The sequence below is a fragment of the Methanofastidiosum sp. genome (assembly GCA_013178285.1).
GTDB lineage: Archaea > Methanobacteriota_B > Thermococci > Methanofastidiosales > Methanofastidiosaceae > Methanofastidiosum.
Map to the genome: position 1 here is coordinate 1 of JABLXD010000002.1, position 57671 is coordinate 57671.

The 57671-nt window shown below is 35.0% G+C and carries 63 protein-coding genes, 3 tRNA genes, 1 rRNA gene and 1 pseudogene (1 of these 68 running past the window's edge); 21 read left to right on the forward strand and 47 right to left on the reverse strand.

Annotation, left to right across the window (positions count from 1 at the left end; translation table 11 throughout):
* The coding region (locus tag HPY60_01500; protein ID NPV49859.1) for a hypothetical protein at positions 1–1073 on the reverse strand (1073 nt) is incomplete at its 3' end.
* A gap of 403 nt (positions 1074–1476) precedes the next feature.
* Complete coding sequence (locus tag HPY60_01505; GenBank protein ID NPV49860.1) at positions 1477–1806, reverse strand: tRNA-binding protein; 330 nt, start codon at positions 1804–1806, stop codon at positions 1477–1479.
* Positions 1807–2033: 227 nt separating this feature from the next.
* Between HPY60_01505 and HPY60_01510 the strand changes: the two genes are divergently transcribed.
* The 4 genes from HPY60_01510 to polX all read left to right on the forward strand — a co-directional run bounded on the left by HPY60_01510 (position 2034) and on the right by polX (position 6103).
* Positions 2034–2204: a hypothetical protein gene (locus HPY60_01510; protein ID NPV49861.1), complete on the forward strand. Its 171-nt coding sequence runs from the start codon at positions 2034–2036 to the stop codon at positions 2202–2204.
* A gap of 189 nt (positions 2205–2393) precedes the next feature.
* Complete coding sequence (locus tag HPY60_01515) at positions 2394–3842, forward strand: radical SAM protein (GenBank protein ID NPV49862.1); 1449 nt, start codon at positions 2394–2396, stop codon at positions 3840–3842.
* A 72-nt stretch (positions 3843–3914) separates the two neighbouring features.
* Positions 3915–4082, forward strand: coding sequence for a hypothetical protein (locus tag HPY60_01520; protein NPV49863.1), 168 nt, complete (start codon positions 3915–3917; stop codon positions 4080–4082).
* A gap of 320 nt (positions 4083–4402) precedes the next feature.
* Positions 4403–6103: a DNA polymerase/3'-5' exonuclease PolX gene (gene polX / locus HPY60_01525; GenBank protein NPV49864.1), complete on the forward strand. Its 1701-nt coding sequence runs from the start codon at positions 4403–4405 to the stop codon at positions 6101–6103.
* Between the two features lie 2 nt (positions 6104–6105).
* On the opposite strand, the gene HPY60_01530 is transcribed toward polX, so the two are convergent.
* Together HPY60_01530 and HPY60_01535 are read right to left on the reverse strand one after the other, a co-directional pair.
* The gene (locus HPY60_01530) at positions 6106–7830 is read right to left on the reverse strand and encodes an ATP-dependent DNA ligase (GenBank protein ID NPV49865.1); all 1725 of its coding nucleotides are present in this window, start codon (positions 7828–7830) and stop codon (positions 6106–6108) included.
* 112 nt (positions 7831–7942) lie between these two features.
* Positions 7943–8019, reverse strand: a tRNA-Lys gene (locus HPY60_01535).
* A 127-nt stretch (positions 8020–8146) separates the two neighbouring features.
* Here HPY60_01535 and HPY60_01540 point away from each other — a divergent pair.
* Positions 8147–10489, forward strand: a complete 2343-nt coding sequence (locus HPY60_01540) for a DUF3160 domain-containing protein (GenBank protein ID NPV49866.1) — start codon at positions 8147–8149, stop codon at positions 10487–10489.
* Positions 10490–10534: 45 nt separating this feature from the next.
* Here HPY60_01540 and pheA read toward each other — a convergent pair whose 3' ends face one another.
* The 10 genes from pheA to HPY60_01590 are packed head-to-tail and all read right to left on the reverse strand — an operon-like array spanning position 10535 to position 19950.
* A complete protein-coding gene (gene pheA / locus HPY60_01545) occupies positions 10535–11341 on the reverse strand; it encodes a prephenate dehydratase (protein ID NPV49867.1) in 807 nt (268 codons plus the stop codon).
* A complete protein-coding gene (locus tag HPY60_01550; GenBank protein NPV49868.1) occupies positions 11338–12168 on the reverse strand; it encodes a prephenate dehydrogenase/arogenate dehydrogenase family protein in 831 nt (276 codons plus the stop codon). The genes pheA and HPY60_01550 overlap by 4 nt, the downstream gene beginning before the upstream one ends.
* Positions 12165–13247: a chorismate synthase gene (aroC, locus tag HPY60_01555; GenBank protein ID NPV49869.1), complete on the reverse strand. Its 1083-nt coding sequence runs from the start codon at positions 13245–13247 to the stop codon at positions 12165–12167. The genes HPY60_01550 and aroC overlap by 4 nt, the downstream gene beginning before the upstream one ends.
* On the reverse strand, positions 13247–13759 hold the full coding sequence (locus HPY60_01560) for a shikimate kinase (GenBank protein ID NPV49870.1): 513 nt from the start codon (positions 13757–13759) through the stop codon (positions 13247–13249). Before HPY60_01560 ends, aroC begins: the two co-directional genes overlap by 1 nt.
* Positions 13756–15036 (reverse strand): 3-phosphoshikimate 1-carboxyvinyltransferase, encoded by a 1281-nt coding sequence (aroA, locus tag HPY60_01565; GenBank protein NPV49871.1) that lies wholly within the window; start codon positions 15034–15036, stop codon positions 13756–13758. The genes HPY60_01560 and aroA overlap by 4 nt, the downstream gene beginning before the upstream one ends.
* Entirely contained in the window at positions 15026–16531 is a 1506-nt protein-coding gene (aroE, locus tag HPY60_01570) for a shikimate dehydrogenase (GenBank protein ID NPV49872.1), read from the reverse strand. The genes aroA and aroE overlap by 11 nt, the downstream gene beginning before the upstream one ends.
* Positions 16528–17622: a 3-dehydroquinate synthase gene (gene aroB, locus HPY60_01575; protein NPV49873.1), complete on the reverse strand. Its 1095-nt coding sequence runs from the start codon at positions 17620–17622 to the stop codon at positions 16528–16530. Before aroB ends, aroE begins: the two co-directional genes overlap by 4 nt.
* A gap of 1 nt (position 17623) precedes the next feature.
* Positions 17624–18646: a 3-deoxy-7-phosphoheptulonate synthase gene (gene aroF, locus HPY60_01580; GenBank protein NPV49874.1), complete on the reverse strand. Its 1023-nt coding sequence runs from the start codon at positions 18644–18646 to the stop codon at positions 17624–17626.
* On the reverse strand, positions 18647–19669 hold the full coding sequence (gene aroF / locus HPY60_01585) for a 3-deoxy-7-phosphoheptulonate synthase (GenBank protein ID NPV49875.1): 1023 nt from the start codon (positions 19667–19669) through the stop codon (positions 18647–18649).
* The gene (locus HPY60_01590; GenBank protein ID NPV49876.1) at positions 19666–19950 is read right to left on the reverse strand and encodes a chorismate mutase; all 285 of its coding nucleotides are present in this window, start codon (positions 19948–19950) and stop codon (positions 19666–19668) included. Before HPY60_01590 ends, aroF (HPY60_01585) begins: the two co-directional genes overlap by 4 nt.
* Before the next feature lie 252 nt (positions 19951–20202).
* Here HPY60_01590 and HPY60_01595 point away from each other — a divergent pair, with 252 nt between their 5' ends.
* Positions 20203–21069, forward strand: coding sequence for a PHP domain-containing protein (locus HPY60_01595; protein ID NPV49877.1), 867 nt, complete (start codon positions 20203–20205; stop codon positions 21067–21069).
* Here HPY60_01595 and HPY60_01600 read toward each other — a convergent pair.
* Positions 21064–22743 (reverse strand): methylmalonyl-CoA mutase family protein, encoded by a 1680-nt coding sequence (locus HPY60_01600; GenBank protein ID NPV49878.1) that lies wholly within the window; start codon positions 22741–22743, stop codon positions 21064–21066. The two genes, HPY60_01595 and HPY60_01600, sit on opposite strands and share 6 nt — an antisense overlap.
* Positions 22744–22839: 96 nt before the next feature.
* On the opposite strand from HPY60_01600, the gene HPY60_01605 reads away from it, so the two are divergent.
* From HPY60_01605 to HPY60_01630, 6 genes are all read left to right on the forward strand, one after another.
* Positions 22840–23202, forward strand: coding sequence for a hypothetical protein (locus tag HPY60_01605; protein ID NPV49879.1), 363 nt, complete (start codon positions 22840–22842; stop codon positions 23200–23202).
* Between the two features lie 35 nt (positions 23203–23237).
* A complete protein-coding gene (locus tag HPY60_01610) occupies positions 23238–23819 on the forward strand; it encodes a DUF99 family protein (protein ID NPV49880.1) in 582 nt (193 codons plus the stop codon).
* The gene (locus tag HPY60_01615; protein ID NPV49881.1) at positions 23797–24330 is read left to right on the forward strand and encodes a DUF531 family protein; all 534 of its coding nucleotides are present in this window, start codon (positions 23797–23799) and stop codon (positions 24328–24330) included. The genes HPY60_01610 and HPY60_01615 overlap by 23 nt, the downstream gene beginning before the upstream one ends.
* Positions 24331–24356: 26 nt before the next feature.
* Positions 24357–24428: transfer RNA gene (locus tag HPY60_01620), tRNA-Gly, on the forward strand.
* A gap of 88 nt (positions 24429–24516) precedes the next feature.
* Positions 24517–25494, forward strand: coding sequence for a M48 family metalloprotease (locus tag HPY60_01625; protein ID NPV49882.1), 978 nt, complete (start codon positions 24517–24519; stop codon positions 25492–25494).
* Between the two features lie 15 nt (positions 25495–25509).
* Positions 25510–26379, forward strand: a complete 870-nt coding sequence (locus HPY60_01630; protein ID NPV49883.1) for a DMT family transporter — start codon at positions 25510–25512, stop codon at positions 26377–26379.
* A 50-nt stretch (positions 26380–26429) separates the two neighbouring features.
* Here HPY60_01630 and HPY60_01635 read toward each other — a convergent pair whose 3' ends face one another.
* Positions 26430–26708, reverse strand: a complete 279-nt coding sequence (locus tag HPY60_01635) for a hypothetical protein (protein NPV49884.1) — start codon at positions 26706–26708, stop codon at positions 26430–26432.
* 191 nt (positions 26709–26899) lie between these two features.
* Here HPY60_01635 and HPY60_01640 point away from each other — a divergent pair, with 191 nt between their 5' ends.
* Positions 26900–27181 (forward strand): peptidylprolyl isomerase, encoded by a 282-nt coding sequence (locus tag HPY60_01640; GenBank protein NPV49885.1) that lies wholly within the window; start codon positions 26900–26902, stop codon positions 27179–27181.
* 1 nt (position 27182) lies between these two features.
* Here the strand turns inward: HPY60_01640 and HPY60_01645 are convergent, their stop codons facing one another.
* Complete coding sequence (locus HPY60_01645) at positions 27183–27425, reverse strand: hypothetical protein (protein NPV49886.1); 243 nt, start codon at positions 27423–27425, stop codon at positions 27183–27185.
* Positions 27426–27533: 108 nt separating this feature from the next.
* On the opposite strand from HPY60_01645, the gene HPY60_01650 reads away from it, so the two are divergent.
* A complete protein-coding gene (locus HPY60_01650) occupies positions 27534–28124 on the forward strand; it encodes an HAD family hydrolase (GenBank protein NPV49887.1) in 591 nt (196 codons plus the stop codon).
* Here the strand turns inward: HPY60_01650 and HPY60_01655 are convergent.
* Positions 28113–28256 (reverse strand): 50S ribosomal protein L40e, encoded by a 144-nt coding sequence (locus tag HPY60_01655; GenBank protein NPV49888.1) that lies wholly within the window; start codon positions 28254–28256, stop codon positions 28113–28115. The genes HPY60_01650 and HPY60_01655 overlap by 12 nt on opposite strands.
* Positions 28256–28795 carry a DUF367 family protein gene (locus HPY60_01660; GenBank protein NPV49889.1) on the reverse strand — a complete coding sequence of 180 codons (540 nt, stop codon included), beginning with the start codon at positions 28793–28795 and terminating at the stop codon, positions 28256–28258. The genes HPY60_01655 and HPY60_01660 overlap by 1 nt, the downstream gene beginning before the upstream one ends.
* Before the next feature lie 70 nt (positions 28796–28865).
* Between HPY60_01660 and HPY60_01665 the strand changes: the two genes are divergently transcribed.
* Both HPY60_01665 and HPY60_01670 read left to right on the forward strand, forming a co-directional pair.
* Positions 28866–29516: an HAD-IB family phosphatase gene (locus HPY60_01665; GenBank protein NPV49890.1), complete on the forward strand. Its 651-nt coding sequence runs from the start codon at positions 28866–28868 to the stop codon at positions 29514–29516.
* Positions 29513–29746 (forward strand): hypothetical protein, encoded by a 234-nt coding sequence (locus HPY60_01670; GenBank protein ID NPV49891.1) that lies wholly within the window; start codon positions 29513–29515, stop codon positions 29744–29746. The genes HPY60_01665 and HPY60_01670 overlap by 4 nt, the downstream gene beginning before the upstream one ends.
* Before the next feature lie 12 nt (positions 29747–29758).
* Here the strand turns inward: HPY60_01670 and HPY60_01675 are convergent, their stop codons facing one another.
* The 11 genes from HPY60_01675 to rrf all read right to left on the reverse strand — a co-directional run bounded on the left by HPY60_01675 (position 29759) and on the right by rrf (position 38459).
* On the reverse strand, positions 29759–31000 hold the full coding sequence (locus HPY60_01675) for an argininosuccinate synthase (GenBank protein ID NPV49892.1): 1242 nt from the start codon (positions 30998–31000) through the stop codon (positions 29759–29761).
* 78 nt (positions 31001–31078) lie between these two features.
* Complete coding sequence (locus HPY60_01680) at positions 31079–32182, reverse strand: hypothetical protein (protein ID NPV49893.1); 1104 nt, start codon at positions 32180–32182, stop codon at positions 31079–31081.
* A gap of 49 nt (positions 32183–32231) precedes the next feature.
* Complete coding sequence (locus HPY60_01685) at positions 32232–32534, reverse strand: DUF424 family protein (protein ID NPV49894.1); 303 nt, start codon at positions 32532–32534, stop codon at positions 32232–32234.
* Positions 32535–32542: 8 nt separating this feature from the next.
* On the reverse strand, positions 32543–34468 hold the full coding sequence (locus HPY60_01690) for a beta-CASP ribonuclease aCPSF1 (protein NPV49895.1): 1926 nt from the start codon (positions 34466–34468) through the stop codon (positions 32543–32545).
* Between the two features lie 58 nt (positions 34469–34526).
* Positions 34527–35144, reverse strand: coding sequence for an archaeal proteasome endopeptidase complex subunit beta (gene psmB, locus HPY60_01695; protein NPV49896.1), 618 nt, complete (start codon positions 35142–35144; stop codon positions 34527–34529).
* Positions 35145–35232: 88 nt separating this feature from the next.
* Complete coding sequence (gene infB / locus HPY60_01700) at positions 35233–36996, reverse strand: translation initiation factor IF-2 (protein ID NPV49897.1); 1764 nt, start codon at positions 36994–36996, stop codon at positions 35233–35235.
* A gap of 11 nt (positions 36997–37007) precedes the next feature.
* Positions 37008–37445 (reverse strand): nucleoside-diphosphate kinase, encoded by a 438-nt coding sequence (gene ndk, locus HPY60_01705; GenBank protein ID NPV49898.1) that lies wholly within the window; start codon positions 37443–37445, stop codon positions 37008–37010.
* A gap of 33 nt (positions 37446–37478) precedes the next feature.
* Positions 37479–37682: a 50S ribosomal protein L24e gene (locus HPY60_01710; GenBank protein ID NPV49899.1), complete on the reverse strand. Its 204-nt coding sequence runs from the start codon at positions 37680–37682 to the stop codon at positions 37479–37481.
* Between the two features lie 4 nt (positions 37683–37686).
* Positions 37687–37905 (reverse strand): 30S ribosomal protein S28e, encoded by a 219-nt coding sequence (locus HPY60_01715; GenBank protein ID NPV49900.1) that lies wholly within the window; start codon positions 37903–37905, stop codon positions 37687–37689.
* Positions 37906–37909: 4 nt separating this feature from the next.
* A complete protein-coding gene (locus tag HPY60_01720) occupies positions 37910–38275 on the reverse strand; it encodes a 50S ribosomal protein L7ae (GenBank protein ID NPV49901.1) in 366 nt (121 codons plus the stop codon).
* Between the two features lie 70 nt (positions 38276–38345).
* Positions 38346–38459, reverse strand: a 5S ribosomal RNA gene (gene rrf / locus HPY60_01725).
* A gap of 129 nt (positions 38460–38588) precedes the next feature.
* Here rrf and HPY60_01730 point away from each other — a divergent pair.
* Genes HPY60_01730 through HPY60_01740 form a run of 3 tightly spaced genes read left to right on the forward strand, consistent with a single transcriptional unit; the run spans position 38589 to position 41520 of the window.
* Entirely contained in the window at positions 38589–40184 is a 1596-nt protein-coding gene (locus HPY60_01730) for a tetratricopeptide repeat protein (GenBank protein ID NPV49902.1), read from the forward strand.
* 41 nt (positions 40185–40225) lie between these two features.
* Positions 40226–40876: a DUF116 domain-containing protein gene (locus tag HPY60_01735; GenBank protein NPV49903.1), complete on the forward strand. Its 651-nt coding sequence runs from the start codon at positions 40226–40228 to the stop codon at positions 40874–40876.
* Positions 40876–41520 (forward strand): DUF116 domain-containing protein, encoded by a 645-nt coding sequence (locus HPY60_01740; protein NPV49904.1) that lies wholly within the window; start codon positions 40876–40878, stop codon positions 41518–41520. Before HPY60_01735 ends, HPY60_01740 begins: the two co-directional genes overlap by 1 nt.
* Here HPY60_01740 and HPY60_01745 read toward each other — a convergent pair.
* The 6 genes from HPY60_01745 to HPY60_01770 form a co-directional block, all read right to left on the reverse strand.
* Positions 41517–41843: a zinc ribbon domain-containing protein gene (locus HPY60_01745; GenBank protein NPV49905.1), complete on the reverse strand. Its 327-nt coding sequence runs from the start codon at positions 41841–41843 to the stop codon at positions 41517–41519. The two genes, HPY60_01740 and HPY60_01745, sit on opposite strands and share 4 nt — an antisense overlap.
* Positions 41844–41918: 75 nt before the next feature.
* Complete coding sequence (locus HPY60_01750; GenBank protein NPV49906.1) at positions 41919–43175, reverse strand: DUF1566 domain-containing protein; 1257 nt, start codon at positions 43173–43175, stop codon at positions 41919–41921.
* A 150-nt stretch (positions 43176–43325) separates the two neighbouring features.
* Positions 43326–44228, reverse strand: a complete 903-nt coding sequence (locus HPY60_01755; GenBank protein ID NPV49907.1) for a radical SAM protein — start codon at positions 44226–44228, stop codon at positions 43326–43328.
* A gap of 161 nt (positions 44229–44389) precedes the next feature.
* Positions 44390–44734: a hypothetical protein gene (locus HPY60_01760; protein NPV49908.1), complete on the reverse strand. Its 345-nt coding sequence runs from the start codon at positions 44732–44734 to the stop codon at positions 44390–44392.
* 4 nt (positions 44735–44738) lie between these two features.
* Complete coding sequence (locus HPY60_01765) at positions 44739–45992, reverse strand: tRNA (N(6)-L-threonylcarbamoyladenosine(37)-C(2))-methylthiotransferase (protein ID NPV49909.1); 1254 nt, start codon at positions 45990–45992, stop codon at positions 44739–44741.
* An 11-nt stretch (positions 45993–46003) separates the two neighbouring features.
* A complete protein-coding gene (locus tag HPY60_01770) occupies positions 46004–46261 on the reverse strand; it encodes a hypothetical protein (GenBank protein NPV49910.1) in 258 nt (85 codons plus the stop codon).
* 192 nt (positions 46262–46453) lie between these two features.
* Between HPY60_01770 and HPY60_01775 the strand changes: the two genes are divergently transcribed.
* Positions 46454–46993, forward strand: coding sequence for a DUF998 domain-containing protein (locus HPY60_01775; GenBank protein NPV49911.1), 540 nt, complete (start codon positions 46454–46456; stop codon positions 46991–46993).
* A gap of 24 nt (positions 46994–47017) precedes the next feature.
* Here the strand turns inward: HPY60_01775 and HPY60_01780 are convergent, their stop codons facing one another.
* From HPY60_01780 to hisD, 8 genes and pseudogenes are all read right to left on the reverse strand, one after another.
* Positions 47018–47674, reverse strand: a complete 657-nt coding sequence (locus HPY60_01780) for a histidinol phosphate phosphatase domain-containing protein (protein ID NPV49912.1) — start codon at positions 47672–47674, stop codon at positions 47018–47020.
* A gap of 4 nt (positions 47675–47678) precedes the next feature.
* The gene (locus tag HPY60_01785) at positions 47679–48302 is read right to left on the reverse strand and encodes a bifunctional phosphoribosyl-AMP cyclohydrolase/phosphoribosyl-ATP diphosphatase HisIE (protein NPV49913.1); all 624 of its coding nucleotides are present in this window, start codon (positions 48300–48302) and stop codon (positions 47679–47681) included.
* Positions 48299–49054: an imidazole glycerol phosphate synthase subunit HisF gene (gene hisF / locus HPY60_01790; GenBank protein ID NPV49914.1), complete on the reverse strand. Its 756-nt coding sequence runs from the start codon at positions 49052–49054 to the stop codon at positions 48299–48301. Before hisF ends, HPY60_01785 begins: the two co-directional genes overlap by 4 nt.
* Positions 49054–49626, reverse strand: coding sequence for an imidazoleglycerol-phosphate dehydratase HisB (gene hisB, locus HPY60_01795; GenBank protein ID NPV49915.1), 573 nt, complete (start codon positions 49624–49626; stop codon positions 49054–49056). Before hisB ends, hisF begins: the two co-directional genes overlap by 1 nt.
* Positions 49627–49632: 6 nt before the next feature.
* Positions 49633–50343, reverse strand: coding sequence for a 1-(5-phosphoribosyl)-5-[(5-phosphoribosylamino)methylideneamino]imidazole-4-carboxamide isomerase (gene hisA, locus HPY60_01800; protein ID NPV49916.1), 711 nt, complete (start codon positions 50341–50343; stop codon positions 49633–49635).
* Positions 50340–50951 carry an imidazole glycerol phosphate synthase subunit HisH gene (hisH, locus tag HPY60_01805; GenBank protein NPV49917.1) on the reverse strand — a complete coding sequence of 204 codons (612 nt, stop codon included), beginning with the start codon at positions 50949–50951 and terminating at the stop codon, positions 50340–50342. The genes hisA and hisH overlap by 4 nt, the downstream gene beginning before the upstream one ends.
* On the reverse strand, positions 50941–51990 hold the full coding sequence (hisC, locus tag HPY60_01810; GenBank protein ID NPV49918.1) for a histidinol-phosphate transaminase: 1050 nt from the start codon (positions 51988–51990) through the stop codon (positions 50941–50943). Before hisC ends, hisH begins: the two co-directional genes overlap by 11 nt.
* A pseudogene (gene hisD / locus HPY60_01815) lies at positions 51980–54103 on the reverse strand (histidinol dehydrogenase). Before hisD ends, hisC begins: the two are co-directional and overlap by 11 nt.
* 196 nt (positions 54104–54299) lie before the next feature.
* Here hisD and HPY60_01820 point away from each other — a divergent pair.
* Positions 54300–54374, forward strand: a tRNA-Gly gene (locus HPY60_01820).
* 108 nt (positions 54375–54482) lie between these two features.
* Here HPY60_01820 and HPY60_01825 read toward each other — a convergent pair.
* The 3 genes from HPY60_01825 to HPY60_01835 all read right to left on the reverse strand — a co-directional run.
* Positions 54483–55403 (reverse strand): prenyltransferase, encoded by a 921-nt coding sequence (locus HPY60_01825; GenBank protein NPV49919.1) that lies wholly within the window; start codon positions 55401–55403, stop codon positions 54483–54485.
* 39 nt (positions 55404–55442) lie between these two features.
* Positions 55443–56339: a UbiA family prenyltransferase gene (locus HPY60_01830; protein ID NPV49920.1), complete on the reverse strand. Its 897-nt coding sequence runs from the start codon at positions 56337–56339 to the stop codon at positions 55443–55445.
* 72 nt (positions 56340–56411) lie between these two features.
* Positions 56412–57671: the end of a cation-transporting P-type ATPase gene (locus HPY60_01835; protein ID NPV49921.1), read on the reverse strand. It continues 1485 nt past the right edge of the window; the window shows 1260 of its 2745 coding nt (coding positions 1486–2745); the start codon falls outside the window, past its right edge; the stop codon is at positions 56412–56414.

Consider the following 57671-nt stretch of genomic DNA (forward strand, 5'->3'; position numbering starts at 1 on the left):
TATCTCTGTACTACCAACGCCTGACCACCGGTCCACTGTGGACCTAGTAATGGCAAGTATGGTAAGAAGAGACCCTGGAATAAGTTCCTCCATCCTGTAATGATGTGGTTTCTTCCGATGTGGACAAGTAGTTTCTCATCTGGTCTTGCTTCGTCGGCCTGTTTGATTAAGGCCTTTAGAACGATGATATCTCCGAATGCAATGATGTATGCGACTATAGCGACAGCGACACCGGCACCTATAAGGGTAGCTGATGGCCATCCGACACCAAAGACAGACACTTCATCTATCATTCTTCCCCATGGCATTTCAATCAATGCTCTTGAGGTAATCTTTGCCATATCGACCTTGATTTCACCGGTGATAACTCCGAGGATGTAACCTATAACGAATCCAGGCACTATACCGAAACCTGCGAGCCAAGCAAATATCTTGTTACTCTTCCTCCATTGTACTGCCCTCTTAGAGAACAATAGGAATAGGGACAAGAACGCAGATACTAGGAATGATACTGGTAAGTCCTTTACGAATGGCTGTGCTGGGTTAAAGATCCTCTCTAGAGATGCTAGACCAGAACCTAAAAGAATACCTGCAGTGATTGATTTTGGAATGTGATCTACAAAGCTTCTACCTGCACCAGAGACTCCTAGTACTAAGAAGATTATAGCTAGCACAAGCTGAACTGCAATCAATGCTTGCATCCTCTCTATATAAACCCCGCTGGGGCCAACGATATCCTTTGAGAAAGTCTCAAAGTAAGCGACATAAATTGGTATACCAGGTGTAATCCAACCGGCTACTGATGGGTCACCAAAAGAAGTGTGCCATAGATAGAAAAAGTTGTTTATCATTACCATTAAAACTGCTATTTCAATTGGTATTCCTAGTGTAGGCACCATAGTTGCCGTGATACCCAAAGGTACACATGCCAAAATCATTCCTTGGATAAAGTCCTGATACTCGATTGGGTAGTGGTAGAATGGTAGTCTTAGTTTTAAGAACTGTGGGTTGATTGAAGGCTGCTCTTCGTATCCGGGCTTTCTCTTTGGACCAAAATATCCAATTCCAGACATTGTTTTTTCCTCCATTTTATATTTGAAAAAGTCAATCGACTTAATCAACTCGTTTGAATATATGCTTTTTAGTGATATTACTAAAAAATAATATACTCAAACAAACATATTTTAAGGCAATCATATATAAACTTTTCGGTATTAACCGATAATATCGCCGTGTAGGTAATCCTAATTTATCGACATTTAACTTAAAAAATAATAGAAGATAAATATACTCAGGGGGATTTCTCCCCCATCATCGTAATTGGAGTTTTATATGCAGGAATCTGCTCCAAGATCCCTACTAACGGATAGGTTTTTGTCAATGTTGATTGACAATAATAACTATATTGACATCTATATATAAAGTTATTGGTTAGCAATAAATAATACAATATTGATAATCAATAGTAGTAAAGCCCTAAAGAATCCTATACCCTTCCTTGACTTCTCGATCAGGTTGCAATAAGACAACTTCCTTCGCATTCAATACAACACCCAAGACCAAGCATTCAGAAATAAAGTTTGCAATCTGTTTAGGGGGAAAGTTAGTAACAGCTACGACCTGCCTATTCAATAAATCCTCTTTTTCATAAAGTTTTGTAATTTGTGCACTAGATTTTTTTATGCCGTATTCTCCAAAGTCTATGATTAATTTATAAGAAGGATTATTTGCTTCAGGAAAATCATTAACTTCTAATACTCTACCGACCCTCATCTCTACTTTTTCAAAATCTTTCCAAGTTATCATAAAAGAAAGAAAATATAAGCATATTTAAGTCATACTATAAAATTAAGTAATAAAAAATCAATTAATATTAAAATAGTAAACAAAAATATAGTTAAGGGATAGTAATTTAATAAAATCTTAAGTATAAATGAAGATGTTGGACATTTTAGAAATCATAAATACTATCTTCCGCTTTATCAAAGGATATAGACTTTTTATTCAGATTAAATCCTGTTAAGGCGGGTAATATGGATACTAAAGTTATTGAATTGATGAACAGACATCAAGGATTTTTGGATGCCAATGAGATTTCAGTTTTAACAAAAATAAACTACAGAAAAGTGAAGAAAGATATTGAAATTCTAAAAGAATTAAAAAACTCTACGATACTGTTATTAATTATTTTATTTTATATTTAAAAACACTGTAGATTTTAAATATTTACTTATTTACTATTGACGATAATTAATTTATGGATTGTCTATAAAAAATATACTTAAAATATAATTTATAGGAATTTTTTTTAATTATTTAATAACTTTTAGTTATAATTAGGAATAAACTTAAATATTTACTTAACTAATAGTAAGTAGTAAGAAGGTGTAAGAATGAAGTTATTTGATACAGCTACCCTTCTTGGATCAATAGCTAACAATCCTATTTCAAAAGAAATTGTTGGTAAACTGGCCAGTAAATGCCCAGTTGATCGAAAATCATATTTAGAAGTTGGTTTAGATATCTATTTGGGTAAGCGACAAGACGCATGTTTGAAGTGTAAGGCTTCGGCGAAAAGTTTAGGATTAATTCTCGACGAAACTATAAAAGCTCTCGGCATATCTAAAGATGCCTTAATCGATACTTTTCAATTAGATCTTTTTGAAAGGGGGCTTTTAAGTGTGTTAAAAGGCATATCCAAATTTGGAGTAAGAAAATCTTTTGTTTCTGGAGCCCCATTTTTAGTCGTTTGGGATATTACAAATAAGTGCAACTTGAATTGCAAACACTGCTATTCTGGATCTGGAATGGGTATGCGAAAGGAACTTAGTTTTTCAGAGGTAAAAATCGGAATTGACAAACTTTTTGACTCTGGAATATCACTTATAGCTTTTTCAGGCGGAGAGCCTCTGATGAGAAAAGATTTTTTTGAAATATTGCAATATTGCACGGACATCGGAATGGCGGTTTCTGTTGCATCAAATGGAACTTTGATAACAAAAGAGGTTGCTAGTAAACTAAAAGATTTTGGAGTATGGAATGTGCAGATTAGCCTTGATGGAAAGGATGCGTATACTCACGATATGTTCAGAGGTGTAAACGGAGCTTTTGATAGAACTGTTGAGGGTATAAAAAATGTTGTAGAAGCTGGGATATATACAAGCGTGGCTACAACAATTACCAAAGACAATCTTGAAGATGTACCCGAACTGATAGAATTTGTTCAAGGTCTTGGGGCTCAGTCCATAATAAGCTATAATTTTATTCCAACTGGCAGAGGCAAATTTATTGCAAAAAACGATATAGCTCCAGAAGATAGGGAAAATCTTCTAAGGTACTTGTACAAAGAAAACAAATGCATAAATCTTGAGATTGTTTCTACTGCGCCCCAATTTGGCAGAGTCGCCTTGCAAGAAGAAACGGGTAGCGAAAAAGAGTTTATTCCAACTCACTTTTTTAACACACCTAAGGTGGGCCCATTAGAAAAGATATCTGAATTCATAGGTGGTTGTGGTGCAGGAAGACTATACTGCGCCATAAGGGCTAACGGAGATATCGACCCATGCGTATTTATGCCTATAACTATAGGCAATATCTTAACAGATGATTTCGAGAAGATTTGGGATGAGAATGAAGTACTTAACAATTTAAGGAATAAAGAAGCTGTTAAGGGAAACTGTGGAAAATGTGATTACAGACACTACTGCGGAGGATGTAGGGCAAGAGCATATGCTTACTATGGAGATTATATGGCTCCAGATCCAGGTTGCAAATGGAATAGTTCCCTATTTGAAGAAATCCTAAATGAAAGTGAAATAGAAATTGGTGTTATTTCAAAATAAAAGACGTATAGCTAGCAGGATTTATTCGTTAAAAATTTAAATGGGCTTATTCAAAGGTATTCTGGGTATATTATGAACAAAATGGAAATGGGTGTTGCTATCGGTTTTGTCTTAGGGGCAGTTATTGGGATTATTATTGGGATTATTGTAAGGGATATTGCTATGGGTTTATCAATTGGTATTGGAGGAGGAATTGCTTTAGGGATTGTTATAGGCTGGGCACTACAAAAAAATAATTAATAATCATGTTTTTGACCCTAAAATATCGATTTCTAATTTGGTCTTGTAATTGGGCAACATTTTGGTGCTTAGTTAATACAAAATATTCTCGCAAGAAGAATTGGTATGCTATAAGACATTGAATCTCTGGCCACTAGATTAAAGACGGGGCCATTTAAATTTTAATTTATATGATGACTTTATTTAAATAATCAGTTTAAATTAAGATTTTCAAATATTCTCTCTTTTATATCTGCCTGTCTTCCAAAAACTTTGTTATTAACTGGCCCATAGGTTTATGTAATTAAATATATAAACTTTGTTTTAATATAGATATTTTGATGAAAAATTCTGAAATTGCAGACATTCTGGATGAAATTGCAGATTTATTAGAGATGGATGATGTGCAGTTTAAACCCCGTGCGTATAGAAAGGCTGCACGAAATATAAGGGATCTTGGGGAAGATATAGAAGATATATACAAAGGAGATAACTTAAAAGATATCCCCGGTATCGGAGAAAGTATTAAAAAAAAAATAATTGAATTTATAGAAACTGGTAAAGTAAAAAAATTGGAAGAGCTAAAGAAAAAAACTCCTGTGGATATAGAGTCTCTTTCTGGAGTTGAGGGCTTAGGGCCTAAAAGAATAAATTTACTTCATAAGAAACTTGGGATTGAAAATTTAGATGATCTTGAAAAAGCGGCTGAAAAAGGAGAAATAAGTAAGATTGAAAATTTTGGTAAAACTATTGAAAAGAAGATTTTAGAAAATATAGATTTTGCAAGAAAAACAGGGGATAGACATCTACTAGGATATATACTTCCAATTGCTAACGAGATAGTTGAAGATATTAAAAGCGATGCTATAAGAATAGAGCTTGCTGGCTCAATCCGAAGAAAGGTAGAAACCGTAGGAGACATAGATATATTAGCAACGACAAAAAATAATGCTAAACTAATTAAAACATTTATCGATATTAAAGATGTTACAAAGATTTTACTTAAAGGTGAGAAAAAGGTATCTGTTCTAATAAGTGGTGGCATACAGGTTGATTTGAGGATTATTGAGGAGGATAGTTTTGGTGCAGCACTTCAATACTTTACGGGTAGCAAAGATCACAATGTAGCTTTGAGAAAAATTGCTATAAAAAAAGGTTACAAGTTGAATGAATATGGAATTTTTGAAGGAAAAAAGAAAATAGAATCAAAAAATGAAAAAAATATCTATAAAACTTTGTCACTTGATTGGATTCCTCCAGAACTAAGGGAAAACAGAGGCGAGATAAAGGCTTCCATTGAAAAAAAATTACCCTCGCTTATAGATTACAAAGATCTTAAAGGGGATCTTCATGTTCATAGTAATTGGAGTGATGGAAAGGATTCAATTGAAGATATGGTAACAGGAGCTAAAAAACTTGGGCACAAGTTTATAGCAATTACTGACCATATTGGAAATTTAAAAATAGCTAAAAGTATGAAAATAAAAAATCTTAGAAAACAGATGGCAGAGATTGAAAAAATTCAAGAAAAAAACAAAGATATCCATGTATTTCGGGGTGTAGAAGCAAATATAGAAAAAGACGGCTCTATAGACATCAGCAACGAGATTATTGATGAGATTGATCTAGTAATTGGAAGCATACACTCATCATTAAGAATGAATAAAAAAGAAATGACTGAGAGATTAGTCAATTCAATTAAAGGCGGAAAGGTGGACATAATTGGGCATCCTACTTGTCGGCTTATTAACAAGAGAAAAGAAATATCTATAGATATGGAAAAAGTCTTGAAAGCTGCATCGGACAATAATGTAATTATGGAAATAAATGCATACCCCGAGCGTTTGGATTTAAATGATTATAATGTTAAACTTGCAATAGAAAAAGATGTTAAACTTTCTATCGGAACCGATGCCCATAATCAAGATCAGTTAAAATATTTCACTCTTGGTGTTGCTGTTGCAAGAAGAGGATGGGCCAAAAAGAGAGATATTATAAATACCCAAGAAATAAAAGAATTAAAGAGAACATTTAAAAAATAAAACTAACTAGAGTATATCTCAGTTACTTCCTTTGTGGTTGTCGCTTGTTCTGGTTTCTTATCATCTCTATATTTTTTAAACCTTGGAAATCTTAAAGCTAAACCCCCTCCAGTAGTATGGCTAGGACTTTCAGTAATTTGTGCTCCTAATACTTCTATGACAATTTCAGGATTGAAATAAACATCCGGTTCAATATTGTCTTTAATAGAAAGCCTGGCAGGTTTATGGTCAATTTTATATTTTTTAAATTTTTCATTAAAATTATCTAGAATATCATCGGTGAATCCGCTACCAAGCTTACAGAATGTTTCAAATATATCCTCTCCACTATTATAAACACAACACAATAGAGAGCCATAGCTTCCTTTTCTTTTACCTTTGCCGTAGTATGCCCCAACTACAACAAGATCAAAAGTATCTACCATCTCCTGATATTCCTGTTTCCATTTTATCCAGTTGTACCCTCGTGCTCCTGCTGTATAAATTGAATCTTCTTTACAGCTTTTGGCGATTATCCCTTCTGAACCATTCTCTATGCACCAATTGAAAAAATCCTCAATGCAATCAGTATCCCTGCATTTTTTTCCATTTGCAAGTTTTACTATTTCAGACTTCTTTAGTATTCCCCTCAAAGATTTACGCCTTTTTGGATAAGAAGTTTTTAAAAGAGATTTACCATCTAAGTAGAGTAAATCAAATAAATAAATTCTAACAGGTACTTTTTTGACATACTCTTTTACATTTTCCTTTCTTTTTCTTTGCATTAATTTTTGGAAGGGTAATAGTGTTTCGTCTTCAGAAATAGGGACTATCTCCCCTTCTACAATAAATTTATCTGATTCAATTACATCCTTCAAGGCCGATGAAACATCTGGGAATTGATTGGATATATCACTCAATCTCCTGCTAAATAGAGTTATTTTTTTACCATCATAATGTACCTGTACCCTTTCGCCATCATATTTCTCCTCGCAAATTATAGGAAAAGACATTTTATCTTCGATCAAAGTTATTTTTTTTACTCTCTGGGCAAGCATCATCTGGATTGGTTTACCAATAACAATATTTATTTTTTCTATTGATTCTAGTCCTTTTTTTGAGATCTCCTTCGATATCAAACCAATATCCGGACAAATGTTATATGCATGTTCAATCTTTTTCCTATCTTTTTTTCCGTGGGCATACAAATCCGCTAAAACATGCAAAAGAGTTTTATCACTTGCGCCAGTTCTTAAATTTCCCATAATTATCCTTGGTATATACTTACTTTCAATTTTAGAAGAGTTTTTCAATAAAGAAGAGAGTATCCCCTTCTTTTTTTCTTTACTTCCAGCCCCCTCTTCAGATGCGATTTTATATAGGGTATCAAAAACTTGTTTTATTGTTAAATCAGATTTCTTATTTTTGTTTAATTGCTCCGCCACCAAACCCAAATCGCCCAGTTTACTAAACAGTTTTTTTACCTTTTCCTCGTTATTACCAGTTGCGGCTGATATACTTTTCAATATCATTTTTTCGGCCATTCCGATTTTAATACTTTTGTAAATAGGGGAAATTCTTCCAATTAACATATAAGAAACATATTCAATATCATCGGGAGAGAGTTCTCTGATAAAATCGGCCATTATTTTTTCCATTTTCTGATTTGAGGAAGTACTTTCTAATTCATTTAAGATATATGCAAGTTTTTCAAATTTCAAAGGCATGCTCTTTATTTTATATTTCATACTATTTGTTTTTTATGGTCTGTAAAAAATCGAATACTCTGAAGAAGAATAGGGATAATTTAAATAGCCCCAAACAACACCCTAATTCAAAATTAACCGCCAGAAAAGTTATTGGCGGGCAGTAAGGGATTCGAACCCCTGACCCGTAGATTAAGAGTCTACTGCTCTACCAGACTGAGCTAACTGCCCTTAACCCACAAAAACAATGTCAATATTTAAGTTTTTTGGGTTAGTTTCAATAAATTTACAAAAAAGAGTTCAAAATAAATTGAATCTTATCAAAACTTATTTATAACATAAAAACAAAAAGTAGACGATGAAAACAAAAATAATTAGCGTTTGTTTAATAATCTCATTTCTACTAATTGGATGCACAGATAACTCAAATGATGTAAAAGATCAAGCGACAGATATTAAAACTTTAGACCCAACAAACATAAAGATGGAGAATAGAGATTTTTATCAATACTACAAATTGGACGATATACCCATCGTTCCAGATGCTCCTCAATATAACTTACCTCTAAACGAAAAAGATATTTACAATTACGAAGATGTAAAATCTAAACTAAATTTAGATGAAAAGGACCTATTCCTAATAAAAAAGAACGGTTTTATAGTAATTAAAAATCCATTTAATTCAAAAGAAGAGTATATAACTGCGCCTTATGAAACTCTAAAAAATTATGAAGTTCCAATATTTATAACTTCAGATTCACTCCTCCATGTTTACCATATACAATTTGATGAAACTCTTAGACAGATAGAAGAAAAAGAGTTCTATGATGACATTTGGAACATATCAAATGAACTATTGGAGAAATCAATTAACGACTATAATTCTTTTGATGGAGAATTAAAGGAAGCTTCAAGAAGAAATATAGTATATCTATCGGTTGCCTTAAGTCTTCTTTCCCCTAAAGAAGATCAAATCTGTCCTTACAAAGAGGAGTGGAAATGTGGAGATTCGTATTTCAAAGAAGAAGAATTGACAAAATACTCTTTTTCTGTTCCATTTTTTGTTAAATCAGATGTTGAAAAGGAACTAAAGCTTATAGAAGCGCATGAAGGGTTTTCTAAATCGCCTCTTTTCATATATAATGAAGACTATTCTCAGTATCTGCCCAGAGGCCATTATACTAGGTCTGAAAAACTAAAGAACTATTTCAAAGCAATGATGTGGTATGGAAGGATTTCAATGATTCTTAAGGGAACAGATCAAGTTGAACCTGGAAAGGATTGTCCCGAAATCCCACCTTGTAAAGCTCTTCTCTCAACATATGATGCAAGAATACAGACTATTCAGGCATCACTAATTTCTTACAATCTTGCCTTGGAAAATGATCTCTTGACTAAATGGAATAGAATATATGGGGTGACCTCGTTCTATGTTGGATTCTCAGATGATTTAGGCCCCTATGAGTACCTTGAAGCAATTGGGTTTGTATTTGGCAATGAATTTAATCCAAAGTCATTAAACTCTGAAACTACAGATAAAATCAAAATTAAACTTGCAGAATACTCTTCGCCAAAAATATATGGCGGAACAGGTAACTGTATTATCAATCCACCTTTTTCATCAGAGCAAGCAGATGAATGTCTAGAAAATACAAAAGGATTTAGATTAATGGGGCAGCGATTCGTACCAGATTCATATATTTTCTCTAATCTCGTTGGTACCTATACACAAGAATATCTCGAGGATAAAACTCCTAAACCATTCACGTTTGTTATATCTGGTGCTGGAAGACCTATAAGAGGCTTCCCTAGAGGCCTTGACGTTATGTATATAATGGGGTCAGATAGGGCAGGCTATTTACTCGAATCTTTAGACGATTCAAACTACAAAGACTACGACAAACAGATTACTGAATTAAAAAAAGAGTTTGATTCCTTCTCCATTCAAGATTGGAATAGAAATCTTTACTGGTCTTGGTTGTATTCCCTAAAATCACTGAATAGAGATTACAATGAAGGATATCCAACATTTATGCAGACAGATGCATGGCAAGACAAAGAGTTGACCACATCACTTGCTTCGTGGACTGAACTAAGACATGATACAATTTTGTATGCAAAGCAAAGTTACACAATGTTAGAAAGAACTGCTCTGCCCCCAGAAGAAGAAAAAGTCACAGGATATGTTGAACCAGTTCCAGAATTTTATAATAGGCTTCTTGCCTTAACTAGAATGACAAATAGAGGTCTTGAAGATATGGGAGTTCTAGACGACAATTCAAGATCTAGGCTGCAAAACCTTGAAAAATTATTGGAAAGATTAGTTAAAATATCTGAAAAAGAACTAAAGGCAGAAGAGTTAACCCAAGACGACTATGATTTCATAAAGAACTTTGGAGACCTATTAAACAGTTCTATCTACAGTGTGGAAGAGAATGCAAGAAAGACAACAATAGTTGCAGATGTCCATACAGATGGAAATACCCAAATGGTTCTTGAAGAGGGGGTTGGATACGTCGACATAATTCTAGTTGCATACAAGACCCCGCAAGGTAGGACCTTTTTAGGTGCTGGCCCAGTGATGAGCTATTATGAATTTAAGCATCCGATGAGTGACAGATTGACCGATGAAAAATGGAGAGAGTTACTAAGTTCAAATCCTCCAAAATCTCCGGAATGGACATTAAATTATTCTAATTAATTTTTATTTTTAAAATAATTATATTAAATAATAAAAAGGAAATCTCTAATATGCCCTAGGATAAGACCCCAAAACTTTAACAGAAAAAATCGAAGATAGTTCTTTTAGAGTCTGACTAATTTTCTTATCTTTGGTGTGGCCTTTAAAATCAATGAAAAAAATGTATTCTCCCATTTTCTTCTTTGAAGGTCTTGACTCGATTTTAGTCATGTCAATGCCAGCGTCATAAAAAGGTTTTATAACAGAGTATAAAACTCCCGGCCTATTAACACTTGGAGATACTACAATGCTAGTTCTATCCTTTCCAGTTGGCAGTGTGCTTTGATTGCCAACAACAAAAAATCTTGTGAAGTTGAGTTTTTCATCTTGTACATCTTTTTTCAATAGCCTTAAATTGTAGATTTCAGCGGCAAATTCAGATATAAGTGCTGCGTATCGATTATCTTTTCTATTTGAAAGTTCAATTGCCGAAATTGCATTTGAAGAAGTTTCATGTATTTCGACGTTTGGCATATAGTTTCTGACAAATTTTTCACATTGTGAAAGAGTGAGACTATGAGAATACAACACTTCGATATCTTCCAATTCCCCCCAACATGCAAGATTATGGTGAATAGGTAAAAGATACTCTTTGTTAATCTTTAGATTGAATTCAATAAGGCTATCAAGTGTCTGGGATACTCCTCCAACAAGAGAATTCTCTACGGGAACAACGCCCCCCTCACATTCACTGTTCTCAACTGCATTGAATACTTCCCATATGCTTCTTTTGAATAAAACCTCATCTGCGCCTAAGAGTAAAGAAGTTTCATGAGAAAAAGTACCTTTTGGCCCTAAAGTTGAAACCTTCATTCGCTCACCATCCTTTTGATCAATATATTGCTCTCTTTTTCAGCTTTTTCAGTGAACTCGCCCAAATACTCAGAGGCTTCTTCAAAGAATTTTATGAATCCTTCTCTATCTCTATCTTCAATTTTCTTGAATAACGCCTCGGCTGTTTGGAGATACTGTGATACTATTTCATGTGTTTTTGGATTTAAAAGGGAGATGTCTGCATAAAGTTCAGGCTCTTGATTTAGGATTCTGCCAGCCATGTCCAATGTAAGCCTATATACTGGGCTAGTACAGTCAAAACTTTTTTTTATATCAAAATCCAAATCTTTTAAGGAATGACAAAGAACTATCGCAGAAAAATGAGTAAGACCTTGAATTACTCCCATCATTTTATCGTGAGTTTCTGGAGTCATTTCAACTATTTTTGCTCCCCTTTTGGTAAGCATCGAGTAAATCATTTGGTACAAATCTCCATTTGTTATTCTTTCAGGACATAGTATTATCGTCTGACCTTTGATATCTCCAATTGAAGGTGCAAATAGAGGATGGGTTCCCAAAACATCTGCTTTTGATTTTAGCATTTCATCTATTGGGCCTACTTTAAGAGAGGTTAGATCCATGAAAAGTTTTCCTTCGCCCATGAAAGGGACTATTTCTCTTATGACCCCTATTGTAGATTTAATTGGAACAGATACAATTACAATATCACTTTTTCTGATAAGCTCTTCTTTAGAAAGAGATGTAGATCTTGATGAAACGATTACTTGAAATCCTTCCTCTTCAAATATTTTTTTAAATAGGCCACCAAGTTTTCCAGTACCACCAATAATACCGACTACAGTCACAAGAACCCTCCTATCGATTTCTGCAAGAGCAAATGATCTAGAAGTGTAACTGCTACCATTGCTTCACACACGGGATTAATTCTAGGAATTGCACAAGGATCATGCCTTCCCCCAATTTCAATTGATTTTTCATTTCCTTCAACATCAACTGTTTTTTGTTTTTTAGAAATGGAAGGTATTGGTTTTACTGCAACTCTTACAACAATATCTTCACCATTAGAGATGCCCCCTAGGATTCCCCCCGCTCTGTTTGTCATAAATCCTTTTGAATCCATCTGATCATTGCTTTCTGACCCCAATAAGCTTGAAAGACCGAATCCCTGGCCAAATTCAACCCCTTTGACTGCACCTATGGACAAGAGACCTTTTCCAATGCCAGCTTCAAGCTTGTCAAAAACTGGTTCACCCAATCCAGCAGGGATGTTTTTGGCAACTATCTCAACAATTCCTCCGACAGATTCTCCGCGGGATTTTGCATCTAGAATCTCTTGAGCCATTTGTTCAGATATTTTTTTATCGGGGCACCATAGCCTATCATTTATTATCTCTTCTCTTTTCAATGAGCTAGCATCAATTCGGGGTATTTTTATTTTTCCAATTGCTTTTGTATAAGAAAATAGTTCAAAATTATCAATCTCAGATTCCAATACTTTTCTTGCAACTGCACCTGCTGCAACCCTAGCAACTGTCTCTCTCCCAGAAGATCTTCCCCCGCCCCTATAATCATAGAGCCCATATTTCTTAAAGTAAGTGTAATCTGCATGACCAGGCCTAAATACTCCTTTTAAATTTTCATAAGAGGAAGAGTCAACATCTTTATTTTTTATTATAATAGAAATAGGAGTCCCAAGGGTCTTCCCTTGAAAAACACCCGACACTATCTCACAATTGTCCCCTTCTTTTCGTGATGTTGAAAGTCCATCACTTTTAGGTTTTCTAAGAGATAATTCCTTATTTATTTCTTCTTCAGTAATACTAATCCCGGGTGGGCATCCGTCAATAACTACGCCTAATGCTTTACCGTGTGACTCCCCCCAAGTGGTTATTCTAAATAATTTACCATAAGTATTTCCGCCCATTAGACCACGCCCCTTTTTTCAATCTCAAATAAGATTTTATCGCAGACCTCGTAGACACTTATGTCGTCTGTATCTATAATTATATCTGCTATTTTTTTATAAACTGGCATTCTTTCAGCCATGATTAATTCAATTTCAGATTTTGAATCATGATTAGTAAGGGAAGGCCTAGGCGCGTCTTTTTCCATTCTATCTTTCATTGTAGATATATCTGCTTTTAGCAAAATAAAGATAGAGCCTTTCAATGATTCAACATTTTCTCTATTCATCAACGCACCGCCGCCTAAAGAAATAACGGCATTGCCCTCTTTTGAAACGTCTATAATGACTTCCTTCTCTTTTAATCTAAAATATTCCCAGCCATTTTCATTTATTATTTCTGGAATAGTTTTTGATTCTCTTTTTTCTATTAATCGGTCAGTGTCAAAAAAAATCCTATCAGTTATCTCTGACAAATGAAGGCCAACTATAGTTTTCCCAACACACCTTAACCCAAAGAGAACTATATTCAATTGATTCCCTCACATATTTTTGAAAAATCTTCCCAAAATTTAGGGTATGATTTTGAAACACAATCCGGATCACGAATCTTTATCCCCTCGATAAAAAGCCCAGCTACAGCAAAAGACATTGCCATACGGTGGTCTTTATAAGTTTCAATTTCGGCACCAGATAGTTTTCCTGGAATTATAATTATGTAGCCATCTCCTTCGTCTACCTTACATCCAATCTTTGTGAGCTCATTTGCAACTGCACTTAGCCTATCAGTTTCTTTATATCTTAGTGTTTCAATGTTTTTTATTTTAGTTGGGCCTTTTGCAAAGGCTGAAACAACTGCCAAAGTTGGAACTATATCGGGAGACTTTTTCATGTCAATTTCAATACCTTTAAGTTCTCCGCCCCTTACTATTAATGAGTTATCGTTCCACTCTATCTTGCACCCCATATTTTCTAAAATATTTACAAATGCCTTATCGGCCTGTTTGGAATCTTTATTAAGATTCTCTATAATTAGTCTCCCCCTACTTATGGCCGCAATCGCCATAAAATATGAGCAATTTGAGAAATCCCCTTCAACTATATATTTTTGGCCCACATACCTTGAAGGATTAATTAAAAATTCAGAGTAATCTTTTCTTTGAACTGGGACTCCAAATTTATTCATAACGTCTATTGTCATCTCCACATAGGGGCTTGATGGTATTTGCCCAGTAATCTTAATTTTCATATAGGGTTTTGAATAAGGTGAAGCCAAAAGTAAAGCACTAAGATACTGACTGCTTTGGCTTGGCTCAAGTAATGTCTCCCCACCTATAATCCCATTTGACGATATTCTAACTGGGGGACATCCTTTGTTTGAGTCAATTGTCACCCCTAGTCTTTTTAGAGAATCTTCAAGACCTTTGACGGGCCGTTTTCTTACTTCTTCGTCACCATCAATGGTAACAGTTCCATTTACAAGAGAAGCTACGGCCATGAGGAATCTAAGTGTTGTCCCAGAATTACCAATGTAAAGTGGAGATGCTGGTTCTTTCATTGCCCCACCACGTCCCTCTACATTTAAAATAATTCCATCTTTATTCGACTCTTCACTTATTATTATTCCGAGTTTTTTTAGTGCATCAATCGTATAATTAATATCGTCTGAAAATAGAGGATCTACAATCTTTGATTCTCCCTCTGAAAGAGCGGCAATGAAAAGAGATCTATGGGTATAACTTTTAGAAGGCGGTGCTTTTAATCTACCATCGACTTCAAAATTTAATTTTTTTATCTCTTTAATTTCCATTTTGTTCGCCCCTCAACTTTAAAGCCTCTCTCGATAATTTTTCCATTTCTTCATAAGAAGGTTTTATTCCAGTCCATAGCTCAAATTGGGCCATTGCCTGTCCAATGTACATATCCAATCCATTTGCAATTTTTGCCCCTTGTTTATTGGACATTTTTAATAACTTTGTATTTATGGGACTATAAACTGCATCAAAAACTGTTACACCAGAGAGGTCTTTATCAAAAAATGAATCTCCCATTGGGCAGTTGTTCTCTTCTGGAAACATTCCAATTTTTGTGGCATTAATTAGGATATCAAAATCAACTTTGGTTCTATCTTCCCACAAAACTGTTTCCGCCCCAACTTTTTCTGAAAGTTCTAGCGCCTTTTTATTATCCCTATTTGAAATAATTATTAGGCCTTTTCTATCTGCTATTCCAAAAGCTATGGCTTTTCCAGCACCTCCTGCTCCAAGGATTAATACCCTTTTATTCTTTATTTGATCCAATTTTTCGATAGAGTATACCGCCCCTATCCAATCGGTGTTTGTGCCAAAAACCCCCCCTCTAGTTTTCTTTATTGTATTTATTGCACCAATTTTTAGGGCCATTTCGTCTATATTGTCCAAGTAGGGGATAATTTTTTCCTTGAAAGGCATTGTGACGCATAGACCAGTAAACATATCTTTATAATTATCCATGAACTTCTTTATGTCATCGACTAAAAAGTTCAGGTAAACTGCTTGTATATTGTAATGAGAAAATAATTTATTGTGAACATAGTATCCTATACTTTCCTTAACGGGATTTCCAATAAGTCCATAAATATCAAAATTTTCATTAATGGCATCAACTCTGTATACCTCTTTTAGTATCTCTATTGGTATCTGCCCAGGAGCGGTATGGCCAACTCCTTTTAGTGGCGCATAAGAAGTGAAGCTCCCCCACGATCTGCAAAGGATTCTGCTTATCTCTCCTCGCTCGCCCATTAAAAAAGAAATGATTTTTTTGTCAGTATTTATTTTAGAAGATAAAAGATCTTTAATTATCAAATTGTCAGAAATATCTTTGGCATAAGTTACTACCTTAACTATGCCAGGAAAGTTATCCTTTATTTCTGACAATATTTCATTAATATTTGGAGGAGTATTCCCAAAATTATGATAAGACACAATTATTTTTGTTTCTGAATTTAACTCTCTTTTTTTTCTAAGGAGTAGGTTTAAGGGATCTATAGAAGAATATTCTATATCTATAAATCCAAACTCATTTTTTATTGCTTCAATCAATGGAATAATTCTCTCAGACTCGCTTCCTTCAAATAATCCTCCTTCATCTTTTTTTCTATTGGTTACTATTATCCTTTTCTTGTCGAATTTATTGCCAATTTCTGGAATATTCAAATCAGGTACCAAATCTACCCTTAGTTCTGCTAATTCCCCCTTGGATAGTGCTTTTTCTAAAAGATTTATTGCCTCTTTTTGGGATGAAGGAATTATAGAAGCAGTAATCACAGGAATCCATTCTCCACTAATGAGTTTTTTACTATCTTATCTTCAACTTTTATCTCGTATACAGCTTCTCCTATACCTTTTACCAAGGAATATTCGGCTACTCCTTTCCTAGATTTTTTATCCGAAGTAGTTTTTCTTATTATTTCGTCTGCAGATAATTTGAAAGATTTATCAAGTAATTTTGATTTTTTTAGAAGTGCTAAAATTCTATCTTTTTCATCGAATTTTAAAATGCCAATTTTTTCTGAGATTAACGTTTCTACTGCCATCCCTAAGCCAACTGCTCTTCCGTGGGGAATCTCAAAATTTGAAAGGATTTCTATTGCATGTCCAATTGTGTGGCCAAAATTTAATATCTTTCTGAGGCCAGCTTCTCTCTCATCTATTTCTACGACTCGGGCCTTAACTTTAAGTGATGAAACAATTGCCTTTTCTATATATCCTTTTTCTAGATTGAGCACTCTTTCAATATTAGATTCTAAATAGTTGAAAAGTTGGAGGTCTTGTATTATTGCAGCCTTTATTATTTCAGCAAATCCATTGATTATTTCTTCATTTGGTAGTGTCTTCAAAAAATCTGTATCTATGTAAACTTTACTTGGAGGGTAAAATGCTCCCAAGAGATTCTTACCTGTAGGGTGATCTATACCAACTTTGCCACCTATACTGCTGTCAACTTGGGAAAGAAGTGTTGTGGGAATCTGTATGAAGGGTACGCCCCTCATATAAGTTGCAGCTATAAAACCTGCAAGATCACCAGTTACCCCACCGCCTAAAGCAATAATCAAGGTATCCCTTCCAAATCCACGTTCGAAAAGTTTGTCTTCTAATATTTCTTTTGTTTTTCTATTTTTTGATTCTTCGCCTGCTTTGAAACTCAATGCAAAAACTCTATCAATTTTTCCAAGTTTTTGAAGAAAATCGCCATAAATACTTTCTACATTTGAGTCAGTTATTATGGCAATTTTTGAATCCTTATAGTCATCCAATATTTCTTCGAATGCCTTTTGAACTATATTACTACCAATAGATATATCGTATTGACTTTTTCCAGTTGCTACCTTGATTATTTCTGTTTCAGGAATAGTCATTCTATATTTCCCGTCCAAACATTCTACATATATATTTTATTTCTCCCATCAATCCATGAAGGTCTGCAGTGCTTATTGTCTGGTCAGCATCACTTATTGCTTTCTGAGGGTCGGTGTGCGCTTCAATAGTTACCCCATCAGCACCACAAGCAATGGCTGCAAGTGCCATTGGCTTTACAATATCTCTTCTTCCTGTACCGTGACTTGGATCTACAATTACAGGCAGGTGACTTTCACTTTTTAATACCGGCACAATGCTTAAGTCCAAGGTATTTCTAGTGAAATCTGAAAATGTTCTTATTCCTCTTTCACAAAGCATGACGTTATTGTTTCCTCCAGCAAGTATATACTCTGCAGCCGATAAGAATTCCTTCAATGTTGCCCACATTCCTCTCTTAAGGAGAACTGGTTTATCACATTTTCCTAGCTCTTTTAATAATGCGTAGTTCTGCATATTTCTAGTTCCAACTTGTAGTATGTCAGCGTATTCAGACACTAGAGTTACATCTCTTGTGTCCATAACTTCGGTGCATATAGGTAGTCCAGTTTCCTCTTTTGCAGCTAATAAAAATTTAAGACCTTCTTCCCCAAGGCCTTGGAAATCTTTAGGCGCTGTACGAGGCTTGAATGCGCCTCCTCTTAAAATTGTGGCACCCGAACTTTTTACCTCTTTTGCAATGTTAACAATCTGCTCTTTACTTTCAACTGTGCATGGACCTGCCATTACAATAATCTTTTTACCGCCTATTTCAATTCCATCTACATCTATAACTGTATTTTCCTGATTAAAGTCCCTTGAAACTAGTTTGTAAGGTTTTGTTACACGTACTACTTGCTCTATGTAAGGTGTTGCCCTTAATCTTTCAACATCACTTTCATCTATCGAAGAAACATCTCCGATTACTCCTATTATGGTCCTATTTTCTCCTTTAGACAGGTGAGTATTAAAGCCAAGGTCTTTAACCTTCTTGATTGTTTCTTGTACTTGGCTTTCATCTGCTCCCATCTTCATTATTATTATCATTTATAATTCCCTCCCAACTACTTTTGCTATCTGTCTTACATCTTCCATAAGTTTGGAAAATGCACTTAAAGAAATAGTTTGATCTGCATCGCTTATCGCCCTATCAGGATCCGGATGTGTTTCAATTAATAATCCGTCTGCTCCACAGGCTATTGACGCTTTACTCATAGGTAGAACTAAACTCCTCCTGCCAGTACCATGACTTGGGTCTGATACAATGGGTAAGTGGCTCTCATCCTTTATTGCAGGGATAATACTAAGATCTAGCGTATTCCTTGAGTAATCTGAGAAAGTCCTGATTCCTCTTTCGCATAATATGACGTTTTCATTGCCTCCGTTCATTATATATTCTGCAGCCCCAAGAAATTCTGCCATTGTGGCCCACATTCCCCTCTTAAGAAGTACGGGCTTGTCGCATTTTCCTAGCTCTTTTAGTAAAGTGTAATTTTGCATGTTTCTAGTTCCAACTTGAAGCACGTCTGCATATTCAGATAAAAGTCCTACATCTCTTGCATCCATAATTTCTGTTACGATTGGTAATCCTGTTTCTTCCTTTGCCTCGTAAAGTAACTTTAGGCCTTCTTCCCCAAGCCCTTGGAAATCTTTAGGCGAGGTACGGGGTTTGAATGCGCCTCCTCTTATCATGCTTGCTCCAGCTTTCTTTATCTTCTCTGCAACTTCCATGATTTGTTCTCTGTTTTCAACTGAACAAGGGCCTGCAAAAACAACAACTTTCTTTCCGCCTATTTTTACTCCATCTACGTCAATTATAGTTTGTTCATTTTTGAAGTCTTTAGAAACTAGTTTGTAAGGCTTTGAAACAAATACTGTGTTTTCTACACCTTTCATTGCCCTAATTCTGAAGAAATTATCTTCTCCAATTTTACTAATGTCGCCTATTACAGCAACTACTACCCTTTCGGCACCCAGATTCAATTGGGTTCTAAGGCCAAGAGATTCTATTGTATCTATAACTCTATTAATATCCTCCTCCTCGGCCTTTGCTTTCATTATCACAATCATTTATGTTCCTCCAAAATATTATTCTGTATATTTTTTGAGTGGGAAATGATGGCTCCGAAAATATCTGAAACAAACTTTTCATCAAGATTATTTCTTCTAGCCTCATTTTCAAGTTTCAAGAAAAGCGTTCTCTCTCTATTTCTATCCTCTACAGGAATGCCCTTTTCTTTTTTTAGGGCCGCTATCTTCTTTGCTACTTCCATTCTTTTGGAAAGCAGACCTATAATATTCTCATCGATTCCATTAATTTCTTCTCTAAGAGTCTCTAAAGAACTCTCCATAAAAATAACCTCCTTAAAAGGCGATTGGAAAGAGAAACTAAGGATTCGGCCAGTGAAAGGTATCAATACCTAAAGCTAAAATAATAATATAATTTTCTTGATACCGATTCGGAAGACCTAATCTTTCCCATCATAAAAATTTAACTAAAATCAGTATTTAAAACTTTCGGGAATCTTTTTATTATAGGCATTAGATTTATAAGTAATTTTTTTACCTTTTCACTAATGAATTATTCTGATTCCTTATCGGATATGCGTAAAGTTGATACACATATCCATACAAAATATTCTGGAAATTCTAAAAAAATACCGGTCATCCCTGACTGTATCTCTAGGCCAGAAAAGATACTAAAATATGCAGATAAAAGAGGCATAGACTTTCTAGCTATTACTGACCATGACACAATAAGGGGAGGTATTGAAACAGAAAAACTTGCGCCTTCTAGAATAATCGTAGGAGAAGAGATATCAACATCCGATGGCGAACTTCTTGGACTTTTTTTAAATGAAACTATTCCGCCTGGTTTGTCTGGAGAAGAATCAATAGAGTTGATAAAAGATCAAGGAGGCCTTGCTATTGCGCCTCACCCATACAGTGTCATATGCCCCTGTTTTAAGGACTTGATACACAAATTAAATATTGACGGTATTGAAGTCTTCAATGCTTTTCATAGAGATGGCATTCTTAATAGAAAAGCTTCAGAAGAGAATAAGAAGATAAAAAATGCGCCAATTGCAGGAAGCGATGCACATACAGAAAGGATGGTTGGTAATGCCTACACGCTCTTTGAAGGCAACACTATTGAAGATTTCTATAAAGCTGTAAAAAAGAAAAAGACAATCCCTCAAGGGCATGTTGCTTCAATGAAACAAACTATGTTATGGAGCTGGAGCACGGGATACTATATAATGAAAAGGTCTATGAGGAACGTACTTCAAGGAAATCAGATAAAAAAGAATACTGGACTCTTTATAGGATCTGGAGTATCTGTAATTCCAGTAGTTCCTATATTAATGGCTTTTGTCTTAAATCGCTATCATGATAAAAAAGTAAAAAAGAGTTATCCTTGGGAATCTTTTATGTTTTCATATATGGGGTATAAAAAAAAGATATTATAATATTACAGAAGATTTGTATTCACCAAAGACTTTTCTCAAACTGTCGCTGATTTCACCAAGTGTCGCATAAGACTTTACAGCCTCTAATATTGGTGGCATGACATTCTTGTCAGTTCTTGCAGCGTCCTCAATTTTTTCCAGCAGATCTTTTACTTTGGCATTATCTCTCTTGGACTTTAATTTCTTCAGCTTTTCAATTTGAAGTCTCTCTACTTCTGGGTTAACTTTTAGAAGCTCTTCTGGGAGTTTTTCTTCCATTGTGAATTTATTAAGACCTACTACTATTGAATCTCTTTTTTCAATTGCTTTCTGGTATTTGTAGGCGCTGTCTTGGATTTCCTTTTGGATATATCCTCCTTCAATTGACTTTACCATGCCACCTAGAGAGTCGATCTTATCAAAGTACTTGATTACTTCTTCTTCAATCTTATTTGTTAGGTATTCGACATAGTATGAACCTGCAAATGGATCGACTGTATCAGCGACACCACTTTCATATGCAATAACCTGTTGAGTCCTAAGGGCTACTGTGACTGCTTTTTCTGAAGGGAGTGCGAGGGCTTCGTCCATTGAATTTGTGTGAAGTGACTGAGTTCCACCAAGGACGGCGGCTAATGCTTGCATAGTTACCCTAATAATATTATTTTCAGGTTGTTGTGCTGTAAGTGTACTGCCGCCTGTCTGGGTATGGAATCTCAACATCAAGGCTTTCGGATCTTTGGAGCCAAATCTCTCTTTCATTAATCTTGCCCATATTCTTCTTGCGGCCCTAAATTTTGCAATCTCTTCAATAAAATTATTGTGTGAATTAAAAAAGAAAGATAGTCTTTTCCCAAATTCATCTACCTGCAATCCTGCCTTAATAGCAGCCTCGACATAGGCTATCCCATCTGCTAGTGTAAAGGCAACTTCTTGTACTGCTGTTGCACCCGCCTCTCTAATATGGTATCCACTGATACTAATTGTATTCCATTCCGGGAGATTTTTTGTGCAGAATTCAAAGATGTCAGTTATTATTCTCATTGATTCCATTGGTGGGAAGATGTACGTTCCTCTTGCCACATATTCTTTTAGGATATCATTTTGGATAGTTCCTCTTAATTTTTCCGGTGCAACTCCTTGTTTTTCACCTACAGCAATATACATTGCAAGTAAGATGGCTGCTGTTGAGTTAATAGTCATTGAAGTAGAAACTTTATCAAGTGGGATCCCATCAAAAAGCGTTTCCATGTCTTCTAGTGAATCAATGGCAACGCCGACCTTTCCAACTTCGCCAAAGCTCATTTGGCTATCTGAATCATATCCAATCTGAGTAGGTAAATCAAAGGCTACTGATAGGCCAGTCTGGCCTTCCGATAAAAGAAATTTATATCTCTTGTTTGTTTCTTCTGCAGAGCCAAAGCCTGCGTATTGTCTCATTGTCCAGAGTTTTCCTCTAAACATGTTTGGCTGTACACCTCTCGTAAATGGGTATTCACCAGCATTTCCAATGTCATTACAGTAATCTATACCTTCAATATCAATAGGGGAGTATTGTACGCCCACGGGTATGTTGGATGAAGTGTAAAATTCCTTTTTTCTCTCCGGGAACTTTGATATCGTTTTATTATATTTCTCATTTTTCCAGCAATCGATCTTTTCCTTCAAATTACTCATTGTAGAATCATCAAACATGAAAAATCACTTTCCTATTATATTTTAGAATTCACTTATTATAAGTTTTATTATTCTCCTGTGAAGATTTATAAACGAGATAAATGAACTTTTTCCATGGAAGAGATCTCTGAAGATTCAAATCTATCGGCCTTTGGTGATGCTGTTGTGAACTTTCTGTACTCTGTTGCCAAATCAAAGGTTCAGGGAAGATATACTGGAAAAAAAGTTTCTAACATTGCGCTTTCAGATGCTTTGGCAAAATCAAAGATAAAATCGCCAAGAAGAAGTGATAAGAAAATGAGGGGCGATTTCGTTGAGGCAATGATTGGAAAAGGCTACATTGAAAATATATTCAATATTGATGATGCTGTAGAGGTTCTTTCTGAGAAGCTTAGTGGGAAAAATCTAAATGATCCAGAAGAGGAAAGAAAAGCGATTGCAGAGGCTTTTTCCTATTTTATTGATCACTATTTCTAAGGCTTAAACATATTAAGAGATATATCTATTCTAAAATGATGCGGATAAAGAAGGAGATAAGGATCCTTGGAATTGATGATTCAAATTTTACAAGAGAGGATCGAGACGTTCTTGTTGTTGGTGCTTTACTTAGGGGCGGATATTGGATAGACGGTGTTTTAAGCACTCATGTTCAAAGGGACGGACTTGATGCTACAGAAAAAATAATCAATATGATTCTAAAAACCCGTTATAAAGATTTAAGGGCAATTATGCTAAAAGGTGTTACAATAGCAGGCTTCAATCTAATAGATATAGAAAAACTAAATCAAGATACGGGATTGCCAGTTGTAGTTGTTATGAGAAAAATGCCCGATATTGATTCAATAGAAAAGGCACTTACAAATCTAGACTATCTAGAAAAAAGAGTTGAGATTATAAGAAAAGCGGGAGAAATATATAAAGGAACTGTGCAGGAAAAATCTGATATTTTTTTTCAATTTAAAGGAATTGAAGAAGAAGATGCTAGGGAGTTAATCAGGATCTCATCAATGCATTCCAATATCCCTGAACCATTAAGAGTTGCCCACATAATTGCAACAGGAGTTGTTAGAGGTGAATCAACAAAGAAACCATAAGGGCAAAGTCACAATCTGCCTTGTAAACACTTATGATAAACTGAAATGGCACGATATACACTCAAGGAATATTGCAAGGGCTGCACCCCTCTGCTACTATACGGGATTTGATCTTTGCCTTTTCGATTTTCCCTTCAAAGTGGATTACAAAGAATTTCTATTAAAAGAGGTAAAAGAAAACACTACAATAGGAGAAGGTGGAAGATACATCGAAGAACTTATCAAACATGGTAAACTCATAGCAGTTGATGACCCAAAAAAACTCAAAGGAATTTTTATCTCTACAACTTCAAAACCTGAAAAGCAATGTGACTTGAACACGATTACAGAAAATATTAAGAAAGGTGACGATTCTATATTCTTCATTGGGCTTGGTAGAAGGGGCCTGCCCATGGAAATAAGGAAAATGACAGCTTGCCATCTTGATATAACTGGAGAGGGTATTTCTCTTGAAACTTGTTCTGCTATTGGATTTATTATAGGAAGAATTTATGAAAAGATAAATTTATAAATTTGTAACTAGGCAGATTAATAATAGCGACTGTAGTCTAGTGGTTAGGACTGGAGCTTCCCAAGCTTCAAGCGCGGGTTCGAATCCCGCCAGTCGCACTTCTTCGAGAGATATAAATTTTAATTTCTTAAATAATTATAAGAAATGTTTAAATAATCTTAGATTTATTTCATTGTGGGTGAGAATATGTGGTTACAAGCAAGAATGTATATGTTAATTGGATTAATGTTCGTTATAATATATGGATTTTTACTTTTTGTAGGGGCCGCAGTTGGATATTCTGGCCAGAGTTTTGTTAACTATAGTGTCATCCTAGCATTAGGAATGATGTTTGTCCAATACATGATAGGACCAAAGATGGTTGAATCATCTATGAAAGTCAGATATATTACTGAAGGAGAAAATCCAAGACTTTACAGGATGGTTGAAGAGCAAGCTAGACTTGCAGGTTTAAAGAAAACACCTAAAGTTGGAACTTGCCCCACTCCAATGCCAAATGCATTTGCCTTTGGAAGATCGAAAGGGGATGCAAGAGTATGTGTGACAGACGGAATCATGAACTTACTTTCAGAGGATGAACTTAAAGCAGTCATAGGGCATGAAATATCTCATGTAAAACATAGCGATATGGCCATAATCACTCTTCTAAGTGCAGTTCCGATGATAGCATATTATATGTATATGTCTTCACTTTACGGAGGAGGAATTAGTAGAAGTAACGATAGAAATGCAGGTGGAACGGCCATAGTGGGAATTGCAGCTTTAATTGTTTACTTCATCACAAATTTACTAGTGATGTATGGATCAAGAATAAGAGAATATTACGCAGATAAAGGAAGTGCTGAAATAGGAAACGAACCCCATCAATTGGCATCTGCGCTATACAAGCTTACATATGGAACTGCAAAGACGCCAAATAGAGAAATACAAAGATTAGAGGGAATTAAGGCATTCTTCGTAAATGATCCAACTAAGGCAAGAGGGGACTTCAACGAGCTAACTGAGGTTGACAGAGACATGAGCGGAACTATTGATAGAAATGAGCTTGCGGCAGTTAGACATGGCGGAGTTAGAGTTGGTACATCCGCCAGCATAATGGAATTAATGAGCACACACCCCAATATGCTTAAGAGAATAAAACATCTCTCAGAGCTTACAAAATAAAGGAAAGGCAACTAAATGAAACCTAAGACGTTTATAGAACTGCTAGCGTTAGTCCTTATTTGGTCTGGCTCGTGGATTGCTATAAAGTGGGGATTAACAGAAATTCCTGCATACTCACTCGCATTCTTAAGGTTTCTAATAGCATGCCCAGTGATTCTTGTCATAACGTATTACTTGGAAGGAATCAAAAGTTTAAAGATTAATAAAAATGAAATAGTGGCATTTTCAATTCTTGGTCTTCTGGGCGTAACATTAGTACAGGGCATCCAAGTATATGCTCTAAAATTTACATCTGCTATAAACTCATCAATTCTAATAAATTTCAACGTTCCGTTCATAGCAATTTTTGCATTACTTTTTCTAGGGGAGCCACTTTCCAAAAAAACAGCGTTTGGCATATTTGTTTCCTTTATAGGTGCAGTTATAATTGTAATCAATGGATCACTCTCGGGATTTCAAAGGATTAATATTGGAGATATTTTGATAGTGTTGACTGGCATCTTCTGGGCCGCATATTCAATAGCAGGAAAAAAAACAATGGAGCATAGAACCCCACTTTCAATGACTTCTTTCACATTTCTTTTTGGTACAATTTTCTTATTTCCAATTGCCTTTCTTGAATCAAAATTTAATTTTGTTGGAAACATTACTTATTTGGGCATATCTTCAGTATTATATCTCTCTCTTTTATGCTCTGTATTTGCATATATATGCTGGAATAGATCAATGAAATGTGAAAAAGCTTCAAATGTCGCAATGTTCTTATACTTTGTTCCTGTCGTGACGGCAATAATGGCTTGGTTTCTTCTTGGAGAAGTAATAACTATCTTCACAATAATCGGGGGGGCCCTTGTAATAATTGGAGTTTACCTTGCAGAAAGATAATTCTTCTTATATATTTTATATATACCAATATTAGATATTTAAATGAAATCTTATTCTAAGAGATATTCAAGCATTTTCTCCTTGAATATTTCTGAACTGCCCCATTTGTCTTCAATTTCGCCTAAAGTCTTTCTTATGATCCCTACTTCTCCCATTACTTTCTCCAAAGTTTCTTCGTCTTTAATGTTCATCTCAGCAAGGATATTTATAATAAAAAGAGAGTTGCCAATGCAATCTACAAGTCTTGCCATGTCATGACAATGGGTCTCTAACTGAGAATAGGCCTCATTTAATCTAGTATTACACATTATCAGCTCATTTGATAACATTTTTTCCTCCAGTGCTAAAGGTTCATAAATGAACACTTATGGATATTATAACTAATATATAAATTTTTTGGTTTAATTTAAATAAATTAATAATAATTTAAAATAAATAATATATAATTAATAATTGATTATTAATAATCTAGCTTAAACTTATCAGTAAATCTTTTATATATTTCATAAAACTCAAATCCATGGTAAAAGAAGTACATGCGGCACATATATTAGTTAAATCCGAAGTATTGGCTAAAGAAATACTAGAAAAAATAAACAGAGGAGACAAATTCTCTGAACTAGCAAAAAAATACTCAGAATGCCCTTCGGGAAAAAAGGGTGGCGATCTAGGATTTTTTTCAAGACAGAAAATGGTAAAAGAATTTGAAAAGGCTGCTTTCGAAGGGAATGTCGGTTCTGTAGTTGGCCCTATTAAAACTCAATTTGGATGGCACCTTATTAAAATACTTGAAAAGAAATAATTTATCTTTTTAATTTTGTAACTATATCTCCCCAGTCATCATATATTAATATCTCTGCCATCTGGGTTTCTTCATTTTCTTTTATCACTAAATCCCCATACTTACTGAAAAATCTCATAAGATCCTTCAAGTCTAGAAATTCTTTGATCCAATAGTTATTATTTTGATTAAATTCTGCACCTTCACAGGGGGGGTCTTCTGGATTTGAACTGTTTTTACTTATCCTAGATATAACAAATTTCATTTTACCTCCTTCTGTTTTTTTATTTTACTCCAAATACTAACTATGTAGTTTAATTCTTATATATTTTACTATAAGAAAACTTAAATAAAGAACTTTTTCTTTACTTTCATGGAAGTTGAAGCTATTATTTTTGATGTTGATGGTGTCTTACTTGATTCTTTTGAAAGTTGGTTTACATCTTTTAATCAAACATTAGTTGAATTTGGAAAGGAACAAGTTGATAGAGAAACATATAGAAAGATATTCTGGGGCCCTTCAGTAGAAGAAGATTTAAGGAGATATAATCTAGGGGCAGATGCAGTTGAAGCTGCTTTGAGAAATCAAAGAAATAATGTTCATTTAATGAAACTGCATGAAAAAGTTCATGAAACTCTAGAATCTTTGAAAGGATTCAGACTGGGCGTAGCAACAAATACTCCTAGAATAAATCTTGACAAAACTTTTAACTATTTTGACCTATATAAATACTTTGAAGTAGTGATGTGTTTTGATGACGTACAGAGACCAAAACCTTATCCCGATATGATTCTAAAAGCTTCAGAAATCTTAAACATGCCAGTTACAAAAATGCTCTTTGTAGGGGACACAGAATCAGATATGGCTGCAGCTAAAGGTGCTGGATGTAATTTCATAGGGATAAAAATAGGAGATAAAAAAGTTGATGGAATAAAAGATTTACTACCTATTTTATACTCTTGATTCTTTAGCTTTTCCTCTCAATCCTGAATAACCACATTTTCTGCAGCTTTCAGCTTTCCAGGGATTTCTCGCGTTACATTTCATGCAAATCTTTACATGAAAAAGTCTCTTTTCTGCTAACTCGTTCTTCATTAAATCTCCTCTGTAGAACCCTTTCTGTTCTTAATCCCTTTTAAATATTTCTCTTGGAAATCTAAGACTTCGTCTCCATCCTTAGATTTCGAGTATCCTTCTAGTAATTCCATGTTTATCTTGAAAAATTCTCCACCCCAGTTAAAAGTAGATAGAAGTCTTTTTGCGTGCTCTTTCTCCCCCAGTATATACAATGCACCAGCAAAAGCTTCTGCAGTAGATAACTTACCTGGTTTCCCGTAGTTTACTGGATTTGATGGTACTAAAAAAGGCAGAATTCTTCCTTTTACTCGTGATTTTATTATATCAAAGCTCTTTTCTGCTTCAGCCCAAGAACAATCTAGGGCTGCAATGCCTTTCTTTGAATATTTTATATCTGCTGGTGACAAAACTTCCTTAGAAAATGGATTTAGCAAAATACAATTGTAGGGTAGGCCCATTACATTTTTTACGAATTTTACTTCGCCAAACTTTTGCAGTCTGTGAGCGGTGCATTTCTTAGGATCGTCTTGGCCTAAGTTATATACTATGAGCTTCACAAATGACAAATATTTTGGCCTAATAAAAGATTTTCTAAAGTTTTAAATAGAGCTTTCCTTTTTTTTAGTTATGCATAGCGCCATTGTCTTTGATCTAGATGGGGTAATAATAGAATCTCACTCTTCATGGGAAAGACTACATGAATATTTCGGTGCAGATGAAGAAAAAAGACAGGAAAATATGAATAGATATTTTTCCAAAGAAATAGACTATGGCCAATGGATAAGGGAAGATGTTTCTTTGTGGAGAAGGGATGGGAGATACCCCCATAAAAATCAAGTTGAAGACGCACTTAAGAATTATGTTTTTATTGATGGATCAAAAGAATGTATAAAAATCCTAAAGAAAAATGAATTCAAACTTTTTATTGTTTCGGCAGGGATTGATCTTTTGGCCCAAAATGCAGGCAGTGTTTTAGGAATAAATGATATTTGGGCGAATGGGTTTCAGTATGATGAAAAAGGCTACCTTACCGGTGGAGATGTCTGGCGAGTAGATTTATTGAGAAAAGATAAAGTGATGGATCAGATTATAGAAAAATATCATTTAAAAAAACAAGAAATTATTTCTGTAGGGGACTCTAAATATGACATTCCTATGTTTGAATTATCGGGTTTTTCAATAGCTTTTGATCCAAAAGATGAAGAAGTTAAAAAGAAAGCAGATGCAACTATTTGTGAAAAAAACCTTTTAAGGATTTTAGACTATATCGATTTATGAAGGATGCCCATATTGAAATTGTGTATATTCATGAAAAAGCAAAGGACATAGAAAGGCTCCTTAGAATTGAGGAAGATAGCTCTCCTTTTTACAAAACTAAGTCCCAAATTAAAACTGAAGGCAATATTCTAAAAATCGAAATAGAATCTGAAGACATTCCTGCATTAAGGGGTTCTTTTAATACTTTTATGAACTGGCTTATGGCCATTGAAGAAGGAATGAAATTATAAAAATAAAAAAAATTATTTTAGGCCAAGTGTTTTCTTGTTAAGAATAACTTTGTGTGCTTTTAACCTAATTGCATTAATTCTTATGAAGCCTTTGGAATCAGTCTGATCGAATCCACCCTCTACATCCATACTAGATAGATCTTTGTTGTATAGTGATGTTGGGGATTCCCTTCCGAGTATAAACACGTTACCTTTGTATAATCCAATGACTACTTTTCCATCGATGTACTCCTGACTCTTGTTGAATGCTGCCATCAAAAAGTCCATCTCGGGCGAGTACCAGAATCCGTTATAGATTAGCTCTGCAAACTTTGGTTCTAGTGTCTGTTTTAAGTGCATAACCTCTCTGTCCATTGCTATTCCTTCAATGTCCCTATGGGCTGCCCAAAGTATTGTTGCGCCAGGGGTTTCATAAACTCCTCTGCTCTTAATGCCTACAAACCTATTCTCAACGATGTCAATCCTGCCAACACCGTTTTCTTTTGCAAGTTCATTTAGATACAGGAACATCTCTAACGGTTTAGTTTTTACAGTTCCATTGTCTTTATTTGTTACCTTAATTGGAAGTCCATTTTTGAAATCAATTTCGATTACTGCTTGCTTATTAGGGGCGTCCATTGGAGATTTTGTTATCTCAAACATGTCTTCTGTGGGAGTAAGCATTGGATCTTCAAGAATTCCGGCCTCGTGGCTTAGATGCATTAAATTACCATCTTCACTGTAAGGTTTTGAAACTGAAGCCTTAATAGGTATACCTTTTGATTCCGCATATTTTATCAAGTCGGGCCTACCCTGGAACTGCTGTAAGTACTTTGGAATCTTCCAAGGGGCTATTACATGTATAGAAGGATTTAATGCATAATAAGTTAGCTCAAATCTAACCTGATCGTTACCCTTTCCAGTAGCTCCGTGCGCAACGTATTTTGCTTTTTCTTTTTGAGCAATTTCAATCTGTTTTTTTGCAATTAAAGGTCTTGCAAGTGAGGTGCCTAAAAGATACCTGTTTTCGTACATAGCATTTCCTTTTAATGCCTGAAATATAAAGTCCGTGACAAATTCAGACCTTAAATCTTCAACATAGACTTTCGTTGCTCCACATTTAATCGCTTTTTCTTTAGCGGCGTTGAGATCTTCATCTTGCCCTACATCTGCAATGAAACATATGACATCGTATCCCTCATCTATCAACCAAGTCAAGATAACGCTGGTATCAAGACCGCCAGAATAAGCCAAAACAACTTTATCTTTTGCCATTATAATCGCCGTGCATGAGGTATAAAGTCTGCTTAAAAGAATAACGACCAGGTTAAAACTTTTTATTCTCTATTTGTTTTAAATAATACTTTCTTGTTCAATAATAATTATTCGATTGCCCACTGTTGCAGCCTTTAAATTATCTCCTATTTTTAATTCGCGTTTTAATCGAATTTCCTCTTTTGAAATATAAAATGTTTCATAATCCCCAGAAAGCTTCATCATCTGGTACCTTTCAGGAGTAACTTCTGTAACCGATAGATCTATTATTTCAAGTAAATCTTTATCTATTATGCTAATTGTCTCTTTTTTAAGCTCCTTTTCAAACTCTTTTGCTTTTATACTTAAGATGCCCCCATCTTCAAGGGATGTGAGTTTGAAGTTCTCCCCTGCAATATCAAGTAAATAAAGGTGATTACGATAATATGCATATCTTTGGGCCAGGTTTTTTAATCTAACGGTGACCGTAGTTCTGTAAATCTTTTTTCCTGAATCCCTGTCAAGACCCATAAGTTTATGTGATTCTCCCATAGATCCACTGAATCTCTTGATAAGATCATTTGCAATCTTTCTTGCTGCAGATAAAGACCCCATATATACATCTATACCTTCTTTGAGCTCTTCTACTCTTGCTATAAATGCCATTCTATCTTTTGATATCAATCTATCAGAAAGTTCATCAATAATGGCCATTATGTCATTTGCTTTTTCTAGCTCTATTTTTTTCTCTTCATTTCTTATCTGAAGTATTGCTTCATAGTACCCTCCATAGAATCTTGAGCATCTCTGGCACTGCTCCCCAGAAAGTAGTATTTCAGTTGAAGCGCTCATGTCGAAAGAGGGGTCCTTGTGAAAAGGCCTTATCATAACATTTATTTTAGTAATGTTGCCTTCTTCAGAAAACTCAATTTTTGCCTGAATTTTCTTATTTTTATTAGAGAATTCTGAAACAAAGTCAATTTCTCCATTTGAAGAAACATTATTTTTGATAATTTCGTTTATAAATAAAGCCTTATCTTCAAGGGTGTTCCACCTGTTTGTGTAGTAGGAATTACAACTTTTACAGTAAGGAACTTTTATTCTAGAAGGTATCGAAAATTGAAATGATTCTCTTAAGTAGCACTCTTTGCACCTCCCATCTGTAAGGATATCCTCCTTGCCACAAACAAAGCATTTTTCCATAATACTAAGAAAGATATAATATTTAAATTACTTTTTATAGAATAATACCTTATAGCTTAGCCATTTGCGCATGTAAAGTTTTGTCTATTACTAGGATGCATTCTTTACTAATTAAGCCTTCTTCCAATGCTATTTTTATAATATCCTTGCCTACAAGATTAAGAATAGTGGCATCTTTCATATGTGGCAGTATATCCTCTTTTTGGCCCTTGTTTTTGCCATAAAAAGCTTTTTTTACATCTATTTTAATTCCCTTTTCATCACATGAGAAACTTTTGTCAAGAGTATCTTCATCACATACTGCCACGATTAACTCTTTTCCCTGGTAGTACAAAGCATAATAAAATTCCATTTTTTTACCTAACTTAATCTTATTGTTTCAAGATTTGAAGGGGCTTTTGTTTCAATTCTGAATTTCCTATAAATTGTACTTGCAAAGTCTGTGCATTTTGCAGGATCTCCATGACCAGTTATAATTTTTTCAGGTCTTGGATTTAATCTCTTAATAAATTCCATTAGCTCATTTCTATCTGAGTGCCCTGAAAATCCGTCAACAGTATAAACTTTCATCCTGATATTAATCAATTCATTTTTTCCGTTTGCCCCCATAAGAGGAAGTTCTGTCATTCCTTTCTGGACCTTTCTTCCAAGTGAACCCTCTCCTTGGTAACTGACAAAAACTATTGAGTTTCTAACATCGTCTGCTAATGACTTAAAATATTCTACTGAGGGCCCCCCTACAAGCATGCCGCTAGTTGCAAGGATAATACAAGGTGGCCCTTCAATTATGCTCTTTCTCTTGTCACTAGTACTTACATTTTCAAATGTTTCAGATAAGAATGGATTTTTACCCTGGTGGAATATCATTTCTCTTATCTCTTTTGAGAGGTATTCTGGATAAGCGGTATGGATAGCAGTTGCCTCCCATATCATTCCATCTAGATAAACTGGCATTTTTTCTAATGCCCCTCCTTCCATTAGTTCTTCTAGAACAAGCATGATTTCTTGGGATCTTCCGACAGAAAGTACTGGGATTAAGACTTTGCCCCCTTGGGAAGTTGTATCATAGATTATTTTTAAAAGATTTTTCTCTGCTTCCCCTCTGGGCATCTGCATGTCGTGGGATCCTCCGTATGTTGCTTCAATTAGTAATGACTCCAGACGTGGGAATTTGAAGCTAGCTTTTTCCAAAAGTTTTGAAGTTTCAAAGTTGAAATCTCCTGTGTAAACAATATTGTGAAGCCCATTTCCTACGTGTAAGTGAACCATGGCAGACCCAAGGATGTGGCCAGCATTATGGAATGTTAATCTGATATCAGGAGAGATATCCCTAACTTCTTTATAGTCAACAGGTATGGTATGATGGATGACGCTTTTTACATCTTTTCTTGTATAAGGTATGGGATTATTTTCTTTAGCTGCAATATCAATATAGTCTAACTGCAGCATAGTCATTAAATCCCTTGTAGGTGGTGTGCAGTAAACTGGACCTTCGTAGCCATATTTGTAAAGATAAGGAACAAATCCACAATGGTCAAGGTGAGCGTGACTTACTATTATTGCGTCAAGTTCCTTCGCATTAAGGATATATTTGAATTCAGGAGAATCTAAATGAGGATATGCATGTTTTGGATCACTAGTTGCTACATTGACCCCACAATCCAACAAAACTTTAGATTCAGGGGTCTGAAGTAGAATGCAAGACCTCCCCACTTCCCTAAATCCTCCAAGAAGAGTTACTCTAATCCATTCAGAACGTACATCCTGAGATCTATAAATTCTATGGCCTATCTTCTTTAATATAGACTTTCTCTCATCCGCCTCTTTTTGAAGTGTGGATCTGACAGCTTTTATTGTATCGGATTGTAAAGGGGGCGTCCTTCTTACGATAGGGGCCCATCTTACTACTCTTGTAATATCTCTCAATGTCTGCCCTGATTTTCCGATTACAAGCCCTGGTTTTTTTGCCTCAATTATTACTTCTGAAGCTGAGGGATCAAATGTTATATCAGTTATCTCCGCTTCTTCTGGAACAATATTTTTAATTTTGGCTACTGCTTCTTCTTCCGTAGTTAGAACAGCAGAATCAGGTTTTACAATGATCCTTTTTCTAAGATTCTTTGCTAGCTCTTTTACTATTTCACCGTCATCAACTAGCATTCCGGGATTTCTGGTGTATATAACGACCTCGGGGCCCTCAAAGTCTATATTAGTAATGACTGCGCCAGGAGGTATGTTTTCCGTTACAACGTTTTTAATTTCTTTAAGTATCTCCTCTGAAGACAAGAACTCACCTAATTTCTTAAGAATATGCGATAAATAATAATTAAAATAAAAAAGAGAATTAATTCTGATTCTTTATGCCCATAATTTCTTCATCAGAAAGTTCTCTGTAGCCGTCTTTATCGATAACGGCCATTGTAATGCCATTTCCAGTAGCAAGGTCCCTTTCTATTGCAGCGTTAATTGCCTTAATTGCAACAGATGCACCTTCTTCCCAGCTCATGCCATCTCTATACATAGATTCTAAAACACCGTATGCAACAAGAGAGCCTGATCCAGTTGAAATGGCCTTATCTTCATTTACTCCACCTATGGGGTCAATTGAATATGCTATTGGTTTTTCATCAAAACCTGCGACCACAAGCCATGCTATTAATGGGTAATACCTCTGGCCATGTAGTATGTGTGAAGTCAATGTGGCAAGTGACCTAGTAGACATCTTTGCGCCGTTTTTCATCTTGTATAGATTTACTTCGGCTCTTAAAGACCCTATCAAACTCTGAATATCACCTACACTACCTGCTACTGTTGCTCCAATGTAATCATCAATTTTGTATACTTTCTTTACATTTTTATGGGCTACTAAATAACCCATTGATGCTCTTCTATCTGTTGCTAATACTACAGCATCCTTACATACAATAGCTACTGTAGTAGTACCTTTTTTAATATCTTCCACTAAATCACCTCAAAATAATTAGTTAAATAATAAGAAGTTAACTGATTTTTATAACTTAAAATCATATTTAAATCTTTTGGTAATAAAATTATATTCCCCAAAGGGAGTCCTCCTTTCTCTTTATAACAATGAACTCTTCAAGTACTTCCTTTTCATCCTCTGTAAGTTCATTATAAATCTCAAATTTTAATTTTTTATAATCTGGAAGGGGAATATTGACATAAAGAATGTCACCTTCTTTAATCTGTCTGCCAACTGTTGGGCCATCAATTGCACATGCAATCTCTTTCCCCTGTAAAGCCTCTTTTAGGAAATCATTTTTATCTTTTAAAGTCTTTACAGTGCCTATATTCTTGCCATCATCTTTTATCAATGAAATATCGGTTTTTATTCTTCCACGCAATACTCTAACGCCCACAATTGCTGGCTTTGTAACTCTAAACACATGATGGTGCATCAATTCTATCTTTCCAGGCCTTGTTATGCCTTCAAACTTCTTTTTCTTTTGTTTTTCTAATTCCTCTTTCTTCCAAAGTTCGTAATCTTCGATTAATTTGTAAATTATGTCACTTTCAAATACTTTAATCTCTTCTTTTGCAGCTACTTCTTTTGCGTCTGGCAGAATTCTAGAATTAAAGGCAAAGACTACTGCAGAAACTTTGTCATCGATCTTGACAGATTTTGCTTCAATCATGTCCTGCTTTGTGACATCTCCTATGTCAGCTCTTCTAATATTAATCCCCAATTCTTTTAATTCCATGACAATTGCTTCAAGACTTCCAAGGGTGTCTGTTTTAATTATGACACCAGAACTATTATTTTCAATTTTAATTGATTTAATTTCTTTGGAGATTTCTTTCTTTGTCGCCTCTATATCTGTCGCGACATAAAGAGGAGAACCTGCCAATGCTTTTTCAAGATCTGGGGCAGAAATTTTTATACCTGCTGCCGCATATTGGGATTCAACTGAATCAAACTTCTTTCTTGGATCTCTTATCTCGTCAAGTGGTTTTGGTTTTAGTAAAGCCCTGACATTTGTTGAGTATATCCCATCTTTTCCACCAAAAACGATATTGTCTTTCCTCTTAATGACCCCATCGTACACAATAACATCTAAGGTCATGCCTAGACCTTTTTCTTCTTTAACCTCTAAAATTGTAGCTTTTCCGGGATCATTTTCATCTATTTCAAGTTTGTTCTTCAAGAATTTCTGGGAAAGCCCTGCAATAAGCAGAAGAAGGTCTGAAACTCCCATGCCTGTTTTAGCGGATATGGGCACCATTGCAATCTTTTTAGTGTAATCCGATATTTTATTATAAATATCACAATCGAAACCTTGTTCATACATCTTTGCTTGAAAATCCCATACTTTTTGATCGAGCATTAATTTGACGTTTTCGTTTTGTTGAGAGATTATCTGATTAAAAGAAGATTTTGGAATAATCTTAAACCCGTTAATTCTATCAATCTTGTTTAGAGCCATTACAAAAGGCGTCTTATAATTTTTCAAAATATTTATACTCTCTAAAGTTTGAGGTTGCAATCCTTCATTTATATCAACTATCAAGACAGCAAGATCAGAAAGAGATCCACCTCTGGACCTAAGATTGGTAAATGCTTTGTGTCCGGGGGTATCAATAAATAATAATCCCGGAAGTTTAATTCCCCATTTATCAAAATCTTGCCCACATATGGCCTTTACTGTATCAATTGGCACCTCTGTTGCACCTATATGTTGAGTTATACCTCCGGCTTCCCTTGAAGCAACGGCAGAACCCCTAATATAATCTAAAAGGGATGTTTTCCCATGGTCTACATGACCTAAAACAGAGATGATTGGCTGTCTTATCATTTAAACAACAATTATTTATTGTAGTTGAAAACTTCTTTATCACTGAAGAATAATGAAATCTCTCTCTTTGCACTTTCTGGAGAATCTGAAGCATGGATTACATTAAATATATCATTACCTTTCTTGAATCCAAAATCCCCTCTTATACTACCTGGAGCAGCTTTGTGAGGATCTGTTGCACCACATAAAGTTCTTATTACTGTTATTGCATCTTCTCCTTCGATTACTCCAAGAACAACTGGGCAAGAGGTAATGTAACCTATAAGACTGTCATAGAAGGGCTTACCAACGTGTTCCGCGTAATGCGTTCCAGCTTTTTCTTTAGAAATCCACTCCATCTTTAAAGCTGATATCTTCAATCCTTTTGCTTCTATTCTAGATAAAACATTTCCAATGTTTGATCTCATTATAGTATCTGGTTTTAAAATAATTAGAGTTCTTTCGCTCATGCTAAACACCAATTAAAAAAATATATAATAAAATTATTTTTTAGTCCTAAGGGCCTTTTCTTTTCTGTACTCTTCAGTCCACTTGACTTTTCTTGGCTTTCTGTTTAGGCCAACCATATTTCTTTCGCACTTATGGGTACAAAAATTATAGATAACTCCATCTTTTCTCACGAAAATAAGGCCTGTTCCGGGATCTATTGGATCTCCACAAAAAGAACAGTTAACTTTTCTTGGCATGGTCTCACCTTGGCGTCTTTATCTCCTTTGCTTCTCTTTCAGTTTCCTTTAGAACAACGATGTCCCCAACTTTTACCGGACCTCTTAGGTTTCTAGTGATGACTCTGTCTTTGTCCATTCCGTCAAGTACTTTGACCCTAACCTGGAATATATCTCCAGTTACGCCAGTACGAACGACAATCTCCAAAACTTCTGCCGGTATTCCACTATCAATCTCGGCCATTCAATCACTTTCTAAGTTCTTTTACCTTGACAATAATATCGTCAATAAGGTCCTTAGCTTTGCCTTCTTTTATTACTGCAACAGCTGCTGTTGATACATCAATACCTATTGCTGCGCCAAGCTCATCTTTTCTTGGAACATAGATATAGGGTATCTCTTTCTCGTCACAAAGTAGTGGTATGTGTGCAATGATTTCTTCGGGAGTAATATCCTCTGCAAGATAAACTAGTTTTGCAATACCTCTCTCAACAGCTTTTGTAGTTTCGTTTGCGCCTTTCTTTAATTTTCCTGTGTCCCTTACCATTTCAAGAGATTCGTAAGATTTGTTTGCTAACTCTTCTGGGACTTTAAATTTAACATAAACTGCCATTAAAACACCTCATTCCTCAAAACATATAGTTTTTCATCAGTCGGCTAGTATAAATAGCCAAGAATATAAAGGCCGGCGACGTTGTGATGTTCCCGCTACTAGCAGTACAAATCACGACGCAGAGAGTCTTAACTTCTGGGTTCGGGATGAGTCCAGGTGTATCACTCTCGCTGTGGTCGCCGTACCAATCCAGAATAATTGTGGTTGGTATTTAAAGCTTTCGATTACAGATTCTTAAAACTGTAAAAATTATTAAATAACAAAACAAATATACTTTTAAATGTTATTAGGTCATGCTTTCTAGGGTGCTTCTATGAGAAGATTATTTATTTTATGGATAATTGCATTAATGATTTTAAGTTTCCCGCTTAACGTTAATGCACAATCACAAAAAAGAGTTCTAATCGATGTGGCCCATGATGAGCCCATAAACTTTACAGCTGGTTACAATATGTTTCTTAGCCAGCTTACTAGCAGAGGATTTACTCTAGCCGAGAATAAAGTTCCTCTTACAGAAAATACTCTAAAAAATTATGATATACTCCTTATTATTGTTCCTAAAACAAATTTTACCCAGCAAGAGGTATTTGTTATTGAAAAATTTGTGAAAGATGGTGGAAGTCTATTACTTGTCGGTAGGGGCGGTAGTTCTCTTGATATTAAAAAAACAAGAGAAGTCCTAAATGAACTTACTATCAATATGGGAATTACATTTAATGATGATCTGGTCACAGACACACAAAACTACTATGATAATGATGCAACTAACGTCATTATTATTAATATGGTTGATGACCCCATAACAGAAGATATATTTAAAATCGCTATGAAATTGCCCTGTTCTATTTCCATATCATCTCAAAGCTCTAAAGCATTGATGAGAGGTTCACCACAAAGTCTCAGTCGACCGTACTTAAGTGATCCAGATAAATCAGACCCCACAACTAAAGACCCTTTAAATCCTATTTCTGGAACAGATATAATTGTTGCTGCAAGAGCGAATTTATTGAGTGGCAAAGTAGTGGCAATAGGATCTTCAACTTTTCTTGAGGATCATATGATTAGTAATTATGACCATCTAAGATTAATTTCAAATATCTTTGATTATCTATCCGAAAGCGAAACTGTTGTTACCCCTGAAGAAAAAGAATTGACTTACACTGAATTAGTCATAGCTGCAGAAGGGTATCTAAATGACAATAATTTTGATGATGCCATTAGTACGAGCGACAAAGCTATAGCACTTGATGCATCAAAATACGGCCCATACTTAATCAAAGCAAAATCACTTTGGAACAAGAGAAGGTATACTGAAGCTTTAACTGAGGTAAACAACGCCCTTGACAGAGACCCAGGGTATGAAGAGAGGATAGAGGCACTAATCTTAAAGGGGGATATACTACTTTCTCTTGGTAAATATGAAGAAGCGCTTTCAACTTATAATATTGCTAACGGATTAAATAGTAATTTATTTGGGGCTTGGTATGGGATCGCAAGGTCTCAGTATAATCTCGGGAACTATCAAGAAGCAATAGAAGCTATCAATACTGCACTTGATATTTCTCCAACAGATAAAGGTGCTAATGATTTCAAATCGATGCTTGTTTCAATAGGTGATGATGTAAGATTAGATGAAGCCGCTAGATACTTTAAACTAGCAGAGGATAGCTATCTTGCAGGAGACTACAAAAAGGCTAGAGAAAACTATGTAGAGTCAAAAAAACTTTATACTGAACTAGGTGACCAAGAGAAAGTAAGATTAATTGACTCAAAAATAAGTGCAATAGATGGAATGGCAATGGGCAAGAACACAATAGTTATTGTTCTTGGAGTTTTACTAGTACTCGGAGTTGGCCTTCTTGTCCTTCTACTTTATCTACTAAAACCTGAAATCTTTAAAAAATCATAATACAATTATACTTTTAAATTAAATTTTTTTATTCTCCTACAATGAATGGATTACCTAGTTTTTTTTCTGTATTGGGCGTTATATTTGTAATACTCATTATTATTTTTGGAATACTTCTTTTAATGGCAATTATTTTAATCTATAGGATAATTAAAAAGAATCAAATAATATTCCCTCGTGTCACTTTATTTCTTTTAGATACCCTTTACTATCCTCTAAAGAGATTAGTAGCGTCCCTAAATCTTGATGAAAGTGTAGTTGACAGAATAGAAATCGACATAAGAAATAATATTTTAAAAAATGAGTATTTTGCTTCAAAAATTAAGGACAGAATAGTTGTTTTCCCATACTGTTTAAGGTCGATAGAATGCAAGGCTCAAGTGAGTCCAGAACTGGGCGTCAACTGTATCAAATGTGGAAAATGTAAAATAGGTGAATTCAAAAAAGTGTGTGATGAAAATTCCATAAAAGTCTTCATTGCTCCTGGTGGATCATTTGTAAAAAGAGTTTTGAAAAGACATCCGAAGTCATCCGTTCTATTGGTCGCATGCCATGTAGAATTAAATGAAATGATGAGAATATTATCCTCAAAAAGAATAGCAGAATATGGAGTACTTCTAGATAAAACTGGATGCATTGAAACTGATGTAGATATGGAATTAGTAAAAGAGATGCTATTCGAGGTACATTAATGGTAGATATATTTGAAATACTAGGAATGATTTTAACTGCATTTTTTCTAATAGTGGTATTCATACTGTTGATTGCTATACTACTAATTCTATACTCTGTAAAGACAAAAAAAGTATTATTCCCTGGATTTATTTTATTTGTTCTTGATTTTCTTTATTATCCTCTAAAGATATTGACTGAAAAAATAGGATTGAAGAAAGGATACATCGATATGATCTCAAACGACATGAGAAATTTTATCAATTACAAAGAACTTTCTAAAATACCATTTGAAGATAGGATACTTCTTCTTCCACAATGTCTTAGAAAAATAGATTGTCCCGCAATACTCGATTCTATGTGTGGATTCAAATGTAAAAATTGTGGCAGGTGTGGAATAGGGGACCTAATCTGTTTCTGTGAAGAGAGGAATATTAGGGTATTCATTGTTCCTGGAGGGTCGTTTGTTAAAAAAGTAATTAAGCTTACTAGGCCTAAAGCGATAATTGGTGTTGGTTGCCATATTGAACTTAGAGAGGCCAGTTTAGTCTTAGATTATCTAAAAATTCCTGGGAGAGGCATTAATCTTGAAAAAGATGGATGTATTGAAACAAAAGTAAGTTATGAAAAGATAAAAAAAGCATTAATAATAAATGAAAATTAACCTAATTTTTGTCCACAGAATCTACAAAACTTGACTCCAGGCTCAAGAGCCTTTTGGCAGTTTGGACAGCTTAAGTCAGATTTAGGTTCATCTTCCTCAACGGGAGGCGTTTGTTTTTTTGTATGTACCGGTCCAAAAGGACTTTCTCTTGTATCAAGCCCTAATTTTTCGGCCATTATCTCTCTTGCAGCTTTAACAACAATGTTAGATACATCTTTGTCAATTTTTTTCTTAACTTCTTCTAAAATCTGATTTTTACCTTCTTCGCCTAAAAGTTTCACAAACTCAGGAATCTTAACTTCTAGATTAAATGTATCTTCCATAATATCACAGAATTTTTTTAACTTAAATATTTAATAAATCTTATGGTTTAAGGCAAATAAAAATAAATATAAAATCTATGTGATAGTAGCATTGTCATCTCGAACGCACCTTACATAGTTATATATTCTTATTACATCACCTTGAGGCCCGTGACCGTATGGATAATTTGCAGGATTGCCTGATTTTGGATCACTTCTTTGAGCTCCTGCTCCATGAACATCACTAAGGATGTATTGCCCTCTTGGATCTTTCATCCATCCTAAAGCTTCACCAAATGCTATATATACTGCAGAGCTTCCACCCATAGAGTTGGCATGGGTCGTGCTTGTCCAGTAGAAGGGATAATTTGTGTTTCCCTCTTCATCTTTTATTGGTGAAGTTTTAAAGATTGGATCAATTGCCGGAGAATTTGTTGTAGTTGGAGATCTAGTATAATCAACTATGGATTGTAATTCTTTTGCATTTGGCAGCCTCCAATCAGAGTACCCTGCTAAATTTATATTTTCAGCATATTCTAGAGCATCCTCCCAAGACATGGATTTACTACTATCGACCTTTTGCCACATTAAGCCTGTCGCTTTATCAGTAATTGTTCCATCGCCATTATCTACAAAATCATTTTTTCCATAATCTGGATTACCACGTACATAGATAACATAAAACTCTTTTTCACTTCCTCGGAGAATTAATCCATAGCCCTTAATACGGCCATCAGCAAAGTTTACTCCAAAGGCAGTTTCATCTCTTGTAGGCATAGTTCCGGAAACATATTTGTTACTAGAAAGGAATTGAGAATCTATAATACGTTCCCCCGCAGTTGTATCGCCATACTCAAAGACAAAATAGTTTGTATCAATAAATGGTTCTAGATTACTGGAACTAGTCATTTCAACTGGTGGATCAACTCCACTAAAAAGAATCAAAGAGTATAATTCCTTTATTGTCGGGAGTCTCCAGTCATCATAGCCTGCAAGAATAAATGAATCTGCTTTTGAAACTGCTTCGTTGTAGGTCATCTTTTCTCCAGGATCTTTTTGCCATATTAGTCCCGTATTAAGATCTGTTATAGTTCCATCACCATTATCTTTGTATGCTGGTTTATTCCCAAGATACTGTGCATCTTGACCATAGAACGCCACTCCAACTTTTGGACAAGTTATCTGTTTGGTATTATCGTAACACTTTGTTTGGCCTGTATCTACAATTGGATATGAAAAATATTGAATAGGGCTTGATTGTAGTTCAACTAAAGTCTTTTCTTGAGTTTCCTGATTTTGAGTTTGATTTATTTGTTCTAGATTATTGTTGTTCTCAGAGGATAAACACCCCATAATAGTTATTATAACTAGTAGGGCGGCAACAAATTTTAAAATGATCTTAGTATTCTTTGCCATTTCATTTCACCAAATTCTTAGGATACTATTATAGAATATAAACTTATAAAATTACCTTTAGAAAATAAATAATAGTTTATAATTAGTTTATTCGGTGAAATCTTCCTTTACTTTAGAAAGATCTACTGACTCTATTGAAGGAAAGTTGTAGATTGGACCTTTAGGAGATTCATTATAAAATGGTCTATCGCATGAGGGGCATCCCCTTGTAATAAAGATCTCATTCCTTAACTGAAATAAATATTCTTTTTCATAAACTATTTTTCCCTTATTAAATGAAAAATCTTCGAATCTTTTGATATCTGAAGTAATTAAATAACGGGCTAATTGAAGCTTCCTATAACTAGAAATATTTGGTGACGATAAATTTTCATAATAGGTTCCTTTAATTGGAGTAAATGCAAATAAAGATGGATAGATCCCAATATCATAAAGTCTTTGAAATACATTTATCATTTCCTCTTCTGTTTCCCCAAGCCCCGCAATCAAATGACATATGACATTAAAGTTTCCGAATATTTCTGAAGAGGCTCTAAGGCCTTTCCAAGTTTTTTCCCAACTGTAATATGGCTTCATTTCTTTGAAGATATCTTTTCTTGCACAATCAAGTCCAATCCCGATTTTATCAACATCGCCGTATAGATTTTCAATGCCTTCATAATTTCTTAATGATAGAGAAACAGACATTGGAAGCTTCTTTGAAAATTTTGAGATTATTTCTTTAATCTCAAAGATAAAGTTATCATGATTAACACTTTGGATGCAGATTCGTTCAAAATTAGATTCGATATGAGGTATAGCCTTCTCTAAATCAAAAGAATACCAAGGTAATCTCGAAAGTTTAGATTCCTCCTTTGACCTAATGCAGAAAAAACATCCGGCGTTACATTGCCCTTCCATCATCAAATAACAAGTTCTTTGGTCTACTAGTGGTGTACCTTTCTTAAGGCCGATTTTTACAGCCGATCCCAAAGAGAGTAAAACATTCATGATAATCAACATTATAGTATTGTTAAACAATATTACCGAAAGCTTTATATATTAGTGTAACAATAATAGTATATAATTATGAGCGCCATTATTAAATATTGATTAATGGTGTTGCTCATCTTTTTCCTCCATTTTCCCTCCAGGGGGGTTGAAAAACCCCCCTAAACAATCTTATCCGTGTATTTCTTCCATTCTTCCTTCCCAAATCTTTTTTGCATAATTTCAAACTCTGACAAAAAAGAAGACTCTAAATCAATCTCAAATGAATTTGCAAGTTGCATTAATAAGGATAAAATCTGTCCAAATTCTCTCTTTAGATTCTCGTAATCTGCATCTTTATCGTTTCCCATTCCGCTTTTTTTGTATCCGTCTTTGTAAAGAATGTATTCTCCAACCTCAGACAGTTCCTCATATAGGTGTATTAATACTAGAGAAGGGGGAAATTTATCCCATCCACGCTCTTCACAAAATACTCTATCTTTCCTCTGTATTTCCTTTAAATCCAATAAATCACCTTCTTCCAATAAGGTATGTGGAAGTTGCATCTTCAATATCTACTCCGGTGAACTTTCCCACCACTGCATCTTCTAAAATAACAGGTTTGTTGTTATATATTCTTCCCGTGAACGTTCCATCCCTATTTTTCTCCGTTATCAATGCTTCAAAGCTTCTACCAATGTAAGATCTATTTATTTCAGAGGATATCTTTTTCCTTAGAAGATTCAATCTTCTGGACCTCTCCTTAACAATCCATGTGGGTATCTGCTTCATTTTAGATGAATCTGTCCCTGGCCTTGGTGAAAAACGAGTTAGATTAATCTTGTCTGGCCTTATCTTCTCTATAAGCTTGTAGGTATTTTCAAATGCGGACTCATCCTCGGTAGGAAATCCAACAATTATATCCGTACATAGATAAAGGTCTTCTATATTCTTTCTAAAAAGTGAAACTGTATCTAGGAATTCTTTGACCGTGTGCCTTCTATTCATATCTGAAAGAACTTTGTCATCCCCTGACTGAACAGGTACATGTAGAAATCTATACATGTGAGGATCTTTGTAAACTTCAACTAATTCCTTTTCAAATTCTTTTATATGATTTGGATTTGCCATCCCAAGTCGTAGCATAAATTTATCGTCTATACTGAAGGTCTTTTTTAGAAGGTTAATGAGAGTTTCACCCGTGTCGATTCCATATGCAGCTGTATCCTGAGAGGTAAAAAGTATCTCTTTATATCCGTTTGAAAGAGCTTCACTTACTTCTTTTACTATGTCGTCTATAGGAAAGCTATGGACACTACCCCTTGCAAACCTTGTGCAGCAGAAACTACACCCACCTGCACATCCTTCTGAGATCTGAACAATTGCAGAAGTTGATTCATCCCTAATCTTCTTAAATGAAGTTTTTGGCCCAAGTCTCCTATTATCCTCAGAGATGAAGATTTTTTTATCTTCAGAGAGTACAACTTCGACTATATGATCTAAATCATTGGTGCCTATAATCCCCGAGACTCTTTCATCTATTGCTTGGAGGTTAATTTTAGGAAGGCACCCTGAGACAATGACTCTTTTATTTTCAAGTAAAGATGAAATTCTTAAGACAATCTTTTTCTCAGTTTGCCCTTTGACCCCACAAGTATTAACAATTACAGTATCTGCTTCATCAATTGAATCAACAAGAAAGTCTTTCAAAAGATATTTTAATATCTCGCTGTCTCCTTTATTCTGAGTACAGCCATAAGTTTCAATGAAAATTTTACGCTGCATTTTTCTAAACGCTACCCTATCGAATTAATGATTGAAGGCAGAAGTTGAATTACTATGTACACGGCAAATATTACAATCAATATTTCCAATATCTTCTTAGCGTAGTCGAATCCCAGCCTAAGTAGAACTAAAAGAATTAATATTCCAACTTCATTTACGGCACCCTCTGGGAGGAATCCATTTGTTAGGGTAGAAATTTCTTCTGCTATGAACTCGCTGAATGAAAGTATGGCCTCTACAACATTTATGACAAACTGCCCTATATCCATATTTTTAAAATTTAAGAATATACTTATAAGAGTTTTGCAGTTTTGTAAAGTAAATTTTATAAGGTTGATTTATACTCGACAAATAAAATTATTAAAAAAGAGGTGAGCATATTGTCAATTTTAGATTCATTTAGAAAAAATCCATATCAAATAGCAGGCAGTTTACTATTCCTTGCAGGTGTAATTGCCATAATGGGGATAATAACGGCCGAAATTTTCTATCCTTCAGGGTATTCCACTTCAAACAGTGAGATAAGTGATTTGGGTGCAACTCGTCCTCCAAATAGTATAATCGTTCAGCCCTCTGCAGTTATTTTCAACTCGACAATGATTATAACGGGCATAATGACCTTGATAGGGGCATATTGCGTTTTTCTTATCTATAGGAAACTTATCTTTAATATTCCCTTTGGAATATTTGGTCTTGGCATATTAGGTGTTGGGATATTCCCGGGAAATGTCGAATTATTACACCCTCTGTCTGCATTGATAACTTTCATTTTTGGAGGTATTGCAGCCATTACTTCTTCAAAGGTATTGGATTCTCCATTTCGATATGTTTCAATCTGTCTTGGGGTAGTTGCGCTCTTCTTCCTTTTCTCTGCCGGTTTCTTTATTCCCCTACTAGGTGGTGGGGGAACAGAGAGATGGGTAGCCTATCCTATTGTTATGTGGCTAGTAGGATTTGGAGGGTATTTGCTCGGAGTAAATTCTAAAATTAAAAAAGATTAAAGGCAAATATTGCCTATTTATTTTTTACAATATTTTTTCAAGCAATATCTTGGGATTTTCTTTTATTACTTGTATTGCAGCTTCTTCTTTTAGGCCTGCACCTAAAGCTACTGTATATGCAAATTCCTGAGTAATTAAGTTGCTTGGAGAATGCGTATCTGTATCCAAAATAAAGTTTTCGCCCAAAGAGGCAACACGTCCATTTCCAATATTGTGGCCCCCTCTTGCAGTAATCTCTAAGAAGATATCTGATTTATTTGCAAGTTTGGCGTCTTTTTCTTCAATTATTCCTGGATGCGCAAGGATATCAACTTCGCCACTTTCAATTGCACTTCTATTTGTTCCTGGCATTACAGGCTCTACAGGTGTTTCCCCATGAACAACCACTATTTTTGCCCCAAGTTTTTTTGCTTTCAATGCAAGTTTTTTAATAGTCTCTGGAGGGACATGAGTAATTTCAACTCCAGGAATTACTGTTATATCCCAATATTGATTGAGTTCTTCAGAAACTTTTACGAGATTGGGAACAATAAACTCAATATTTGAAGCATCTGCATGATCTGTTAATGCTATAGCTTTGTGGTCCAAAGCTCTTGCACGTCTTACAAGTTCTGTAGGTATAAGCTCACCATCAGAAAAGATTGTATGTGTATGAAAATCATATCTTTTTCCTAAATCCATTTATTCACTTCCTTCTTTTTTTTAATTCCTCTAATACTGATTCCAGTTTGATGTCTCTTTCAACTAATAAAACAAATAAGTGATAGATTAAATCAGAAGCTTCTTCAACTGTTCTATTCTTGTCTTCAGAATAGGAGATAATTACTTCGCTTGACTCCTCGCCAATTTTTTTAAGTAGGAGATTCTTATCAGTAAGCAATTTTGTTGTATACGAATCTTTTGGAAGCTCTTTCTTTCTTTTTTCAATTAATTTGTAAAGTTCATCCAAAATATAAAGCCCGCCTTCGAAGGATTTTTCACCAATTATTTTTCCATCAAGTTTTCTAAAATAACATGTTGGGTATCCTTCGTGGCATGCTGCACCAACTTGCTCAACTAAGATTAAAATAGAATCTGCATCACAATCATATCTAATCTCTTTGACCTTTTGGATATTGCCAGATGATTCTCCCTTAAACCAGAATTTCTGTCTGCTCCTTGACCAAAAACAAGTTCTGCCAGTTTCAAGTGTCTTCTTAAGAGATTCCTCGTTCATATAGGCCGTCATAAGTACTTCTTTTGTATTATACTCCTGAACTATAGCAGGGATAAGTCCTTTTTCATCCCACTTTAAATTAAACTCACTCATAATCTTACCGAAACATTTTTTGATCTAAGGTATTCTTTTACCTTTCTAATTGAGTGTTCTTCATAGTGAAAAATTGAAGCTGCAAGTGCTGCATCGGCTTTGCCTTTAGTCAATGCATCATATATGTGTTCAGCATTTCCTGCCCCGCCTGAAGCTATAACAGGTATCGTCACAGCTTCTGAGATGGCTTTTGTCAGTGATATATCATAGCCATCTTTTGTACCATCTGCATCCATGCTTGTAAGAAGAATTTCCCCACATCCAAGATTTTCAGCGTTCTTTGCCCATTCAATTGCATCTATGCCTGTTGGTGTCCTTCCTCCATGTGTATATACTTCCCAACTGTTTCCTTTTCTTTTAGCATCAATTGCTAGAACTATGCATTGACTTCCAAATATTTTAGAGGATTCCTTTATCAAATTGGGATTCTGAACTGCAGACGTATTGAGACTTACTTTGTCTGCACCTGCACGTAATATCGCCTTTATATCTTCAATATTTCTTAATCCTCCCCCTACAGTAAATGGAATAAATACTACATCTCCAGTCCTTTCAACTACATCAACCATAATATTCCTTTTATCCGATGAAGCTGTGATATCAAGGAACACCAATTCATCCGCACCTTTTTCATCATAAAGCTGTGCCATCTCTACTGGATCTCCTGCGTCTCTGATATCTACAAATTTTATTCCTTTTACAACTCTTCCCTGGTCAACATCAAGACAAGGAATAATTCTTTTTGCATGCATTAAATCACACCCTTTGTTGAAAGTAGATCAATTCTCTCATTGAATGAAGTCGCCATCAAGAGAGCTTTTCCGAATGATTTGAATACCGCTTCCATCTTGTGGTGGTCATCATCTCCATAAAACTCCTTTATGAAAAGATTCAATGGAACTTTCTGGGCAAAAGAATCGAGAAAATGCAAGAATAGATCTGGTGATACTTCTTCAATCTTATCAAACTTGAAATTTAGGTCAAATTTTGTATAGTGTCTTCCCCCAATATCAAGGGAAGACATGACTAGACTATCGTCCATGGGTACTGTGGCAAAGCCCACCCTATTGATACCTTTTTTATCCCCTATAGCCTCTGAGAAGGCCATCCCCATAGCTATCCCTATGTCTTCAACAAGGTGGTGAGTTAAATCGCCTTCCGCCTTTATCTCTAAATCAAAAAGGCTATACCTAGAAAACGTTTCAAGCATGTGATCAAAAAATTTCTTTGATGTTGAGATTTTATATTTACCCTGACCGTCAATATTCAATTTAATTTTAATATCAGTTTCCTTTGTTTTTCTCTCTATCTTTGCTTGTCTCAAAACAAATCACCCAAAAACTTTTCTTACTTCTTTTAAGTCAATTTTATTAGTGTAAATTGCTGTACCAACGACAGCTTTGTTAATCCCTATTTTATCAAGATCTATTAAATTGTCAATTGATGAAATTCCACCTGATGCAATTATTTCCACATCAGTTATTGATAAAAGCTTTTTATATAATTCTATATCTGGCCCTTTCATTCTTCCCTCTACACCAATGCTTGTGATAAGGTAAGAGGATGCGTACTCTTCCAGATTTTTTGTTGCATCAAATATTGATAGCCCAGAATCTTGAGTCCATCCAGAAATTGACACCTCTTCTCCTTTAACGTCTAAAGCTATGACTATCCTTTTCTTTCCAAATTGATCTTTTATGCTTTTTAGAAGTTCAAGATTTTTAATTGCTGACGTTCCAATTATGAGTTTATCTGCGCCTGCATCTATCAGTTCCCGAAATATTTCTATGCTTCGTATTCCTCCACCAACTTCTGCCGGGATTTTGACTTCTGAGAGAATTTTCTTTATTATGTCCCTGTTAGTATCTTTATTATAGATTGCAGCATCAAGATCAATCAAATGCAAGTAATCCGAATATTCTGCCCACTTTCTTGCAATTGTTAGAGGGTCTGTGTCCTCAAACACTTTAGTAGCAGGATCTCCCCCTACAAGTTGGACACATTTCCGATTAAGGATGTCTACTGCGGGCAAAACTTTCATATTGTATTCTCCACTATACTTATGTAATTTTTAAGAAGTTTTAATCCTGATTCTCCACTCTTTTCAGGGTGGAACTGTGTACCATAGATAAACTCCTTTGCAACTATTGATGGAAACTTTATTCCATATTCAGTTTCTCCAAGGGCATAATCAGGCCCACAGAATGGAGCATATGAGTGGACAAAATAGAAATAAGACTCATTTTTTATTCCCATGAGAAGCGGATCATCATCTAAAAATTCAATGCTATTCCAGCCCATGTGCGGAACTTTTAATCCTTCTGGTAGTTTTTTTACCGAGCCAGGTATAAGATTTAATCCCTTGAAGAATCCATTTTCTTCACTATCTGAGAAAAGCATCTGCATTCCTAGACATATCCCAAGTATAGGTTTGGTCTCTACCTCTTTTTTTAATACTTTAATAAAAGGGGCTAGATTTTTCATTCCATCCTCGAAAGCTCCTACTCCCGGCAGAATAAAGCCATCACAATTATTAAAATCCTCTTCTTTATCTATAAAAATGGGTTCTGCTTTTAGAAATCTAAAGGCTTTGTATACACTCTTTAGATTCCCCATACCATAGTCAATAATACCAATTTTAACAGACATTTAATATCTCCCTTAAGCTAGAAATGAACTTAACACACTCTTCATACGTTCCTACAGATACCCTAAGGTAATTCTTACCTTCAAAGTACCGTATTAGGATATTTCTCTTCAACAATCCTTCGTATATTGTTCTTGGATTTTCTGCTTCAAACAGTATGAAGTTGGCATTTGATTGAATCGGCTTTATCCCTTTTATCTCCTTCATTGCACCATAAAGGTATTTTCGGTTTTCCTTTATTTTTTTAACAGCATCTTTCATGAAATCTTCGTGCTGAATTGCCATTTCAACTACCTTCATAGAGATAAGATTTAGATTATATGGAAGCATAACTTTGCTCATAGATTCAATTAGCGTTTCTGATGCTACGCAATATCCTGTTCTAAATCCTGCAAGCCCAAATGCTTTTGAGAATGTCTTCATGATAATCAGATTATCATACTCATTCAATAAGCCTAATCCAGAATGGCCAGAGAATTCAGCATATGCTTCATCAAGGATTACTAGCATCCCAGTATCCAATATCGGCCTAATTTCCTCATCTGGATAAGCAATTCCCGTAGGATTATTGGGGCTACAAATAATTGCAATCTTGGCATTTTTTGCCTCCATTATAATTTTTTCAAATGGAAGGGTATAATCACTATTAAGCGAGAGGATTATAGGAACTCCTGAGTACACCCTTGCCACGGAAGAGTAAAGTGAAAAGGTAGGGGAGGGGATCAAAACTTTATCAAGAGGAGATATGAATGCTTTGCCTATTGTGTCAAGGATCTCATCGCTGCCATTCCCAACGAGTACATTTTCTTTTTCAAATCCAATATACTCTGCAATTTTGTTTCTTATTTCCGAATTTGTAACTTCAGGATATCTGTTGAGAGGCATTGATAAGAGACTATCATGTAAGGCCCAAACTACCGCTTCGTTTTTCCATGGTAGTTCATTAGCGTGTAATCTAGTTTGATTTCCATCTAATATTGAAACTTCTGAGGAGTATGGCTCAAGGCCCTCTAATAGATCCCTATCAAATTTACTTTTCATCTTCAAACCTCACATTTACAGCTTTTTCATGTGCAAATAATCCTTCTGATTTAGCAAGTGTTGAAACTGTAGGCCTATAAGTCTTTAGCCCTTCCTTTGTGACATACTGGAAGGTATACTTCTTCAAGAAATCGTCAACTGAAAGGCTTGAATAATACTTTGCAAATCCTGAGGTCGGAAGTACGTGATTTGTTCCCGATACATAATCTCCCATAGCTTCAGGAGAATATTCCCCAAGGAACACCGACCCTGCATTTTTGATTTTTGTGAGAAATGAAAATGGCTCCTTGACCATTATCTCAAGGTGCTCAGGTGCAAATTCGTTTGAAAGTTCTATTGCTTCATCTATTGAAGATATAATGAAAATGCCGCCCCTCTTTAGAGATTCTTCAAGAATTTCTTTTCTTGGTAGTACCTTAAGCTCCTTTTCTATTTCTTTCTGAACTTTTTCGGCTAGATTACCTGAAGTTGTCAAGAGATAAGCCGATGCAAGGGGGTCATGCTCAGATTGCGCTAGCATGTCTAAAGCTATGAATCTTGGATTAGAGCTTTCTTCAGCAATAATCATTACTTCACTTGGGCCTGCAGGAAATTCTGTAGGTGTTTCGACAAGTTTTTTTGCCATTGCTACAAATCTATTACCCGGACCAACGATTTTTGAAACTTTCCTAATTGATTCAGTGCCGTATGCAAGAGCGGCTATTGCTTGAGCTCCCCCTACTTTGTAGATTTCATCTACACCTGCAATATCTGATGCTACTAATACTGCATCATTACATCTGCCATCTTTTCCAGGAGGTGTCACAACTACGATTCTAGGAACTCCACATATTTTGGGAGGTATTGCGGCCATTAATACTGTAGAAGGATAAGTTGCCCTCCCTCCGGGCACATAAATGCCTGTGCTATCCAAGGGCAATATCATCTGCCCTGCAGTAATGCCTTTCTTTTCAAACAAAAATGATTGAGGGAGTTCTCTTCTGTGGAAGTCTTCGATATTATCTGCCGATGTTTCAAGAGCTTGAATCAATTCAGTGTCTACGTTGTCATAAGCTTCTGCTATCTCGTCTTGAATTACAAGGAAATCATCTATTCTGACTCCATCAAATTTCAATGTGTATTCCTTGAGTGCTTCGTCTCCCCTTTTTTCGATGTCATCTAGAATTGACTTTACATAACCATCATCTTCTAGTAAGATCTTTCTCTGTTTATTTTTCTCAAATAACTCTTTTGAGCCTTCATAAATTTCAATCAATTAATTCACCAACCTCTCTATTGGAGTAATAAGAATCCCAGTTCCGCCCATCCTCTTTAATTTTTGGATTGTTTCGGATACCTGCTTTTCATCCACCACAAAGTGTGCTGCGACAAGGGATTCTTTTGAGATAACATGCATCACTGTTGGACCTCCAAGACCGTGGAATTCTTTTTCAAATAAAGCCAAGGATTTTGTCGGAAGGTTTACCATGATGTACTTTTTACCTTGTGCGTCTAATACGCTTCTTATAGAGGAAGATAGGAGTTCTATCTCTTCACTCTTTTCTTTAAGACTATCTTTATTTGCTATAAGAACTGCTTCTGATTCAATAATTTTAGATATCGGTTTTAGATTGTTCATTACTAAGGTTGTCCCCGTACTCACTATATCTGAGATTAAATCAGATACACCAAGGTATGGGGCGATTTCAGTTGAACCCGATACTTCAATTACTTTTAGACTAATACCTTTATTTTTAAAAAAGTTATCAGTTACATTTGGAAATTCTGTTACTATTTTTATTCCATCTTTTATATCCTGAAATGACTTTATTGAAGAATTTTTAGGTGCTGCAACGGTGAGTGTGCATTTTCCAAATCCCATTTTTTGTAAAATTTCAACTTCTGCCTTTCTTTCCATAATTATATCAAGTCCAGTTATGCCTATATCGACAACTTGATCCTGAACATATTCAGGTATGTCTTGAGTTCGCACAAATACCGCTTCAATATTTTTTTCTTCGATAAGTGAAAACAACTTCCTACCGCTATCCTCAAACTCGTAACCGGATCTTTTTAATATGTCAAGACAGGGGTTTGATAATCTCCCCTTTTTAGGAATAGCTATTTTTAGCATGAAAATACCTCCGCCAAAAACGGCGTAATTAATGATGGTGAGCAGTACATGACAAAATAATAGAAGAATCAAACTTAACGTTTTCGTTAATTATGCCCATATACTCCACATATGCTTTTTAAAATATCAATTTTTAAGCATTGTGGTATGTAAAAGAGAAAGTTTTAAATATACAATTAAGTCGATAAAAAAAGAAGCGGTCATAGTGTAGTGGTTAGCACCTGAGCCTTCCAAGCTCAAGACGCGGGTTCGAATCCCGCTGACCGCACCAATTCTTTTCTAAAATCAAAATATGATTTAATTAAATTAGAATGGTTCATGTATCACTAGCTGAATAATTTTAGTAAAATTATTAAGCAAGTTTAGACAAATGCCCCGATTATAAAATAAAAATAATTACGGAAGTAAAACTAGACAATGCAATTAAGATCATACTCATAAAAATCATTTTGTTGATCCCCATTTCATGTTTTTTTGATTTCATTTTAGATAAAAAAATGTAAGATATGCATATAGAGTAAATTGGAAGTAATAAATACAAATAACTTAGTTGCCATAAATTGAAAAGAGAATACAGATAAATTCCAAATATCCCAGTAATCAAAGAACAAATAGTAGAAAAGATTAAAATATTTTTAGGTCCAATTATTGATGCCAATGTTTTCTTTGTAACTAATCTGTCCGAATCTATATCTGGTATACCAGCAAGGGATACGCCTGCCAGTGAAGAAAAGAAAATAGGCATAGTTATGATCCAAATTATATTGGTATCAAGGATTCCTTTCTGGAAAACATACCCACAGATAATAACATAGAATCCATGTATAAAGGCAACGTCCAATTCACCTAATCCCTTGTACGATAATTTTAAGGGCGGAGTAGTATAAGAAATCCCAAAAATAATCCCTATGGCTAAAAGAAATAATACTTGATGAGAAAAAAAAGTAATGTTTAACAGGTATCCAGAAAGAATCAAAAGGAACAGTGAAACAAATATTAACGAAGTTTTCAATCCCTTTATTGAAATTTTATTTTCAACTAACATTCTTGAACCACCAGTGAATCTTCCTGGGGTTTTATTTAGCATGTCTGCTTCAAAATCATAGTACTCATTTGTAAAGACTGTTAGAAGTTCAATTAAAAAAATAATTAGATACCCAAAGACATAATTTATTGGAAGAAACAAATCATTAAATCTATAGAAAATCAAGGCTCCTAAAGAATATACTACAAGCGGCATAGAATAAAATTCCAATCTCATTATTTTAATCCAAGAAATAATTTTAGATTTATGCATCATCAAATCTAGTAAAAATAAATAATCTTCTTTTATAATTCTTTATATTATAGTTCCTAGGATTATTGAGATTGAATAAATGGCCATAGACATGTGATACAAAGGAAGGACTTTTAGACCTTTAGTTGGACTTGAATCCTTAATTATGGAGATGGTGCCAATCAATAACAGTACAAAAGGAATTAAAAATCCATAAAGAGTTACTTTAGGAAGGCTTGAAAGAAATATTATGGCCATTAAGAAATGAATAAAATTAAAAAATACAATCCAGATTACAGTTCCTTTGATCCCGTAAAGAACTGTTATAGTATTCATTTTACGGACGATGTCATTTTTAATATCAATTAAATCATTTAATCCTAGATGAGATAATGCAAGCGGATAAAAGAAAAGAAAGAATAACAATGCTACTTTGTCTGGAGCCCCAACACATAAATATCCTGCAACTGGAAATATGGCAAAATCAGTTCTCCCAAGAAGCTGTGCAAAAGGGAACTTCTGACTTCTCTTTTTTATCTGATAAAAGTATTCCATAAGATAACAGTAGAAATAGATCGACATGACGTAAAGAGAATTGGGAAAAGGAAGTGTAAGAATTAGAGAAACAGTAATAATAAAGAATAATAGGAATAATCTTAATGCGTTTTTTGAAGATATGTCTCCAAATGGCAAAGGTCTACTTTTATAGAGCCTCCAATATAAAGTCAGTTTATCATATTCTACATCGCTTTTGTCAATATCTCTATCAATATAGTCATTTAATATCATTCCACCTTCAAATCCAAAAAGACCTATAAGTATAGCTTTAATTACTAAAGTCCAGGAAAACCCTCCATAGTTATAAAATGCCAAAAATAAACCAGAGCAAAATATCAAAGGCCATGCAAACATAAAATGGGCTCTTGTGAGGTCAATGTAAGATTTGAAAGTTTGATTCACTAAATCTCCTTAGTTGAAGCAAGATGAAGGCCAGTTTAAATTATTAATTGTCAAATGGTAAATTAATAAAAATTATATTTCTTTCAATCCTAGCTTCGGCATCAAATATTTTCTTAATTCGTCTACTACGAATATCATTAATGCAAAAGGTAAAATCAGCAAAATTAATTCGGGCTCGATTGATGCAGTTCCAAGAAAAGTCTTAAAGAATGGAATATTTGTAAAGGCTATAATCAATATGATTTCACTGGCTATCCCTAAAAATATATATTTGTTTTTAAAAAATCCCATTTTAAATACGGAATTCCTAAGACTTCTACATCCCATCACATTGACTATTTGGCATATTATTATGGCAGTAAGACACATTGTTGTAGCTTTAAGATAAAGAGGATCAGTAAAAGCTAATTGTGCGCCCCATGTCCATCCCCCTTCTTTTAATACCCACCAAAACCCAAATAGTCCTGCTGCGGCTTCTATCGGGCCCACTAGCCCATATGATTTTAATATTAAAGGAACTGTAAGTAGTCTATCTTTTCTTGAGCGCGGGGGTCTTTGCATAGTATCAATCTCCGCGGGCTCCGTTCCAAGTGCAATTGCAGGGAGCATATCTGTGCCTAAATCAATTGCCAATATCTGAATAACTGTGAGGGCAAGAGGAACTCTAAAGAGTACATATACTATAAATGGAACTATTTCAGGCACATTACTAACTAAAATGTATGAAACAAATTTTCTAATATTATCATAAACGGCCCGGCCTTCAAGTACAGCTTCTACGATGCTCTTGAAGTTGTCATCTATAAGTATAACATCGGCAGCTTCCTTTGCAACATCAGTTCCTGTGCCCATTGATACCCCAATGTCGGCCTCCTTTAAAGCAGGGGCATCATTTACGCCGTCTCCTGTTACAGCTACAACTTCACCCATCTGTTTTAAAGCCATGACTATGTCAAGTTTATTTTTTGGAGAGGACCTTGCGAAAATAATTTCTGGATTTGTCAATAAACTTTTCAGCTCTTCTGTGTCCATTTTAGAAACTTCGCTTCCCTCTACTACAACTGGCGAACCTCCCTCAATTATACCTACGCTCCGCCCAATTGCCTCGGCAGTAAGTTTGTTATCTCCTGTTATCATTACTACCTTGATCCCAGCTTCCTTGCATTTCTTAACTGCCTCTTTAACTCCGATTCTAGGAGGATCTATCATGCCTACAAATCCCAACAATACTAGATCTTTTTCTACCTCTTCCGAATTATAGCTTTGTTTTTCACTTACTTCCCTATATGCAAGTGCCAAGGTTCTCAAAGCCTTTTTTTCAAAATCTTCAGC

What these genes read in the sequence shown, in the direction of transcription:
- HPY60_01635 (NPV49884.1), bottom strand. Translation starts at nt 26,708, where the DNA reads ATGTTATCAAATGAGCTGATAATGTGTAATACTAGATTAAATGAGGCC.
- HPY60_01775 (NPV49911.1), top strand. Translation starts at nt 46,454, where the DNA reads ATGGGGATAATAACGGCCGAAATTTTCTATCCTTCAGGGTATTCCACT.
- aroF (NPV49875.1), bottom strand. Translation starts at nt 19,669, where the DNA reads ATGATTGTGATAATGAAAGCAAAGGCCGAGGAGGAGGATATTAATAGA.
- HPY60_01720 (NPV49901.1), bottom strand. Translation starts at nt 38,275, where the DNA reads ATGGCAGTTTATGTTAAATTTAAAGTCCCAGAAGAGTTAGCAAACAAA.
- HPY60_01715 (NPV49900.1), bottom strand. Translation starts at nt 37,905, where the DNA reads ATGGCCGAGATTGATAGTGGAATACCGGCAGAAGTTTTGGAGATTGTC.
- HPY60_01785 (NPV49913.1), bottom strand. Translation starts at nt 48,302, where the DNA reads ATGAGTGAGTTTAATTTAAAGTGGGATGAAAAAGGACTTATCCCTGCT.
- HPY60_01735 (NPV49903.1), top strand. Translation starts at nt 40,226, where the DNA reads ATGAATGGATTACCTAGTTTTTTTTCTGTATTGGGCGTTATATTTGTA.
- hisH (NPV49917.1), bottom strand. Translation starts at nt 50,951, where the DNA reads ATGTCTGTTAAAATTGGTATTATTGACTATGGTATGGGGAATCTAAAG.
- aroC (NPV49869.1), bottom strand. Translation starts at nt 13,247, where the DNA reads ATGGGCGGAAATACTTATGGTAAATTATTTAGAATAACCACTTGGGGG.
- HPY60_01520 (NPV49863.1), top strand. Translation starts at nt 3,915, where the DNA reads ATGAACAAAATGGAAATGGGTGTTGCTATCGGTTTTGTCTTAGGGGCA.
- ndk (NPV49898.1), bottom strand. Translation starts at nt 37,445, where the DNA reads ATGAGCGAAAGAACTCTAATTATTTTAAAACCAGATACTATAATGAGA.
- HPY60_01590 (NPV49876.1), bottom strand. Translation starts at nt 19,950, where the DNA reads ATGGAGAGTTCTTTAGAGACTCTTAGAGAAGAAATTAATGGAATCGAT.
- HPY60_01655 (NPV49888.1), bottom strand. Translation starts at nt 28,256, where the DNA reads ATGAAGAACGAGTTAGCAGAAAAGAGACTTTTTCATGTAAAGATTTGC.
- HPY60_01505 (NPV49860.1), bottom strand. Translation starts at nt 1,806, where the DNA reads ATGATAACTTGGAAAGATTTTGAAAAAGTAGAGATGAGGGTCGGTAGA.
- HPY60_01610 (NPV49880.1), top strand. Translation starts at nt 23,238, where the DNA reads ATGATGCGGATAAAGAAGGAGATAAGGATCCTTGGAATTGATGATTCA.
- hisC (NPV49918.1), bottom strand. Translation starts at nt 51,990, where the DNA reads ATGAAAAGTAAATTTGATAGGGATCTATTAGAGGGCCTTGAGCCATAC.
- pheA (NPV49867.1), bottom strand. Translation starts at nt 11,341, where the DNA reads ATGAAGGTTTCAACTTTAGGGCCAAAAGGTACTTTTTCTCATGAAACT.
- aroB (NPV49873.1), bottom strand. Translation starts at nt 17,622, where the DNA reads ATGACTATTCCTGAAACAGAAATAATCAAGGTAGCAACTGGAAAAAGT.
- aroF (NPV49874.1), bottom strand. Translation starts at nt 18,646, where the DNA reads ATGATAATAATAATGAAGATGGGAGCAGATGAAAGCCAAGTACAAGAA.
- aroA (NPV49871.1), bottom strand. Translation starts at nt 15,036, where the DNA reads ATGGAAATTAAAGAGATAAAAAAATTAAATTTTGAAGTCGATGGTAGA.
- HPY60_01605 (NPV49879.1), top strand. Translation starts at nt 22,840, where the DNA reads ATGGAAGAGATCTCTGAAGATTCAAATCTATCGGCCTTTGGTGATGCT.
- HPY60_01515 (NPV49862.1), top strand. Translation starts at nt 2,394, where the DNA reads ATGAAGTTATTTGATACAGCTACCCTTCTTGGATCAATAGCTAACAAT.
- infB (NPV49897.1), bottom strand. Translation starts at nt 36,996, where the DNA reads ATGATAAGACAGCCAATCATCTCTGTTTTAGGTCATGTAGACCATGGG.
- polX (NPV49864.1), top strand. Translation starts at nt 4,403, where the DNA reads ATGAAAAATTCTGAAATTGCAGACATTCTGGATGAAATTGCAGATTTA.
- HPY60_01770 (NPV49910.1), bottom strand. Translation starts at nt 46,261, where the DNA reads ATGGATATAGGGCAGTTTGTCATAAATGTTGTAGAGGCCATACTTTCA.
- HPY60_01600 (NPV49878.1), bottom strand. Translation starts at nt 22,743, where the DNA reads ATGTTTGATGATTCTACAATGAGTAATTTGAAGGAAAAGATCGATTGC.
- HPY60_01685 (NPV49894.1), bottom strand. Translation starts at nt 32,534, where the DNA reads ATGGAATTTTATTATGCTTTGTACTACCAGGGAAAAGAGTTAATCGTG.
- HPY60_01645 (NPV49886.1), bottom strand. Translation starts at nt 27,425, where the DNA reads ATGAAATTTGTTATATCTAGGATAAGTAAAAACAGTTCAAATCCAGAA.
- HPY60_01630 (NPV49883.1), top strand. Translation starts at nt 25,510, where the DNA reads ATGAAACCTAAGACGTTTATAGAACTGCTAGCGTTAGTCCTTATTTGG.
- HPY60_01710 (NPV49899.1), bottom strand. Translation starts at nt 37,682, where the DNA reads ATGCCAAGAAAAGTTAACTGTTCTTTTTGTGGAGATCCAATAGATCCC.
- HPY60_01765 (NPV49909.1), bottom strand. Translation starts at nt 45,992, where the DNA reads ATGCAGCGTAAAATTTTCATTGAAACTTATGGCTGTACTCAGAATAAA.
- HPY60_01750 (NPV49906.1), bottom strand. Translation starts at nt 43,175, where the DNA reads ATGGGGTGTTTATCCTCTGAGAACAACAATAATCTAGAACAAATAAAT.
- HPY60_01510 (NPV49861.1), top strand. Translation starts at nt 2,034, where the DNA reads ATGGATACTAAAGTTATTGAATTGATGAACAGACATCAAGGATTTTTG.
- HPY60_01530 (NPV49865.1), bottom strand. Translation starts at nt 7,830, where the DNA reads ATGAAATATAAAATAAAGAGCATGCCTTTGAAATTTGAAAAACTTGCA.
- HPY60_01640 (NPV49885.1), top strand. Translation starts at nt 26,900, where the DNA reads ATGGTAAAAGAAGTACATGCGGCACATATATTAGTTAAATCCGAAGTA.
- HPY60_01650 (NPV49887.1), top strand. Translation starts at nt 27,534, where the DNA reads ATGGAAGTTGAAGCTATTATTTTTGATGTTGATGGTGTCTTACTTGAT.
- HPY60_01825 (NPV49919.1), bottom strand. Translation starts at nt 55,403, where the DNA reads ATGATGCATAAATCTAAAATTATTTCTTGGATTAAAATAATGAGATTG.
- hisF (NPV49914.1), bottom strand. Translation starts at nt 49,054, where the DNA reads ATGCATGCAAAAAGAATTATTCCTTGTCTTGATGTTGACCAGGGAAGA.
- HPY60_01745 (NPV49905.1), bottom strand. Translation starts at nt 41,843, where the DNA reads ATGGAAGATACATTTAATCTAGAAGTTAAGATTCCTGAGTTTGTGAAA.
- HPY60_01755 (NPV49907.1), bottom strand. Translation starts at nt 44,228, where the DNA reads ATGAATGTTTTACTCTCTTTGGGATCGGCTGTAAAAATCGGCCTTAAG.
- HPY60_01625 (NPV49882.1), top strand. Translation starts at nt 24,517, where the DNA reads ATGTGGTTACAAGCAAGAATGTATATGTTAATTGGATTAATGTTCGTT.
- HPY60_01665 (NPV49890.1), top strand. Translation starts at nt 28,866, where the DNA reads ATGCATAGCGCCATTGTCTTTGATCTAGATGGGGTAATAATAGAATCT.
- HPY60_01675 (NPV49892.1), bottom strand. Translation starts at nt 31,000, where the DNA reads ATGGCAAAAGATAAAGTTGTTTTGGCTTATTCTGGCGGTCTTGATACC.
- HPY60_01740 (NPV49904.1), top strand. Translation starts at nt 40,876, where the DNA reads ATGGTAGATATATTTGAAATACTAGGAATGATTTTAACTGCATTTTTT.
- hisA (NPV49916.1), bottom strand. Translation starts at nt 50,343, where the DNA reads ATGAAAGTTTTGCCCGCAGTAGACATCCTTAATCGGAAATGTGTCCAA.
- HPY60_01595 (NPV49877.1), top strand. Translation starts at nt 20,203, where the DNA reads ATGCGTAAAGTTGATACACATATCCATACAAAATATTCTGGAAATTCT.
- HPY60_01540 (NPV49866.1), top strand. Translation starts at nt 8,147, where the DNA reads ATGAAAACAAAAATAATTAGCGTTTGTTTAATAATCTCATTTCTACTA.
- HPY60_01680 (NPV49893.1), bottom strand. Translation starts at nt 32,182, where the DNA reads ATGGAAAAATGCTTTGTTTGTGGCAAGGAGGATATCCTTACAGATGGG.
- HPY60_01780 (NPV49912.1), bottom strand. Translation starts at nt 47,674, where the DNA reads ATGGATTTAGGAAAAAGATATGATTTTCATACACATACAATCTTTTCT.
- HPY60_01670 (NPV49891.1), top strand. Translation starts at nt 29,513, where the DNA reads ATGAAGGATGCCCATATTGAAATTGTGTATATTCATGAAAAAGCAAAG.
- HPY60_01730 (NPV49902.1), top strand. Translation starts at nt 38,589, where the DNA reads ATGAGAAGATTATTTATTTTATGGATAATTGCATTAATGATTTTAAGT.